Source organism: Anaerotignum neopropionicum (assembly GCF_001571775.1).
GTDB lineage: Bacteria > Bacillota > Clostridia > Lachnospirales > Anaerotignaceae > Chakrabartyella > Chakrabartyella neopropionicum.
The window spans coordinates 1-57,671 of sequence record NZ_LRVM01000007.1; the positions used below are offsets into that span (position 1 = coordinate 1).

General features: G+C 39.9%; 51 protein-coding genes, 8 tRNA genes, 1 rRNA gene and 1 other annotated feature. Of the genes, 57 read left to right on the forward strand and 3 right to left on the reverse strand.

The annotated features are described in order from the left end of the window. From rrf to CLNEO_RS10785, 25 genes are all read left to right on the forward strand, one after another. A 5S ribosomal RNA gene (rrf, locus tag CLNEO_RS10665) occupies positions 1-115 on the forward strand; the annotation flags it as partial. Positions 116-199: 84 nt separating this feature from the next. Then, positions 200-271, forward strand: a tRNA-Asn gene (locus CLNEO_RS10670). Between the two features lie 6 nt (positions 272-277). Next, positions 278-349, forward strand: a tRNA-Glu gene (locus CLNEO_RS10675). 128 nt (positions 350-477) lie between these two features. Then, positions 478-550 (forward strand) — tRNA-Thr (locus CLNEO_RS10680). Positions 551-574: 24 nt separating this feature from the next. Next, positions 575-648, forward strand: a tRNA-Ile gene (locus CLNEO_RS10685). 15 nt (positions 649-663) lie between these two features. After that, a tRNA-Asp gene (locus CLNEO_RS10690) sits at positions 664-737 on the forward strand. Between the two features lie 4 nt (positions 738-741). Then, positions 742-814, forward strand: a tRNA-Val gene (locus CLNEO_RS10695). 8 nt (positions 815-822) lie between these two features. After that, positions 823-896, forward strand: a tRNA-Met gene (locus tag CLNEO_RS10700). A gap of 1,198 nt (positions 897-2,094) precedes the next feature. Continuing rightward, on the forward strand, positions 2,095-2,727 hold the full coding sequence (locus tag CLNEO_RS10705; RefSeq protein WP_066088582.1) for a flavodoxin family protein: 633 nt from the start codon (positions 2,095-2,097) through the stop codon (positions 2,725-2,727). Positions 2,728-2,885: 158 nt separating this feature from the next. Then, a complete protein-coding gene (ispF, locus tag CLNEO_RS10710; RefSeq protein ID WP_066088585.1) occupies positions 2,886-3,362 on the forward strand; it encodes a 2-C-methyl-D-erythritol 2,4-cyclodiphosphate synthase in 477 nt (158 codons plus the stop codon). Position 3,363: 1 nt separating this feature from the next. Then, positions 3,364-3,656 (forward strand) — a binding site (T-box leader). A gap of 116 nt (positions 3,657-3,772) precedes the next feature. Next, the gene (gene epsC / locus CLNEO_RS10715; RefSeq protein WP_083531982.1) at positions 3,773-4,336 is read left to right on the forward strand and encodes a serine O-acetyltransferase EpsC; all 564 of its coding nucleotides are present in this window, start codon (positions 3,773-3,775) and stop codon (positions 4,334-4,336) included. A gap of 196 nt (positions 4,337-4,532) precedes the next feature. Beyond that, positions 4,533-5,945, forward strand: a complete 1,413-nt coding sequence (cysS, locus tag CLNEO_RS10720; RefSeq protein ID WP_066088856.1) for a cysteine--tRNA ligase — start codon at positions 4,533-4,535, stop codon at positions 5,943-5,945. Positions 5,946-5,947: 2 nt separating this feature from the next. Beyond that, the gene (locus CLNEO_RS10725) at positions 5,948-6,373 is read left to right on the forward strand and encodes a Mini-ribonuclease 3 (RefSeq protein ID WP_066088588.1); all 426 of its coding nucleotides are present in this window, start codon (positions 5,948-5,950) and stop codon (positions 6,371-6,373) included. 338 nt (positions 6,374-6,711) lie between these two features. Beyond that, positions 6,712-7,476, forward strand: coding sequence for a 23S rRNA (guanosine(2251)-2'-O)-methyltransferase RlmB (rlmB, locus tag CLNEO_RS10730; RefSeq protein ID WP_066088591.1), 765 nt, complete (start codon positions 6,712-6,714; stop codon positions 7,474-7,476). A 123-nt stretch (positions 7,477-7,599) separates the two neighbouring features. After that, positions 7,600-8,118, forward strand: coding sequence for an NYN domain-containing protein (locus tag CLNEO_RS10735; RefSeq protein WP_096348807.1), 519 nt, complete (start codon positions 7,600-7,602; stop codon positions 8,116-8,118). Then, positions 8,088-8,792, forward strand: a complete 705-nt coding sequence (sigH, locus tag CLNEO_RS10740) for an RNA polymerase sporulation sigma factor SigH (protein WP_330382593.1) — start codon at positions 8,088-8,090, stop codon at positions 8,790-8,792. The genes CLNEO_RS10735 and sigH overlap by 31 nt, the downstream gene beginning before the upstream one ends. A gap of 115 nt (positions 8,793-8,907) precedes the next feature. Further along, positions 8,908-8,980, forward strand: a tRNA-Thr gene (locus CLNEO_RS10745). 928 nt (positions 8,981-9,908) lie between these two features. After that, on the forward strand, positions 9,909-11,093 hold the full coding sequence (locus CLNEO_RS10750; protein WP_066088597.1) for a PucR family transcriptional regulator: 1,185 nt from the start codon (positions 9,909-9,911) through the stop codon (positions 11,091-11,093). Between the two features lie 197 nt (positions 11,094-11,290). Continuing rightward, positions 11,291-12,469 carry an ABC transporter substrate-binding protein gene (locus CLNEO_RS10755; RefSeq protein ID WP_066088600.1) on the forward strand — a complete coding sequence of 393 codons (1,179 nt, stop codon included), beginning with the start codon at positions 11,291-11,293 and terminating at the stop codon, positions 12,467-12,469. 81 nt (positions 12,470-12,550) lie between these two features. Continuing rightward, positions 12,551-13,432 carry a branched-chain amino acid ABC transporter permease gene (locus CLNEO_RS10760; RefSeq protein ID WP_066088603.1) on the forward strand — a complete coding sequence of 294 codons (882 nt, stop codon included), beginning with the start codon at positions 12,551-12,553 and terminating at the stop codon, positions 13,430-13,432. Between the two features lie 219 nt (positions 13,433-13,651). Then, on the forward strand, positions 13,652-14,656 hold the full coding sequence (locus CLNEO_RS10765; protein ID WP_066088606.1) for a branched-chain amino acid ABC transporter permease: 1,005 nt from the start codon (positions 13,652-13,654) through the stop codon (positions 14,654-14,656). Positions 14,657-14,660: 4 nt separating this feature from the next. Then, the gene (locus CLNEO_RS10770) at positions 14,661-15,428 is read left to right on the forward strand and encodes an ABC transporter ATP-binding protein (RefSeq protein WP_066088609.1); all 768 of its coding nucleotides are present in this window, start codon (positions 14,661-14,663) and stop codon (positions 15,426-15,428) included. A 1-nt stretch (position 15,429) separates the two neighbouring features. Then, entirely contained in the window at positions 15,430-16,131 is a 702-nt protein-coding gene (locus CLNEO_RS10775) for an ABC transporter ATP-binding protein (protein WP_066088612.1), read from the forward strand. A 22-nt stretch (positions 16,132-16,153) separates the two neighbouring features. Continuing rightward, positions 16,154-16,783 carry a cytidylate kinase-like family protein gene (locus CLNEO_RS10780; RefSeq protein WP_066088615.1) on the forward strand — a complete coding sequence of 210 codons (630 nt, stop codon included), beginning with the start codon at positions 16,154-16,156 and terminating at the stop codon, positions 16,781-16,783. A 476-nt stretch (positions 16,784-17,259) separates the two neighbouring features. Next, complete coding sequence (locus tag CLNEO_RS10785; protein ID WP_066088618.1) at positions 17,260-18,267, forward strand: HD-GYP domain-containing protein; 1,008 nt, start codon at positions 17,260-17,262, stop codon at positions 18,265-18,267. Between the two features lie 231 nt (positions 18,268-18,498). On the opposite strand, the gene CLNEO_RS10790 is transcribed toward CLNEO_RS10785, so the two are convergent. From CLNEO_RS10790 to CLNEO_RS10800, 3 genes are all read right to left on the reverse strand, one after another. Continuing rightward, positions 18,499-19,407, reverse strand: a complete 909-nt coding sequence (locus tag CLNEO_RS10790; RefSeq protein ID WP_066088621.1) for a glycyl-radical enzyme activating protein — start codon at positions 19,405-19,407, stop codon at positions 18,499-18,501. 55 nt (positions 19,408-19,462) lie between these two features. Continuing rightward, positions 19,463-21,835, reverse strand: coding sequence for a glycyl radical protein (locus tag CLNEO_RS10795; protein ID WP_066088624.1), 2,373 nt, complete (start codon positions 21,833-21,835; stop codon positions 19,463-19,465). Between the two features lie 707 nt (positions 21,836-22,542). Beyond that, complete coding sequence (locus CLNEO_RS10800; RefSeq protein WP_066088627.1) at positions 22,543-23,094, reverse strand: helix-turn-helix domain-containing protein; 552 nt, start codon at positions 23,092-23,094, stop codon at positions 22,543-22,545. A 453-nt stretch (positions 23,095-23,547) separates the two neighbouring features. Here CLNEO_RS10800 and spoIVA point away from each other — a divergent pair, with 453 nt between their 5' ends. The 32 genes from spoIVA (at position 23,548) to smc (ending at position 57,605) form a co-directional block, all read left to right on the forward strand. Further along, entirely contained in the window at positions 23,548-25,026 is a 1,479-nt protein-coding gene (gene spoIVA / locus CLNEO_RS10805; protein ID WP_066088630.1) for a stage IV sporulation protein A, read from the forward strand. A gap of 236 nt (positions 25,027-25,262) precedes the next feature. After that, entirely contained in the window at positions 25,263-26,126 is an 864-nt protein-coding gene (locus CLNEO_RS10810) for a glycoside hydrolase family 25 protein (RefSeq protein ID WP_066088633.1), read from the forward strand. A gap of 122 nt (positions 26,127-26,248) precedes the next feature. Beyond that, entirely contained in the window at positions 26,249-26,911 is a 663-nt protein-coding gene (locus CLNEO_RS10815; RefSeq protein ID WP_066088636.1) for a response regulator transcription factor, read from the forward strand. Continuing rightward, complete coding sequence (locus CLNEO_RS10820; protein ID WP_066088639.1) at positions 26,908-27,918, forward strand: sensor histidine kinase; 1,011 nt, start codon at positions 26,908-26,910, stop codon at positions 27,916-27,918. Before CLNEO_RS10815 ends, CLNEO_RS10820 begins: the two co-directional genes overlap by 4 nt. Before the next feature lie 379 nt (positions 27,919-28,297). Next, a complete protein-coding gene (locus CLNEO_RS10825; RefSeq protein WP_066088642.1) occupies positions 28,298-28,936 on the forward strand; it encodes a biosynthetic peptidoglycan transglycosylase in 639 nt (212 codons plus the stop codon). Positions 28,937-29,094: 158 nt separating this feature from the next. Continuing rightward, a complete protein-coding gene (locus tag CLNEO_RS10830; RefSeq protein WP_066088644.1) occupies positions 29,095-29,859 on the forward strand; it encodes an ABC transporter ATP-binding protein in 765 nt (254 codons plus the stop codon). Continuing rightward, on the forward strand, positions 29,849-31,831 hold the full coding sequence (locus CLNEO_RS10835) for an FtsX-like permease family protein (protein ID WP_066088647.1): 1,983 nt from the start codon (positions 29,849-29,851) through the stop codon (positions 31,829-31,831). Before CLNEO_RS10830 ends, CLNEO_RS10835 begins: the two co-directional genes overlap by 11 nt. A gap of 26 nt (positions 31,832-31,857) precedes the next feature. Then, positions 31,858-31,956: a sporulation stage IV protein A gene (locus CLNEO_RS16760; protein WP_408605478.1), complete on the forward strand. Its 99-nt coding sequence runs from the start codon at positions 31,858-31,860 to the stop codon at positions 31,954-31,956. A 283-nt stretch (positions 31,957-32,239) separates the two neighbouring features. Further along, positions 32,240-32,674 (forward strand): hypothetical protein, encoded by a 435-nt coding sequence (locus CLNEO_RS10840; RefSeq protein ID WP_066088650.1) that lies wholly within the window; start codon positions 32,240-32,242, stop codon positions 32,672-32,674. Positions 32,675-32,686: 12 nt separating this feature from the next. Then, complete coding sequence (locus tag CLNEO_RS10845) at positions 32,687-32,968, forward strand: hypothetical protein (RefSeq protein WP_066088653.1); 282 nt, start codon at positions 32,687-32,689, stop codon at positions 32,966-32,968. Positions 32,969-33,003: 35 nt separating this feature from the next. Then, positions 33,004-33,465: a hydrogenase maturation protease gene (locus CLNEO_RS10850; RefSeq protein ID WP_066088655.1), complete on the forward strand. Its 462-nt coding sequence runs from the start codon at positions 33,004-33,006 to the stop codon at positions 33,463-33,465. After that, positions 33,458-33,715 carry a hypothetical protein gene (locus CLNEO_RS10855; protein ID WP_066088658.1) on the forward strand — a complete coding sequence of 86 codons (258 nt, stop codon included), beginning with the start codon at positions 33,458-33,460 and terminating at the stop codon, positions 33,713-33,715. The genes CLNEO_RS10850 and CLNEO_RS10855 overlap by 8 nt, the downstream gene beginning before the upstream one ends. Further along, entirely contained in the window at positions 33,712-36,060 is a 2,349-nt protein-coding gene (gene hypF / locus CLNEO_RS10860; RefSeq protein ID WP_066088661.1) for a carbamoyltransferase HypF, read from the forward strand. The genes CLNEO_RS10855 and hypF overlap by 4 nt, the downstream gene beginning before the upstream one ends. Beyond that, on the forward strand, positions 35,975-36,211 hold the full coding sequence (locus CLNEO_RS16765) for a HypC/HybG/HupF family hydrogenase formation chaperone (RefSeq protein ID WP_083531972.1): 237 nt from the start codon (positions 35,975-35,977) through the stop codon (positions 36,209-36,211). The genes hypF and CLNEO_RS16765 overlap by 86 nt, the downstream gene beginning before the upstream one ends. Further along, on the forward strand, positions 36,186-37,229 hold the full coding sequence (gene hypD / locus CLNEO_RS10865) for a hydrogenase formation protein HypD (protein ID WP_066088664.1): 1,044 nt from the start codon (positions 36,186-36,188) through the stop codon (positions 37,227-37,229). The genes CLNEO_RS16765 and hypD overlap by 26 nt, the downstream gene beginning before the upstream one ends. Then, positions 37,226-38,224, forward strand: coding sequence for a hydrogenase expression/formation protein HypE (gene hypE, locus CLNEO_RS10870; RefSeq protein ID WP_066088667.1), 999 nt, complete (start codon positions 37,226-37,228; stop codon positions 38,222-38,224). Before hypD ends, hypE begins: the two co-directional genes overlap by 4 nt. Positions 38,225-38,258: 34 nt before the next feature. Continuing rightward, positions 38,259-38,726, forward strand: coding sequence for a cytochrome b5 domain-containing protein (locus CLNEO_RS10875; RefSeq protein WP_066088670.1), 468 nt, complete (start codon positions 38,259-38,261; stop codon positions 38,724-38,726). Between the two features lie 17 nt (positions 38,727-38,743). Further along, positions 38,744-39,658 carry a hydrogenase small subunit gene (locus tag CLNEO_RS10880; RefSeq protein WP_066088673.1) on the forward strand — a complete coding sequence of 305 codons (915 nt, stop codon included), beginning with the start codon at positions 38,744-38,746 and terminating at the stop codon, positions 39,656-39,658. After that, positions 39,643-41,019 (forward strand): nickel-dependent hydrogenase large subunit, encoded by a 1,377-nt coding sequence (locus CLNEO_RS10885; RefSeq protein ID WP_066088676.1) that lies wholly within the window; start codon positions 39,643-39,645, stop codon positions 41,017-41,019. Before CLNEO_RS10880 ends, CLNEO_RS10885 begins: the two co-directional genes overlap by 16 nt. Positions 41,020-41,494: 475 nt before the next feature. Next, on the forward strand, positions 41,495-43,141 hold the full coding sequence (hcp, locus tag CLNEO_RS10890; protein ID WP_066088681.1) for a hydroxylamine reductase: 1,647 nt from the start codon (positions 41,495-41,497) through the stop codon (positions 43,139-43,141). A 678-nt stretch (positions 43,142-43,819) separates the two neighbouring features. Next, on the forward strand, positions 43,820-44,809 hold the full coding sequence (locus CLNEO_RS10895; RefSeq protein WP_201032905.1) for an aldose epimerase family protein: 990 nt from the start codon (positions 43,820-43,822) through the stop codon (positions 44,807-44,809). Positions 44,810-45,550: 741 nt separating this feature from the next. Next, the gene (locus CLNEO_RS10900) at positions 45,551-47,215 is read left to right on the forward strand and encodes an HlyD family efflux transporter periplasmic adaptor subunit (protein WP_066088684.1); all 1,665 of its coding nucleotides are present in this window, start codon (positions 45,551-45,553) and stop codon (positions 47,213-47,215) included. A 27-nt stretch (positions 47,216-47,242) separates the two neighbouring features. Further along, a complete protein-coding gene (locus tag CLNEO_RS10905; RefSeq protein ID WP_201032907.1) occupies positions 47,243-47,941 on the forward strand; it encodes a YggS family pyridoxal phosphate-dependent enzyme in 699 nt (232 codons plus the stop codon). Between the two features lie 48 nt (positions 47,942-47,989). Next, positions 47,990-48,502, forward strand: coding sequence for a cell division protein SepF (locus tag CLNEO_RS10910; protein ID WP_066088686.1), 513 nt, complete (start codon positions 47,990-47,992; stop codon positions 48,500-48,502). 14 nt (positions 48,503-48,516) lie between these two features. After that, the gene (locus tag CLNEO_RS10915; RefSeq protein WP_083531973.1) at positions 48,517-48,804 is read left to right on the forward strand and encodes a YggT family protein; all 288 of its coding nucleotides are present in this window, start codon (positions 48,517-48,519) and stop codon (positions 48,802-48,804) included. 15 nt (positions 48,805-48,819) lie between these two features. After that, positions 48,820-49,611: a YlmH family RNA-binding protein gene (locus CLNEO_RS10920; RefSeq protein ID WP_066088689.1), complete on the forward strand. Its 792-nt coding sequence runs from the start codon at positions 48,820-48,822 to the stop codon at positions 49,609-49,611. Positions 49,612-49,627: 16 nt separating this feature from the next. Then, positions 49,628-50,107, forward strand: coding sequence for a DivIVA domain-containing protein (locus CLNEO_RS10925; RefSeq protein WP_066088692.1), 480 nt, complete (start codon positions 49,628-49,630; stop codon positions 50,105-50,107). A 303-nt stretch (positions 50,108-50,410) separates the two neighbouring features. Next, positions 50,411-50,890 carry a signal peptidase II gene (gene lspA / locus CLNEO_RS10930; protein WP_083531974.1) on the forward strand — a complete coding sequence of 160 codons (480 nt, stop codon included), beginning with the start codon at positions 50,411-50,413 and terminating at the stop codon, positions 50,888-50,890. 1 nt (position 50,891) lies between these two features. Further along, positions 50,892-51,806 (forward strand): RluA family pseudouridine synthase, encoded by a 915-nt coding sequence (locus CLNEO_RS10935; protein WP_066088698.1) that lies wholly within the window; start codon positions 50,892-50,894, stop codon positions 51,804-51,806. Between the two features lie 18 nt (positions 51,807-51,824). Beyond that, on the forward strand, positions 51,825-52,754 hold the full coding sequence (locus tag CLNEO_RS10940; protein ID WP_066088700.1) for an aspartate carbamoyltransferase catalytic subunit: 930 nt from the start codon (positions 51,825-51,827) through the stop codon (positions 52,752-52,754). Next, complete coding sequence (locus CLNEO_RS10945) at positions 52,751-54,022, forward strand: dihydroorotase (RefSeq protein WP_066088704.1); 1,272 nt, start codon at positions 52,751-52,753, stop codon at positions 54,020-54,022. Before CLNEO_RS10940 ends, CLNEO_RS10945 begins: the two co-directional genes overlap by 4 nt. Before the next feature lie 22 nt (positions 54,023-54,044). Continuing rightward, the gene (smc, locus tag CLNEO_RS10950; RefSeq protein WP_066088707.1) at positions 54,045-57,605 is read left to right on the forward strand and encodes a chromosome segregation protein SMC; all 3,561 of its coding nucleotides are present in this window, start codon (positions 54,045-54,047) and stop codon (positions 57,603-57,605) included. Positions 57,606-57,671: the final 66 nt, after the last annotated feature.

The window sequence follows — 57,671 nt, forward strand, 5'->3', positions numbered from 1 at the left end:
GGTGACGATGCGCTTAGGGGACACACCCGTTCCCATTCCGAACACGTCGGTTAAGACCTAAGCGGTCGATGATACTTGGTGGGTAGCTGCCTGGGAAAGTAGATGGTTGCCAGAATTCAATTTTTTTTGCAACTTGATCAAACAAGGGATAGCATTCTTTTTCAAAGGATGCTTTTGTACCCTAGGTCTTTTGCAATAATCCTCGTTAGCTCAGCGGTAGAGCATCCGGCTGTTAACCGGAGGGTCGTTGGTTCGAATCCAACACGGGGAGTATTATGGTCCGTTGGTCAAGGGGTTAAGACACCGCCCTTTCACGGCGGTAACGCGGGTTCGAATCCCGCACGGATCATATTTTTTTGGTAATAAACACTTCCGGTAAACAGCCATCATGGATATACATAACTTATATTTTATGAGTAGTTGTTATTTTTTAGAAGTATTTTTTTGGAAGTGTTTTATTACTAGAAACTTTGTTAGGCCGATGTGGCTCAATTGGCAGAGCAGCTGACTTGTAATCAGCAGGTTATCGGTTCGAGTCCGATCATCGGCTTGTTTTTTCACTGGGTACAGTTTTGGGTCTTTAGCTCAGTTGGTTAGAGCATCCGGCTCATAACCGGACGGTCCCGGGTTCGAGTCCCTGAAGACCCATTTAAAATGAAATATGGCTTAGTAGCTCAGTTGGTTAGAGCGCCGGCCTGTCACGCCGGAGGTCGAGGGTTCGAGCCCCTTCTGAGTCGTTTTGGGAGTTTAGCTCAGCTGGGAGAGCATCTGCCTTACAAGCAGAGGGTCACAGGTTCGAGCCCTGTAACTCCCATTTTTCTTGGCGGAGTAGCTCAGTTGGCTAGAGCATGCGGTTCATACCCGCAGTGTCGGGGGTTCAAATCCCTCCTCCGCTAGTTAATTATTTCTTTTGTAATAGATGTTGAGGTGGTTAATCCATCTCAATTTTTTTTGTATAAAAATATTACTTAATTTAAAAATACTTAATTTAAAAATACTTTATCGTGTTAGATGCTGAAAAAGGAAAAAGAGTAGGACAATAAGCGCTAGGACGTTCAATAAATTATTATGGCAATACTGTACAGAAAAAAATTGGTGCAGCCTACCCTGTTTTTTGGTAGAATAATAGTATGAAAAACATATTTGTCTATCTTACTTAATTAAGGAACTTGCCAAGTGCCAACCAAGAAAAAAGTTTTTTTGGCGCAAATCAGACAGATTATTTCGTGGGAGAATGGGAAGAAATCATTAAGCCGCACTATTACAAAGGAGAGCATGCAATAAGACATACGATTTAGACCTCATGATCTATTTAATATTTTACAGAATTTTTACCATCTATTGAATGTAGCAACTTCTGCTGAAATAATTGACAGTCGTGGTTCTTTTTAATTTTGGGGATTGAATCCAGTATGCAGCTTGATTATTTATGGAACAAGCTTCTGATGCTACTGCGTTTCTCCACTTTCGCCATCTCATTGAAGATAACAAAATAGGAGAGAAGGTTTTAAATGTCGTAAAGTCACATGCGACAAGGCAGACCTGATTATGCATAGTTGTTTCATTGTTCATGATTATCATTTCAGTCCCGTATTTCATGAGAATAAAGATGGAAAACGCGACTTTGAGATGCACCAGACGAAAAAAGAAAACCAGTGGTAAACAATTCATTTTTTTTAAAACAGATAATCCGCAACCTTTGAAAATCAGAAGGATTATGAGCATGTCGTGTAGCTGTACTTTACATCTAAATTAAGTAAATGACATAAATCTGAGGGAACACAGGAATTTTGGATAATATAATTTTTATTATGTTGAAGTTGTTGTGAGATTATTTTTTTATATGAATTTTTGCTTTATTATTTGCGTAAGCATATAAGTTTTTAAAAGGATGCTACAAAAATATAATTTGGAATAACCTTTTTATTGTAGTATTTATTATAGTACAATCTGATTTTTACACCGAAAAAAATAAAGTAGTTTTTATTTTAGTTTTAATTTCATACAGTATAAAGTTGAAATCTGACAATGGTTTGCATTTAGATATTTAAACAATTTTGTAATTAACAAATTTGGAATAAGGAGGATTATAACATGAAGGTTTTAATGGTGAACGGAAGCTCAAATCTAAAAGGTTGTACTTTTACTGCGTTGACAGAGGTAGGAAAGGCTTTGGAAAAAGAAGGCGTGGAATACGAAATATTTCAATTGGGGGCGAAGCCCATCCGAGATTGTATTGGCTGTGGAAAATGCCATGATGGTAAATGCATTTTTAACGATGATGATGTGAACAAATTTGCTGAAATGGCTAAAGAAGCAGATGGCTTTGTTTTTGGCTCCCCGGTATATTATGCCCATCCCAGCGGGCGCCTACTTTCTTTTTTGGACAGAGTATTTTACTGTTCAACAACTTCTGCCCAGCATCCATTTTATTTTAAACCTGCTGCGGCAGTTATTTCTGCAAGACGTGGGGGTACAACGGCTTCTTTTGATGTGATTAACAAATATTTTACCATTGCAATGATGCCTGTTGTTGCATCTAGCTATTGGAATATGGTGCATGGCAATACTCCAGAGGAAGTTATGCAAGATTTGGAAGGTCTGCAAACTATGGGTAATATTGGGTCGAATATGGCTTGGATGCTGAAAAATATTGCGTGCGGCAAAGAACATGGAATTGCATCGCCTAAATATGATAAATCACAACGAACCAATTTTATACGTTAGTGAATTTTAAAAAGTTATAATTTTTGACGGATAACGATTTTTATAGCCTTGACAGATAATTCGGGCTAGCGTATAGTAAGGTGCATAGAAAAATTAAAATTGTACCCAGCAGGTAATTTTATTTTATCTATGCATATTTTGAAAGAGAGGTAGGAAATATGCGGATTGGTTCCGGATATGATGTGCACAGATTGGTGGAGGATCGCAAGTTGATTGTTGGGGGCGTTGAGATACCTTTTGAAAAGGGACTTTTGGGACATTCGGATGCCGATGTTTTGGTGCATGCAGTTATGGATGCGTTGTTAGGGGCAGCTGCATTAGGGGATATAGGGAAGCATTTTCCTGATTCTGATGGGCAGTATAAAGAGGCGGATAGTTTACAGCTGCTTTCCAAAGTTTTATACTTGATTTCTCAAAAGGGATATTGTATAATAAACGTCGACGCAACTATTATTGCGCAAAAACCTAAATTAGCATCCTATATTCCTAATATGTGTAAGAATATTGCCCGTGTTTTGGAAATAGATATGAATCAAGTGAATGTGAAAGCCACAACAGAAGAAGGGTTGGGTTTTACAGGCGCGGGAGAGGGAATTGCTGCTACGGCAGTTTGCCTTATAAACGAAATGGAATAAGAAAAAGGTTATGATGGAAAAGAGTAGTTCTTTTCTTGCCTAGCAGAGAATAGCGGCCTTGGTGCAAGGTGATGAGATTTGAAATCATGAAACATGGTTTTGATTGTCAGCATCTTAAAATACATGGGTGGGAGTCGCTTATAGGTTGAGGGAGAACGAAGTGCGTTCCTGAACTGAGCAGGCGAAATTTTTAGTAGCTTGTATCCGATGACAACGTTACAGTCCCAAAAGTGAGATGGTGATGGCCGTCTAATTAAAGTGGAACCGCGGAGAACGTATAGCTTCGTCTTTATTTGTATAAGGACGAGGCTTTTTTTATTTTATTTTTTTTAATGCCCGTAAAAATGGGTAAAGTGATTGAAAAAGCCATTGAATTTTATTGCGAAATTATTATAACTGGAGGAATTATTATGTTGAAAGATGCGATTAGAGTAATTAAAGAAAAAGACCCTGCAATCAAAAGCAATATGGAAGTTATTTTATACCCTAGCTTCTGGGCTGTTATTAATCATAGGCTTGCCCATGCCATTTACAAGAAGCATTTTTATTTTTTGTCAAGGCTGATCTCTCAATTCTCACGCTTCATTACAGGAATTGAAATTCATCCGGGGGCAACCATCGGCAAGGACTTTTTTATTGATCATGGGATGGGCATTGTCATTGGAGAAACTGCGGAAATTGGAGATAACGTGATGCTATATCACGGTGTAACCTTAGGCGGAACGGGAAAAGGAAAAAATAAGAGGCATCCAACCATTGAGGATAATGTAATGATTGGCGCAGGAACCATTGTTTTGGGACCTGTTACCATTGGGAAAAATTCAAAAATAGGTGCCGGTTCCGTTGTGATTCAGGATATCCCTGAAAATGTTACAGCGGTAGGCTCACCGGTTATGGTGGTAAGAAAAGATGGTGTTCGTATTAATCCTGTTGCACCTGAAGAATTAACTGGCAGTAAAAGAAGAGCGGTATAAAACTTAAGAATCCCATGGAAAATATAAGTATTTTTAAGGAATATATGATATAATTGCAAAAGGAGAGAAAATAAATTAGAAGAGCTTTTTTTCTCAGAATAGAGCATAATGGCAGTCTGAGTCTGCAAAATAAATTTTGATTACTTGTAGAAATATTTTTATTTAGTATAATGATTGAGGAGAAAGGATGAGTCAAATGAAGGTTTATAATACACTAACTAGGCAAAAGGAAGATTTTGTACCCATGGAGGAAGGCAAGGTAAAAATGTATGTTTGCGGCCCTACGGTGTACGATTATATTCATATTGGAAATGCACGTCCTTACGTTGTTTTTGATACTGTTAGACGATATTTGGAATATAAGGGCTACGATGTAACCTATGTGCAAAATTTTACCGACGTGGATGATAAAATCATCAATCGCGCCAATAAAGAAAATAGCACAATGCAGGAAATTTCCAACAGATTTATCCAAGAGGCCTTTCATGATGCCGACGGCTTGAACGTAAAGCGGGCGACCATTCACCCTCGTGTAACAGAAGAAATGGATTTGATTATCCAGATGGTGAAAGATTTGATTGACAAAGGGTTTGCTTATGAAGATAAAGGAACAGTTTATTATGATACAAAGAAATTCCCTGAATATGGGAAGCTATCTCGTAAAAATTTGGATGAATTGATTGCCGGTGGCAGCGAACGTGTTACTGTTGACGATGCAAAGAAAAATCCTACGGATTTTGTCCTTTGGAAGCCAAAAAAAGAAGGGGAACCCAGCTGGCCTTCCCCTTGGGGCGAAGGCAGACCCGGTTGGCATATTGAATGCTCCGTTATGGCAAAGCATCATTTGGGCGATGGTATTGATATCCATGCTGGCGGTGAGGACTTGGTTTTTCCGCACCACGAAAATGAAATTGCTCAAAGTGAGGCTTGCAACGGCTGCCAATTTGCAAAATATTGGCTGCACAATGGCTTTATCACTGTGGATAATGAAAAGATGTCTAAGTCCTTAGGAAACTTTTTTACGGTAAGAGATATTGCCGCACAGTTCCCTTATGAAGTGATTCGTTTCTTCATTTTAAACGGTCATTACAGAAGCCCCATCAATTTTAGCCGAGATTTAATGCAGGCTTGCCAGAATGGACTGGAAAGAATTGTAAATGCGAGAAAAGAGCTGGATTTTTTTCTTCAAAATGCACCTGAAGGTAAAATCACCGAGGAAGAAAAGGCACAACTTAAGGATTTGGAAGGCTATAAGACACAGTTTGAGGCCGCAATGGATGATGACTTCAATACTGCAGATGCCATTTCCGTAATATATGAATTGGTTCGTTTTAGCAATATTGCGGTGAAAGCCGGTGTTTCGAAGGAATATGCATTGAAAATTCAGGATATGATGGATCATTTGTGCACTGTATTAGGTGTTGCGGAAATTAACGAAGATAGTATTTCCGATGAAGATACAGAGAAAATAGAAGCCTTGATTGCAAAAAGAACAGAGGTAAAAAAAGCAAAGGATTTTGCTGCTGCCGATGCAATTAGAGATGAATTGTCTGCTATGGGCATTACCATTAAGGATACACGCCAGGGTGTGCAATGGTTTAGAGGTTAAATATGGATTTACATGAGCTTGATTTGATTTTAGGCGGCGAAGGGGAGGTTGACCCTAAAGAGATTTCTCCCCTTGGCCTTGCGTATATAGGGGATGCTGTATACGAAATGTTTGTACGGCTGACGGTGTTGACGGACGGAAATGCGCCTGTTAATCGTTTGCACAAAAAAGCGAAGGACTTGGTGAATGCCAAAGCGCAGGCGCAGATGTATTTTCGTATTGCCGAGGAATTAACCGAGGAAGAAGCTTCCGTTTTCCGACGCGGTCGTAATGCCAAGTCTTTTACCACGCCGAAGAATGCAGATTTGATGGATTATCGTCATGCAACAGGGCTGGAAGCTTTATTCGGATATTTGTACCTAAAAGGTGAAAAACAACGGGCAATCAGCTTGTTTTCTTTGGGTATGGCGGATATAATAAAGAAATAGAAGAATAAAAAAGCCGAAGGAGGGAGAGAAGCCTGTTCCTTCGGCTTTCTATAACAAGTCAGCGAGTTTCGAGCCGATTACGAAGGGACCGACCAGAGCCTTAAGGCTAAAGAGGAAGCGGAGTGGCGAGAAAGGAGCGGTTTTTCACGAAGTGAAAAAGACGACCATATATGAAGAGTTTCGAGCCGATTACGAAGGGACCGACCAGAGCCTTAAGGCTAAAGAGGAAGCGGAGTGGCGAGAAAGGAGCGGTTTTCCACGAAGTGAAAAAGACGGCTGCTTTGGAACTATATAAGCGGTATAGGTGTTTGGCATAGAAAATAACAGGAGGTTTTTCTGTGGAAAAAAAAGAAAGAGAATATAATGAAAATCAAGTTGAGGGAAGAAATGCCGTTTTGGAAGTTTTAAAAAGCGGCAGGGATATGGAAAAGCTTTTGGTGTTGAAAGGGAATTTGGAAGGTAGCATAAAGCGAATTATTGCTATGGCGACAGAAAAGGGTGTTGTGATACAGGAAGTAAGCCGTCAGAAATTGGACGAGCTCTCCCAGACAAAAAATCATCAGGGGATTATTGCGTTGGTGTCTGCCCATGAATATGTTGAAGTAGAGGATATTTTGGCCGTTGCCAGAAAAAAGGAGGAGGAGCCTTTTATTCTTTTATTAGATGGAATCACAGATCCCCATAATTTAGGAGCAATTTTGCGTACGGCGGAGTGTGCTGGGGTGCATGGCGTTATTATTCCCAAGCGGCGTTCCGTGGGGTTAAATGCAACGGTGGGTAAGACCTCCGCGGGTGCTATGGAATATATTCCTGTTGCCCGGGTTACTAATATTGTAAATACCATGGAAAAGTTGAAAAAAGAAGGATTGTGGATTGCTTGTGCGGATATGAAGGGGCTGGATCATTTCGATACCGATATGAAGGGGCCTTTGGCGTTGGTAGTTGGCAGTGAAGGGGAAGGCGTAAGCCGTTTGGTGAAGGAAAACTGCGACTTTACCGCATCTATTCCCATGTATGGTCAAATTTCTTCATTAAATGCATCGGTGGCTGCAGGGCTTTTGATGTACGAGGTGGTACGCCAGAGAAAATTTGGAAAGCAGTAAGGCAATATGCCCATTTTGTAAGCAGCAAAGTGCGTTTTAAATATTCACAAATAGTGGTTTTGCAAAATGCGACAAAGTGTGTTACTCTATTGTGTATATTGATGCGGAATGGAGGGGGAGCTTTTGCAAAAGGAATTTTTATTAGTGGATGGATATAATATTATTCACGCTTGGGATGATTTAAGAGAACTGGCAAACGATGTCAGCTTGGAAAGTGCTAGGCAAAAGCTTATGGATATTCTCTCCAATTATAAAGGGGTAAAGAACGCTACAATTATATTGGTTTTTGATGGTTATTTGGTAAAGGGAAATATCGGAACTGCATACTCATATCATAATATTTTTGTTGTTTATACCAAAGAGGCGGAAACAGCAGATCATTATATTGAAAGAGTCGTTACAGCCATGCCCAAGCATTACCGGGTTCGTGTTGCAACTGGGGATGGTCTTGAACAGCTTATAATCTATGGGCAGGGTGCAGCCAGGATGACAGCTAAGGAGTTGCGGCTAGAAATTGATACCGAAGCAAATTATTTGAGAAAGCGTTATATTGAAAATAGGCCACCGAAAAATAATATTTTAGCAGATCATCTTGACCAGGAGGCGTTGGAATGGATAGAAGCGTTGAGGAGAAAAAAGTAGATGAAGCCCAAGGGGCTAATATGGCCGTAGAACCAAACAAAAATAATTTTACGGCCTTCAAGGACGAAGAACTGGTAATGTTGGCACAGCAAGGCAATTTGTTGGCAGAAGAGTATTTGATGAATAAATTTAAGCCACTTGTGAAGGCAAAGTCCAGAGCTTATTTTTTAATTGGCGCCGATACTGAAGATATCATCCAAGAGGGAATGATTGGATTGTATAAGGCTGTGCGTGACTATAATATTGATCGAAATGCATCATTTTGCGGTTTTGCAGAGTTATGTGTGAATCGACAGATGATTACTGCCATTAAAGCGGCAACAAGGCATAAGCATCAACCATTAAATTCGTATATTTCTTTAAATAAGCCGCTTTTTGACGATAATTCTGAACAGACTTATATTGATTTATTGCAGGAAGGTGAATTATTAAACCCCGAGTCGTTATTCATTGGACAAGAAAATAAAGATTTTATTGAAACACAGATGGTGAAGAACTTAAGTGGCTTTGAAACCAGAGTGCTTGCACTTTATTTGCAGGGCAGAAGCTATTTTGAGATAGCAAAAAGCTTAAAGAAGACGGAGAAATCTATTGATAATGCACTACAACGTGTAAAAAAGAAGCTTGAACGCTTTTTGGAACAAAAAAATCTTGACGAAACAAAGACAATATGATAATATATACAGGCTGACGACATTATTTTCTCTTGCTGCTATGCTGTTGTGGCTTTGCAGGTAGCGCACTGCATGAGGTAAATGATGAATTCATTTGTTCAAGGCAAGTCAAGATGCTGATATGGCTCAGTAGGTAGAGCGTCGCCTTGGTAAGGCGGAGGTCACGGGTTCAAATCCCGTTATCAGCTTGAAAAACATTGATTTTAAAGACTTTTTGGTCTTTAAGGTCAATTTTTTTTGCGCAAAAAACCAAGAATGCGGAAAAAGTATTTGGAGGGTTAATTGTTAAAAAAGCAATCCAAATACCATGTATCTCAAAATGGATACCCTCCCATTGCCCGGTAACATTTATAATGACTTACATTGCGGGGAGATGCCCTTCACAAAAGAGCGGGTGTGCTTGTATTTATTGTTTAAGCAAACGACGGTATTCTGTTATATATTTTCCATAGAGAGTATTCCTAAAAACCCGCACCAGAACGAACTACACTTTAACCAGATAATTGACAAACTAAATGAAAGCTAACCTCTATACTTGTGGTCCAAATTCAAAATGGAACAGGCTATCAAGGTGTAGCATATTGCACTATCTTATAGGATAAATTCAATAAGCACGACAAAAAATGGATGAAAGTGATACCATTTCACAAATTAGACCTTATCAAAGTGAAACGTGTATTTATAAAGGAGCTGTTACCAAAAGCCAATGAAGCAAAGTGATTGATAATATGTTAACAAAATACAGCGAAAAAATGAGTTAAGGAATTAAAGTCTTTGTCAAAAAAATTCGTCATAACACTTTTCTTTTACATGAGTTTTTTGCATTTTTTAGGAGGAGTTTAAAATATATTTTGCTTTTACAAAAATTCAGCAATATTATGAAAAAGAATAAAATAACCCCTCCTTTTTTTTCGAAAGTAATGAGAAAAATGGAGGTTTATTTTTTTAAATATACAAAAGTTATGAAAAAATAGGTGATTTAAAAGAAAAAACTTGCGGAATGCAAAGGATATCGCTTTAAAAAATTGGCATAAAAAAGATTTACAAAATTTTTTTATTGAAAAAATTTGTGGAAATAGTAATATTTAATATAAATTTCGTTAAGGGGGTGGAGGTATGAATATTACAGTAAATAAAATTCTGGAATTAAACGAATGGGCGGATGCAAAGGTTGTTGCAGGACAAAAAGGCGGAAACCGGTCTGTAACATGGTGTAATGTCGTCGATATGGAAAAACCGTGGAAATGGATTAATCCCGGGGAATTGATTTTTTTAAGCGGTATTGGTTTGACGGATAAAGAAGGAGATTTATGTCATTTGCTAACAAAAATGCATGTACTAAAGGCGGGTGCGCTGGTTGTACAAATTGGGTATTATATAAAAGAAATTCCTCCGCGCGTTCTTCTAATGGCGAGTGAATATGAAATTCCTGTAATTTCCATCCCTGTAGAAAGCAAAATACCTGCATTAACCTATCAGATTTGCCAAATGCTTTTTCAAAAAGAGGAGCAGTTGGATACTCCTCAAGGCTTGATGAAGGAACTGATGTATTTGAAATACGATGAGACCTTGGACTCAAAGTTGAAATTTTACGGGTATAACCCACAGGGCTATTACGTTGCCCTGGCGTTAGAATCGGACCAAAAAGTCAAGGCAGTTGAATTGCCGGAACTGAATGCGGCAATTTTAAAATTATTTAGCGAATATTTTGAAATAAAACCTCATAATTTTCTCTACCTGCAAGAGGATTCAGTGTTTTTGGTACTCATCCCCCTGCATATGGTGCCGGATTATAAGACTAAGCTGATCCATGCATTACGACAAATTATGAAGAAACTGCAAAACCAATACAACATAACTTTTTGCGTTGGGGTGAGCGACGTTTTTGGCAAGCCTGCTTTCATTAAAAACAGTTGTAATAAAGCAAAGGAATCCCTAAATATGCTTCATGCCTGTAAGAAAACAAACGATATTCGTTTTTTTGAGGATATGGGTGTGTATTCCTTGTTTTTTCGTGTAAATCAGAAGGAGGAGCTGGACAACATTTTGGAGCTGACGCTTGGGCGTTTGCTAAAGCATGATGAGGAGCACCAAACGGATTTGGTGCATATTTTGGACACATACTTAAGTGAGGACTGTAATATTTTACGAACCTCGGAGCTTTTATTTGCTCACCGTAATACCATAAAATATAAAATAGCAAAAATTCAGGAGATACTTCTGTGTGACTTGAAGGATGTGAACACATGCTTTAATATCCGCCTGGCGTATAAAATCAAGCGATTTTTAGAAATTGACTAATGTATACAGTGCACAAAAAAAATGATGATTTTTGTAACCCATGGACGTATACAAAAAAAACTCTTATTGCTATAATTGCAGTCAAGTAAATATTCTTTGGAGATAAACAAAGGCGTTTTTCTTAGGAAAAGTGCCTTTTTGTGTTTTCGGGGAGGAGAATGTGTTTACTTTAGCTTATATCTTGAGGAGGATTGTCTATGAAAAAAAATGTTTTTGCGAAAATGGGTTGCACAATACTTTCTTTGGTATTAACTGCAGCGATGGTAACGGGTTGTTCCAGTTCAAAAAGCAGTAGCGACGGCGGCAAGGAAGAATCAGCGGAAATTGTAATTGGTGGTGTTTTCCCTTTGACAGGGGATATTCCTGGTATCGGTTCCGCTATGGAAAACGGTGCGAAACTGGCAGTTGCAGATATTAATGCTGCAGGCGGGGTGTTAGGTAAAACATTAAAGCTTATTTCTGAGGATGATCAGAACCAAGCTTCTGTTGCTCCCAACGCAATCTCTAAATTGATTGATCAGGATAAGGTTGCAGGTGTTGTTGGTACATATGCAAGCAGCTGCTCCATTCCTATGGCTACCATTGCCAAGGAAAGAGGAATTCCAATGATCAGCATTGCTTCTACAAATGAAAAAGTAACACAAGAAGGCGGCGGCTATGTTTTCCGTGCTTGCTTTATTGATCCTTTGCAGGGCAAGGTTGGTGCACAGTTCGCACTTCAAAAATTAAGTGCTGCAAAAGCCGCAATGCTCTACGATAAGAGCCAGGATTACTGCGTTGGTATTGCAGATAAGTTTAAAACTAACTTTAATGAAGGCGGCGGCGAGGTTGTATTTGATGAAACATATAACCGTGGTGATAGCGACTTTAAAGCATTGTTGACAAAAATTGCAGGCTTAAATGTAGACGTATTGTATTTGCCTGACAACTATTCTACGGTAGGCCTTATTGCAAAGCAGGCAAGAGAATTAGGTATTACCTGCGCAATCTTAGGTAGCGATTCCTGGTCTGATCCAGGTTTGGTAACAGTAGGTGGCAGTGCGGTAGAAGGCTGCTATTTTACGGATCATGTTTCCTTTGAAACTGACAATCCCAAAGTAAAAGAGTTTGCTGAAAAATATAAAAGTCAGTTTGGCTCCGAACCTAGTGGTTTCTCTGTTTTGTCTTACGAAGCAGTATTGCTCATGGCAAATGCGATTGAAAAAGCAGGCAGTACAGATTCCAGTGCAATTGTAGATGCGCTAAAGGCAACAGATATGGAAGGCTTGGCATCCAATTACAAATTTGACAGTGACAATAACCCGATCAAGAGTGTTGTAATCAATCAGGTTAAGGATGGAAAATTTGTATTTGCCGAAGAAATTCAGCCTGAGTAAAAAAATATTGCAAGGGTTTCCCCCGTTTATAAAAAAGCGGGGGAATATCTTATTCAGGGATTCCATAGGAGGAGTGATTTTATGACAGAATTTTTGCAGCAAATTATCAATGGAATATCCCTTGGCAGTGTTTATGCACTGATTTCTATAGGGTATACCATGGTATACGGTATTATTAAATTAATTAACTTTGCCCATTGTGATATTTTTATGGTGGGGGCATACACAGGTTATTTTGCGATAACAACATTAAGACTTGGATTTATTCCGGCACTTTTTTTCTCCATGGCCGTATGTGCTCTTTTGGGTGTAGTCATTGAACGGGTTGCCTATAAGCCTCTTAGAAATTCGGCAAAGGAAACGTTGTTAATTACCACCATCGGCGTGGAATTATTTTTGCAAAATATTATTAAAACAAAGGCGTTGGCTGGGCCAAATGTATTGAATTTCCCAGAAGTGATTCCAACTGCAACCTTTAAAATTGGAGGGCTTCAGTTTTCCAATATTCAGCTCATTACCTTGGGCATCAGCGTGATTATGTGTGCTGCCCTTCAGTTTTTGATTAGTAAAACCAATACAGGCAGAGCCATGAGAGCAACCTCCTATGATCGTGATGCGGCGGCTTTAATGGGGATCAACATTAACAGAATCATTTCTGTAACCTTTGCCATCGGTTCGGCTTTGGCGGCAACGGGTGGCATTGTTTTCGGAATGCTCTATCCCAAGTTAGAGCCAATTATGGGCGTTATGCCAGGGCTAAAGGCCTTTGTTGCAGCGGTACTCGGTGGTATTGGGATTGTACCAGGTGCCATGGTTGGCGGCTTATCCATTGGGTTAATTGAAACGCTTTCCAAGGTATATATTAGTTCCGGGCTTTCTGATGCGATTGCGTTTATTATTTTGATTATTATTCTTCTTGTAAAACCCACCGGTTTGTTTGGCAAGAGAAACGTGAAGGTTTGAGGCAACACCGCACAATTCGCGCCTGTCGCCTTGCATGCCTATCTGATTGCATCTTTTCCGTCAGTCTGCACAAAAATGCTCGCAAATACCTCCAGTATTCGCTGTGCTTTTTGTTTTGTCTGACGAAAAATCTGACTGCACATCTGGACATACAGAATTATGCGGTATTACCTTAACATTATTTGATAAGCGCACAGGGCTGCGCGGATTGGAGGCAACATGAAGGAAACATATAAGAAGTACATAAAAGTTGTAATAGGATTAATTGTTGCTTATGCAGTCTTTCAAATTTTATTTCAAACGGGGATGATTAATAGCTATTATAATCGAATTATAAGACAAATTGGTATTTTTCTTATTTCTGCGTTAGGGCTAAATTTAATTCTTGGCTTCACAGGGCAGTTTACCTTGGGGCATGCTGCGTTTATGTCTATTGGGGCGTATACATCGGCAATTTTAACCAGAAACTTTGGTGTGCCGTTTCTACTGGCCTTAATTGCGGCTGCGTTTACGGCAGCGGTTTTAGCAATTATCATTGGCTATCCCATTTTACGTTTAACTGGGGATTACCTGGCAATCTGCACCTTGGGTTTTGGGGAAATCGTTAAGGTTTTCATCCAAAATGTTGACTATTTAGGCGGTGCAAGGGGGATTTCCGGTATTGAAAATAAGTCTGGATTTACAGTGATTTTTGTTCTGGCGGCACTTTGCTTTGCCATAATTATGAATTTAATTCATCATTCCAGTAAGGGGCGAGCCATACTATCTGTAAAAGAGGATGAGATTGCTGCCCAGGCAATGGGCATTAATACCACAAAGTATAAAATTATTGCATTTGCCATTGGCTGTGGCATGGCTGGCTTGGCAGGCGGATTGTTTGCCCATTTTAGCCAGTTCATTGATCCAAAAAGCTTTGACTTTTCCAAGTCCTTTGAACTCATGACTTATGTGGTTTTAGGTGGCATGGGCAGTCTTTCCGGTACTGTGATCGGTACATCTATTTTGATTGCGCTGCCTGAATGGCTGCGTGGGTTGAGCGATGTTGTGAAGGAATATCGTATGCTGATCTATGCAATTATGCTGGTTAGTATGATGCTCTTCCGTCCCCAGGGAATCATGGGCACTAAAGAGATTACTGTGGCTGGGTTAAAGAATTTTTTCGGGAAGATAAAGAGAATTTTCCGCTCCTCATCTACTTCAGTAAACAAGGGAAAGGAGGCATGATGGTATGTCATTGTTGTCGGTAAAAAATTTAACCATTCGTTTTGGCGGTCTTTTAGCCGTAAATGATTTTAACTTAGAAATAGGTGAGCAGGAGCTATACGGTCTGATTGGGCCAAATGGTGCTGGTAAAACCACGGTTTTCAATATGCTAACGGGGGTATATACACCAACGGGTGGCTCCATTACCTTTGATGGGGAGCGTATTGATGGAATAAAGCCCTACAATATTACGGCAAAGCATATTGCCCGTACTTTTCAGAATATTCGGTTGTTTGGGAATTTGACGGTGCTTCAAAATGTTATGATGGGCTATGATTATCAAGCCAAATCAGGGCTTTTTTCGTCCATTATTCGTACACCCAAGCAAATTAAAGAGGAAGAAAAAATGCATGAGGATGCTATGAAGCTTTTGACCATTTTTCATATGGAGGACTTGGCAGAAGAAAAGGCAAAAAATCTTCCCTATGGGCAGCAACGCCGCTTGGAAATTGCAAGGGCACTGGCGGCAAATCCAAAGCTTTTGCTTTTGGATGAACCGGCGGCAGGTATGAATCCCCAGGAAACTGCGGAATTAACAGAATTGATTCGCTGGATTCGTGATGAATTTAAAATTTCAATTTTGCTCATTGAGCATGATATGAAGCTGGTTATGAATGTTTGTGAAAAAATTACTGTGCTATCCTTCGGGCAGCTTTTGGCAGCGGGTAAGCCAGAAGAAATTCGCAACAATCCCCGTGTCATTGAAGCGTACTTAGGAAAAAGGGGGGCGTAATATGCTTAGAGTAGAGAATATTGATGTGTATTATGGCATGATTCATGCAATCCGCGGCTTAAGCCTAGAGGTAAACGAAGGAGAAATTGTAACTTTGATTGGAGCCAATGGCGCAGGAAAAACAAGTACGTTACGAGCAATATCGGGTCTAAATCCAATTAAAAACGGAGAGATTTTTTATGAAAATGCCAAGGTGGATAGTTTAGATGCCCATAAACTGGTTGGTAAGGGCGTATCTCAGGTTCCGGAAGGCCGCCGAATTTTTGGGGATCAAACCGTTGAGGAAAATCTTCTTTTAGGGGCATACCTTAGAAAAGATAAAACCGAAGCAAAAAAGACCATGGAAGAGGTTTTTAAAAGATTCCCTAGAATTTTGGAACGGAGAAAGCAGATGGCAGGAACCCTTTCTGGAGGGGAGCAGCAGATGTTGGCAATTGGAAGAGCACTAATGGCGAAACCAAAATTGTTGCTGTTGGACGAACCCTCTATGGGGCTTGCACCCATTATTGTGGAAGAAATTTTCGATATTATTAAAGAAATCCGAGAGCAGGGAACAACAATTTTGTTGGTTGAGCAAAATGCAAACCTAGCGCTTCAGCTTGCAGATCGGGGCTATGTTTTGGAAACAGGAAGTATTGTTTTAAGTGGCAATGCCAATGATTTATTAAACAATGAAGCGGTTCAAAAGGCATATTTAGGCTAGTGAAAAAGGGGGGAGAGAGCGTATGCAGCATTTTGTAATTGCTATTACAAGAAAATGCGGTTGCGGCGGAACGACAATCGGACAGCTTTTGGCGGACGAATTTGATATTAATATGTACGACAGAGAGCTATTGCAGCTGGCATCTGAAGATAGTGGCATTCATTTAGAGATGTTTGAAAAAGCCGATGAACGGATGAAGGGCAGCTTGCTTTACCGTATATCGAAAAGAGTTTATGGGGGTGAGCTGATTGCGCCTGAAAGCAATGACTTTACTTCAGATGAGAATTTATTTAATTATCAGGCAAAGGTATTAAGAGAATTGGCAAGGGATGAATCTTATGTTGTAATTGGCCGTGCTGCTGACTTCATTTTAAAAGGCTTGCCCAATGTTTTTTCCTTTTTTTTGTTTGCCGATGAATCCGATTGTGTAGCACGAATTAAGAATAAAATGTGTTACTCCCAAAGTGAAGCAATGAAGTATATTAAAAAGACGGATAAATTCAGAAGTGAGTATTATACCTATCATACAGGGCAAAAATGGGAGGATCCATTGCACTATGATTTAAGCATTAATACAAGCAAACTAGGTGTTCAAAAAACGGCAAAGCTCATTCAAGAGTATATTAAATTTCATATTTCTGATTTGCTTTAACGGTTTAATAAGTTGCGTATTACTATAAAGTAGAATTTACGATCCTTTGTAAGCTTCACAAGTGTTTATTGGGTAAGAATCAAACGCTTGGCTGAACCCCCTTATTGACTGGAATAATATAAAGATTCCAGGATTATAAGGGGGGTGTTTTTTTATAAAAAATTACGCAGATAAATTACAAATGTAATTTGCATTTTTTCTTGCAATTTGATAAAATAGATTTTATAAAAAAAAAATAGAAAATTTTGAGATTTTGTGGGGTTTTTTAAAAAAAGTGAAATTTTACGTAAAATTTTGTAACTTTTTATTAATAGTTAATTGGATTTTGTTTTGTTATGATTAATGTAATAGAATAATATAACAAGAGACTTTTGAGAAATGGAAAACCTGTGAAATTTTTTTATGAAGCAAAATTAACGATACTATGTCAAAGGATAAAGCCCAAGGATGAAGAAAGTTATTAGGTGGCAATAGAGATGAGATACTTACCCATACATCAAATAGAAGAAGACTCAATATTGGCGATTCCTGTGTATAACGACGGCGGAAGTATTCTTTTAAATGCGAATACTGTGTTGAAGCATTCCTATATTAACAGGCTAGCTAATCTTGGCTATGCAGGGCTATATATTTATGATAACATTTCCGATGGAATTGTTGTAAAAGAATTGCTTACCGAACAGCTTAAAAGAAATACTGTAAGTGCATTAAAGTCAGTTAATTTAGATGCATGCAGGCTGATGGCACATTCTATTGTTGATGAATTGATGAATAAATCCGATGTTTCATTGGACATGGTCAACATTGCGTCATTTGACAATTATACATATATCCATTGCCTCAATGTGGCGGTTATATCCGTAATTGTGGGTATTGGCATGGGGTTAAATTATACGCAGTTAAGAGAGCTTTCTGAAGCAGCACTTCTTCATGATATTGGGAAAATTGCCATAAGTCTGGATATTTTAAATAAAATTGAAAAGCTGACAGAAGAGGAAATGAATATTATGCGTTCCCATTCTCAACTAGGCTATGATATCATAAAAGATAATTATTTGATTTCGGGCTTGGCAAAAAATGCCGTTCTTTCTCATCATGAAAATGAAGATGGAAGTGGTTATCCTCGTAAGCTCATAGGAAAATATATACATTTATATGCAAAGATTATTCATGTCTGTGACGTTTATGATGCATTGGTGTCAAACAGGGTCTATCGTAAGGCAATGAATCCGGCGGATGCCCTTGAATATTTGATGTCAAATTGTTATATAATGTTTGATGTAAATTGTGTGAAAAAGGCAATGGAGTTTATTTCTCCTTATCCCACGGGAATTACCGTTCTGCTCTCTAATGGACAAGAAGCAATTGTTGTTCAGCAAAATAAGCTTAATCATGCAAGGCCAAAAATTGTAATGATTAAAAACCACGAAGAGATTGATTTAATGAAGGTTTTCAATTTGACCATTGTAAAAATAATAACTTAAGAAATATAGAACTCCCCGCACCCTTTTTTGCAGCGTTTGATCGCAGAAAAAAGGGCGCAGGGAGTTTTTTGGACTTTGGGAAGCTTATTTTGCGCCTTTTGTTTCTGTTAGGGAGAGACCAATGTGAAGCTTCAAAATTCAGTGATACATAGGTTGGGCAAAATAAGGGATAGTCCAAGGATTTAATGCAAAATTATTTGAGAAATCCACCTGCTTTGCAGGACAAGCCTATTATCTGTACTCAGTTACTTCTATGCCATAGCTTTTAAAAATATCGTAAGCATGGCTTATTTGATCTTCCGTAGGTGTTGTAAATTTAATGAATTTGTCTTCTATACCCAAAGAAATATATTTGGCTTTCCCAAGCTCATGGTATGGAAGCAATTCAATTGTGGCTAATGGCAAGTTGTTTCGAATAAATTGTGCCGTTTTCTCCAGATTTTCATCAGCTAAATTTACTTCCACAATGGTGGGTATTCTGATTGTCATGGGAACTCCTGCGGCATATATTTTTTTTGCATTTTCCAGTATTAATTCGTTGCTATGGCCGGTAAATTCTTTATGCTTTTCACTGTCCATGTGCTTGATATCCAGAAAAATGTGGTCGAATTTCGGGATTAAATCTTGTACTACTTCGAAATTAAAATAACCGCAGGTTTCAACCCAGCTGTTAACACCTAATTCTTCAAATCTATCTAATAAAACGCGCAAAAATTTATGTTGTAAAAAGGGCTCGCCGCCAGAAAAAGTAACACCTCCCCCGGAATATCGAAAAAATAAAGCATCTCTTTCTATTTTATGGACTAAATCATCGGCACTTTTTTCGGAACAAGCAATATCCAAGGCTTTTTGTGTACAAACCTCCACGCATTTTCCGCAAGCAGTAAAGATATCGTTGTGACGGTCCATTTTACATGGGACTAGGTTCACGGGGCAAGCTTGGGCGCATTTCATACAACCAATACATTTATGCCTGTAAAAGACTAATTTACTTTTAGTTGTCCAAGATTCGGGGTTGGCACACCATTGGCACCGCAGCTTGCAGCCTGCAAGAAATATGGTTGTTCTTACGCCATCACCATCATGGATAGAGTAGTCCTGCAACTGAATGACGATGCCCTTATTTGAACATTCTCCCATAAATATCACCTATCTTTAGATGCCCACTCCAAAAGGAGTAGGCAAGTTTTTTTCATTACATGGTTGTATGCGCCGTTCTAGCAATGATTGCTTCTTGCATTTCCGGAGATAGATTTACAAACTGGGTACTGTATCCGGCAACACGCACCAAAAGGTCCTTGTATTCCTCGGGATTTTTCTGGGCTTTCCGAAGCACCTCTGTGGAAAGGGTGTTAAACTGAACATGGAAGGCACCAAGGGAAAAATATGCCCGTATGATATTGCCTAAGTCTTTTCTTCCCTTTGGCGTTTTTACCATTTCTTCGCTTAAACGCAAATTCAGCAAGGTGCCACCTGTGTGGACATCATGGTTCATTTTTGCACTAGAACGCATTGCCGCAAGGGGACTGGAAACATCGCTTCCTGCATAAGGGGAAACACCCTCTGTAATAGGTTTTTTGGCTTCTCTGCCGCAAGGAGTTGCACCAACTACCTTGCCGGTTGGAATATAGTTGGAAATTCCCATAAAGGCAGAGTTGAATTTGGAACCAAAAATATCCTTATGTGATCGGGTTTCTTTGTAGTAGTAATTGGCGATTTCTTTTGCAATATCATCTACATAATCATCGTCATTGCCGTATTTGGGTACACGCAAGGCCTTCGCTCTCAAATCCTCATAGCCAACCCAGTTTGCATTTAAAGCATTATTCAGTTCTGCCATGGTTGTGACTTTATCTTCATAAACAAGTTTTTTGATTACCGCAAGGGAGTTTGCAACCACTGCAAGGCCGATTCCTGTAAGCACGGGACCTACGTTATAGTGAGCGCCGCCGTTAGAGAGGTCTTTACCGTTTTTGATACAATCCTCAATGCAAGTGGAAAGAAAAGGGCGAGGAACAAGCTGTGTATGTAGCTTTTGTGCAACAACGGTTGCAACAACGCTATGATAAATTAAATTTTTCATTTGCTCCAGTGTTGCATTTTTTACTTCCTCAAAGGACGCATAGCTTGCAGCAGGCTTTGCATCCAGTCCCATTTTTTCGCCGGTAAGTCTGCTTTTTCCTTCATTTAAAGCATATTCCAAGGCGGCGGCAAAGTTGATGTTTACGGCTGCTGTCCATTGCCCAGTTTTGCGAAAATGGGGTACAACACAACCGCAGTTGCTCCAATCCCTGGCATCTTCAGGTTCATAGCCAGCCTGTAGAAGCATCTGAGCACCTGCTTGATCGTTGTGAATTGCAGGAAAGCCTGTACCTTTGCTTACAAGCGCTGTTACGGCATCTAAGAATTTTTGAGGGCAATCGGAATGAATTCGTACACTTAAGCCGGGCTGATGTGTTCTAACCTTATCTGTCGCCTCAAGACAGATATAGGAAAGCTCGTTGGTTGCATCTGAACCATCGCGCTTTCTGCCACCAACGGTAAGGTTTTGGAATTGGTTATAGCCAGCGAAGTACCCTGTTGTATTTGCAGAAATTGTCCAAACCCATTCGGAAAATTTCAGCCAAAGGGCCTGCACCAATTCCTCTCCGGCTTCTTTATTGAGTACACCCCCTTTGATATCAGCGTCAAAGAAAGGGAACATATACTGGTCGAATCTGCCGGGGTTGAGCGCCAGAGGATTTTCGGAAATAATTGCGCCCAGTTGCACAAACCATACAAACTGAACGGCTTCGTGAAAGGAGTTCGGCGGATTTGCGGGAACATTACGACAAACCTTTGCAATGCATAAAAGCTCTTTGCATCGTTCCTCGTTATGCTCCTCTTTTGCCATTTGCTCTGCTAAAGCCGCATATCTTTCAGCAAAGCGCATAATACCTTTGCTGGTTAAAATTGTTGATTTGTAAAAAGTAATTTTATCCAAATCCTCAGGGTTTGCAAAATCCAGCTTAGCCAAGGCATCTTCTGCCTGCTTTAGGATGCCTTGAAAGCCCAACGGAAATAAAACATCCTGGTAGTCCGGCGTTGTTTCTCCAACGGCTTGACGCCATTTTGAGTCATTATCCACAATACCTGTGTCAACTGCAATTTTTGCTGTTTCTGCAGGAAGGATAGAAAGAAAATGCTCTTCCAGAGATTTGCCCTTCCAGTAGGGGAAGATATTTTTTCGAACGTAAGAGCGCTGTTCATCCGTCATTTCGTAAGGGTCTTGGGGACGCTTGTCAAATTGATCCATTTCCTTGTCAACCCATTTCCATGAAAATTCCGGCGTAAGAATTCCGCTTCTTCGAAATTTTCCGGCAGTGCCCACAATTAGCTCATCTTCAAAAATTTTAACTTCAAATTCATTGCAGAAATCATAAAAAGCCTGGGCTCTGCGTATGGGGGTGGGCAGCCCTTCTGTGCGCATGTGGGATTCAGTAAAAATTCTGGCCCTTTCTATGCAGACAGATGGTTTGGAGTTAACATAATTTTGACGGAGTCGTTCAATTCTTTGTGTAGTATTCATAGTACACCTCCTGGTTCTGGTTGGAATGTGATTTTATTAGAAAGACAGAGGGCATGTTGATCTATAAAACCATCTTGCGTTATACAATAAATTTTCTTTGGAAAATGTACGTTATAACGCTCATAATATATTTTTAATATGGCACAGCCCGTTAGTTTTGTCAATAGAGATAATTGCAATATTGCGGAATAGTTTTGTTAAGATGGTAAATATTCAGACGTTAAGTATGAATATAAGTATAAATTATCTCAAGGGATAAAAATGAAATATTTGAAAAACCAAAGAATAATTTGCAAAAAATAGTATTGGGATTTGCGGTTTTATGCAAGATAATATTGGGAATGAAAAGGAATAATCATTTGAGTCAGAAGAAATAAAAAAAGCGGCAAAAACATAAGGTGTTTTCGCCACTGAGAGAGAAGCCAAGTCAAAACCTCGAGGGCGTTGCTCTTAAGTACCTACAAGGATTTCTTCTCAGCACTTTGTGCCGCAAAGCTGTCCTTCGGGCAAATGGCACTTCTTCGCCATTACACCCTTGACCCACCGAAACCGCATAGTACGGAGCTTCGCAAAAGTTTTTAATCTTACTTTTTTCAAAAAGCAAGTGGATTAGGGGCATCACTTTTGCTGCGCAGGAGCCGGCTTCGCCGTCTGCCCTATTTAGGCGTGCGTGGGCAACGCCCGAGGTTTGCCAATTACAGCATATTTTATTTATATTTGATTACATTATGGAAAATAGTTTCCTCATTAGAAGGATTGGCATAAACGTGGTTTAGCTCGCCTTTGAAGGATATTGCATCACCCTCCGTTAGCAGATAAGCCTTCTCGTCAATTGTCATTTCCAGTTGTCCTTTAATTACTACAATATATTCGTTTAACACGTTTGTGTGGGGAAAAGAGGCATGGCGACAATGGGGGTTTAGGTGAATTTGTAAAAAATCCAACCCGGAAATGGGATCAAAAGGGAAAAAATTATAAAGGAGCATATCTCCGTTTTCCTCTTTGATAGGGTAGATTTCCCCGATATTTAATACATGGTTTTCCATTGAAGGCTGTGAAATAAAGTTGGAGAACGTGACTTTATAGCCTGTTGATATTTTCCAAAGGGTTGAAATCGTTGGGATAGATTCACCTCGTTCAATTTGTCCAAGCATAGCCTTTGAAACTCCCGTAAGACGTGCGGCAGTATCCAGACTGATTCTCATTTCTGTACGAATTCTTCGCATTTCTTTTCCGATATTGGGTGGCATACTATACATTTTGATCTCCTCTATATCACCATGACAATAAATTTCTTTTTCTGAAATGCTATTATAGCAAAAAGAAAATTTAAAGGCAACTTTTTTCACTTATTATACAGCATGGATTGAAAATTTGTGAAGAATTGGCTGGGAAATTGAATATGAATTTGATGAAAAATTGAATCAGACAATGCCCCAAGGCTAGGGGTTTTCCATAACGTTTTACCGTTGTTAACGTTGCGGAAATTAAATAATACAAAACAACTCTAGCCACAATACGAATTGTGGTGTCAACGGACAAACATATTATGGACGAAAGAATGTAGTGTTCATTCCGCAAGCCGGACAGAAGGTTTTTTGTAAAATGTAGAAAATTATATAAAAAACATTGCAAATATACGGATATTCCATAAACCTTCCTCATATATTGAATTGTATGGATACAGTTGGAAATCAAAGGAGGAAATTACGGTGGAGAAATTCGATATTTATAAGGATATTGCGGAAAGAACAGGCGGGGATATTTATATTGGTGTGGTTGGCCCTGTGCGTACAGGAAAATCTACCTTTATTAAGCGTTTTATGGATTTATTGGTATTGCCCAACATTTCCGATGTTCATTCCAGAGAGAGGGCAAAGGATGAACTGCCTCAATCGGCATCGGGAAAGACAATTATGACAACGGAGCCTAAGTTTGTGCCCAATGAAGCAGTTCAGATTACCCTTGGGGAAAATACAAATATGAGAGTTCGTATGATTGATTGCGTTGGGTATTTGGTTCCGGAAGCGGAAGGGCATATGGATGGGGAAATGCCCAGAATGGTACATACACCTTGGTCTGATGAGGCGATGCCGTTTTTGGAAGCGGCGGAAATGGGAACGAAAAAAGTTATAACAGATCATTCTACCATTGGCATTGTGGTGACAACGGATGGAACGGTGACTGAATTATCCAGAGAGAATTATATTGAGGCAGAGGAAAGAGTCATTCAAGAGCTGAAGGACATGGGGAAGCCTTTTGTAATTCTTTTGAATACAGCAACACCTTATAGCGATGCAACAGCTATACTGGTTCAGGATATGGAGGAAAAATATGGTGTTCCTGTAATTCCTGTGAATGTTGCCCAGCTAAAGGCGGATGATATTAAAATGATTCTGGAGCGCGTGTTATATGAATTCCCCATGCGTGAAATACGGTTCTATTTCCCCGGCTGGGTGGAAACGCTGGAGGATGACCATTGGTTGAAAAAATCCTTGGTTGAGGGTTTGAAGGAAATTATGGATAAGGCGGATCGCTTGGCCGATGTTTCCAATGCCATTGTTGGTCTTGAGAGTAAAGACTTCCTAAAGAAAGTTTTTTCTGATCGCATACTGCCTGGTGAGGGGGCGGTGGATGTTGCCCTAACCTTTGATGACGGTTTATTCTATCGTATTTTAAGCGAAACCGTTGATTTACCCATTGAAAACGACTATGCATTAATTTCCACCATTCGGATGCTTTCGGAAACCAAGAAAGAATACGATAAGATTGCTACAGCCCTCAATGATGTAAAGCGTAAGGGCTATGGGGTGGTTACGCCTGTATTTAATGAAATCGTACTGGAAAAACCCGAGGTGTTTAAGCAAGGAAGCCGCTATGGCATTAAGCTTAAGGCAAAGGGTGAGTCAATTCACTTGATTAAAGCGGATGTAGAAACAGAAGTTTCTCCCATTATTGGAAATGAGGAACAGTCCAGAGAGTTTATTGATAACTTAATTGCAGATTATGAATCTGAGCCTGAAAAGATTTGGGATTTGAATATTTTTGGTCGTACGTTAAGCTCCATGGTCAGCGATGGCATGCAAAACAAGATTTATCGCATGCCCGAGGATGCACAAATTAAAATGGCAGAAACCCTGCAAAAGATTGTAAACGAAGGAAGCGGCGGTTTAATTTGCATTATTCTTTAATGCGCAAAACGGTTGTTGTCGAAAGACAACAGCCGTTTTGTTTTGGTAAACCTATGTTCAGACTTATGTAGTGTAAAGGGGGTCTTCTTAAAATTAGTTGGGGGGGGAGAAGAACGAGTGATACCACATAAAATTGACAGAAAGGGTTAAGAGTTTCTTAATTGAAAAAAAGGTGGGGTTACAGTATGATGTACAAGATATGATAGTTTTTTATGAACAGAATAGAAGGAAGAGAAATGGGAAAAAGAAAACGTAGGAAAAAGGGGAGAGCAAGAGGATGCTTGTTAGTATTTCTCACCATTATAATTTGTGTGGTTTCTTTACACTATGTACAATATAAGTGGACCGCCTTACATGTGCCCTATGGAGAGAAAATAAAAGAGAATGATTATGATTGGAGTAGGCTGACCATAGATGAAAAGGGACGAAAACAGTATACCAATCAGGAAGATGAATCTGCCTTTGTGGGTATTGATGTATCCAAATACCAAGGAGATATTGACTGGGGGAAAGTGAAAAATGATGGCATAGAATTTGCCATAATACGAGGGGGCTATCGAGGCGCAGGAAATGGTGAAATTGTGTTAGATGAGAAATTTTTAGAAAATATTCAGCAGGCAGCTGATGTAGGAATTAAAATAGGAGTATATTTTTTTTCACAAGCAATTACTGAAGCAGAAGCCATTGAAGAAGCAAATTTTTTACTGGAACATACCAAAGAGTATACCATTACCTATCCCTTTGTTTTTGATATGGAGGAGTTTGTGACAGAAGAAAATAGGATTGATACATTAACGATTGCGGAACGCATGGCCATTACCCATGCATTTTGCGATACCATTCAAGCATCTGGAAAAAAAGTTATGATTTATGGCGGAAACAGTTGGCTTTTGTACCGATTACAACCCAGTGAAATTCAACAGTACGATTTATGGCTGGCCCAATATTCTGGAGAGCCTTCTTATCCTTATCAATTTCAAATATGGCAATATAGTGATGCTGGCATGGTGGATGGCATTGCAACAAAAGTGGATATGAATCTTTCTTTTTATGATTATAGCAAGAATGAGGACAATGAAACGGAAAGGACAGGCGATTGAAGGGAGAAGCAAAAATATTTTCAAGCAATATCTTTTCATGCCAAACAAATATGGTAAAATACGATTAAGTACATAGGATGCGTGACCATATTCCATCAATGGAAAATACAGGGGTGAAGTAAATGACATTATTCATCGTAGAGGATGATTTTGAATTAAGAAAAGAATTAATAACATTTCTCGAAAAATGTGGCTATGATTGCAAAACCAGCAATGATTTCACAAATATTGTAAAGGATGCGTTAGAAGCAGAACCTGATCTAATTTTATTGGATATCAATCTTCCCTATTTTGACGGATATCATATTTGTCGTGAAATACGAAAAGTATCCGATGTGCCAATCATTATAGTGACAAGCAGGAATACAGATATGGACGAGTTGATGAGCATGAATCTGGGAGCAGATGATTTTGTCACAAAGCCTTATAATACACAGATTTTACTTGCACGCATCAATGCCATATTAAAACGAGCAGAAAAAGTGGGGGATGCTTCCGACTTAAAGTATAATGGTCTTACTGTGTATACAACAAAAAGCAAGGTTTCTTTCGCCGATAAAAGTGTTGACTTAACAAAAAATGAGTTGCGTATTCTCTGGATTTTTATAAAAAATCAAGGTAATATTGTAAGCAGAAATGATTTGATGGATGAGCTTTGGCAATCGGATGAATTTGTGGATGATAATACACTCACGGTGAATGTGAATCGTCTGCGAAAAAAGTTGGAACAAATCGGAGCCGTCAATTTTATCCAGACCCGGCGAGGGCAGGGGTATATTCTATGAAGCTGATAAAATATTTGAAAGATAAAATCCTTTTTATTGTTTTACAAGCTGCTATTTGCATTTTTCTTTTTTTTGTTCTGAAGGTTTACCATGTAAACAACTATGCAAGTACACTTACGATTTTATCTGTTATTTTTGCAGATATTTTTTGGCTAATATTTGATTACACTTACCGTTCTATCTATTATAAAAAATTGCTAAATAACCTTGCACAGATGGACAAAAAACATTTGATTGCCGGACTTCTGGAAGAAGCACATTTTACGGATGCAGAAATTATGAGTGAGGTTATTAAAGAGACAACGAAAGCAATGAACGATGAGATAGCAGCCTACAAAATAACGCAAGACGAATATCGAGAATATGTTGAAACATGGATTCATGAAATTAAGACACCCCTTTCCTGCATTGATATCATCTGCAAAAACAATCGTAATGATGTTACCCGTAAAATTGCGGAAGAAACACAGAAGGTGGATAATTATATTGAACAGGCGTTGTTTTACGCCCGAAGCACAAATGTAGTGGCAGATTATTCAATTAAGAAATTAATTCTTGCCGACGTAGTAAAGAATACGGTGAAAAAAAATTCCAAGCAGTTAATTGCTTGTCATACACAGGTGTATTTTGAACTAAATGATTTTACGGTTTATGCAGACGAAAAATGGTTGGATTTTATCATTGGTCAGATTATTGCAAATAGTATAAAATATAAAAAAGAAACACTGGAGCTTTCTTTTTTTGGAAGCGAAAATCAAGACAGTGTTATTCTTTCTATAAAGGATAATGGCATTGGAATTCCGGAAAGTGACCGATCCAAAGTGTTTGAAAAAGGGTTTACGGGAAAAAATGGTAGGGCGTATGCAAAATCAACAGGCATTGGGCTGTACCTTTGCCGAATCCTTTGTGAAAAAATGTATTTGGGCCTGAAAATAGAATCAGCCGTGGAGGAAGGAACCACACTGCAAATTATCTTTCCAAAAGACAGACAATTATTTATGAAATAATAATAATGTAAAGAGGTGGGTTATAAATCTTACATCAGGGTGTCGATAAGTCAAAACCTTGCGGGTTTTGCCCTCAAACACCTACAAGGACTTCTACTCAGCACTTTGCTCCGCAAAGCTGTCCTTCGGGCAGGTGGCACTTCTTTGCCACTGCGTCCTTGACCCACCTGAACCCCCCCCATAAAATGAGGGTTCTATAAAAGTTTTTTGTCTTGCTATTTAAAAAGGCAAATGGGTTTGTTTACGCTCCGGAGGTCAGTTATAATACTGGCCTTTTTTGTTTGGTGACAATATTGTTCGTTTTCTGTAAGCATAATCAATGTTACATAGTATCCGTGTTTGTTATAATGAAATCACATTAGGAAAGGAGTCATTGATTATGAAGAATTTAGCTCGTATCATTTTAAAAAATATGGCAATTATCGCTGTCTTTACAATTTGTACATACGGATTTACAGAAATACCTCCCATTGTTACAAAAGGATATGATATGTATCGGAATGCAGTCAATTTGGAGAGCATCTCAGACAAGATTGAGAATTTGAAGCAGGATGACAGCTATGTAACCATAGATGAAATATCGGAAGAATTCAAAAAGCAGATTCTTCAGTCAGAAGACAGCCGATTCTATCATCATTTTGGTATTGACCCTATTGCGACGGTTAGGGCAAGCGTTCATAATATTCAGGCCGGTAGTTTTGTGCAGGGCGGCAGCACCATTACGCAACAACTTGCAAAAAACCTTTATTTTTCCTTTGAAAAGAAATTGGAACGAAAAGTTGCTGAGGTATTTGTTGTATTTGAATTGGAACATTTGCTTACAAAAGATGAAATATTGGAACTATACTGCAATGTTGTTTATTATGGGGAGGGGTGTTATGGTTTGCAGGAAGCTACGGAGCATTATTATAACATTTCACCGGATGAATTATCTGAGGAACAGGCATCGGCTTTAGTTTTTACAATTAAAAGCCCCAATTATTACAATCCCAACGTATACGAAAACGCAGCAGCATAAGTCAGCGTGACAAAAATGGTTGTTATCTGTAAAAAACAGCAGAGTACAATTATAATCTGCATACATAGGTGAACCATTTATGCAAAACCTATATAATTTTCAGGTGTTTTCACAAAAAATCAAAAAATGATTGCGTATAACAGGAAAGGAAGTTTACTATGAACACAATTTTAAAGGTGCAAAGTCTACAAAAATATTATGGAGGAAAAGGAAATGTTACCAAAGCGATAGATAACATTAGCTTTAGCGTTGAAGAGGGAGAGTACATTGGAATTATGGGAGCTTCCGGCAGCGGCAAAACAACTTTGCTGAATTGTATTTCGACTATTGACAGTGCAACAGCCGGACACATTTTCATTGATGGAATGGATGTAACGCAGATGAAATCCTCCGCACTATCAAAGTTCCGCAGAGAAAAGCTGGGTTTTATATTTCAGGATTTTAATTTGCTGGATACATTGACTGCACATGAAAATATTGCATTGGCATTGACAATTATTAAAACTCCTCCCAAAGAAATTGATGGCAGAGTAAGAACAGTGGCAGAGCTTTTGCATATTTCAGATGTGCTGGAAAAGTACCCGTATCAGATGTCAGGTGGACAGAAACAACGAGTTGCCTCAGCCAGAGCCATCGTTACCAATCCCAGTCTGATTTTGGCGGATGAGCCCACTGGCTCATTGGACTCAAAATCTGCAAAAATGCTGTTGGAGAGTTTTAGAAACCTCAATGAGCAAATCAACGCCACAATTTTAATGGTAACCCATGATGCATTTACTGCAAGCTACTGTAAACGGATCCTATTTATCAAAGATGGAAAATTGTTCAATGAACTTGTACGGGAAAATGAAACACGCAAAGCGTTTTTTGACCGCATTATGGAGGTCATTGCACTTCTTGGAGGTGACCTTAATGCTGACTAAATTAGCCTTTAAAAATGCCGGAAAAAGTGTGCGTGATTATGCCGTATATTTCTTTACCCTTGTTTTAGGTGTCTCCATTTTCTATATGTTTAATTCTATTTATGCCCAAAAGGATATCATGGTGGTAACAGAATCGCTGAACGATACAATGATAGCCCTTTGTCAGCTTTTATCAATAATTTCTGTATTTGTTGCAGTGGTTCTGGGATTTTTGATTGTTTATGCGAATAATTTTTTTATCAAACGCAGAAAAAAGGAACTGGGCATCTATATGACCTTAGGCATGGAAAAAAGCAAGATTTCCACTGTTCTTGTGCTTGAAACGCTGGTGATGGCAATTGCCGCATTATTGTTGGGTCTTGTCGTGGGTGTTTTCGGCTCACAGTTTATGTCTGTATTTACGGCAAGCATATTTGAAGCAGATATGACGGGATTTCGATTTGTATTTTCCCTTGATGCTCTTGTGAAAAGTGTGCTCTACTTTGCTATCATTTTTGTTGTTGTAATCCTATTTAATATTGCCGCAATAAACAGATACAAACTTATTGATTTGATTTACGGCGGAAGAAAAAATGAAGAATTGAAGGTTCGAAACATTTGGGTATCAATTGGTATTTTTTGTGTATCTATTATGTCTCTTGCAGCAGCTTATATATTGATTTTAAAAAACGGTATGATTAATATCAATAATTTGTTTTTTTCCTCCCTTGCGTTGGGTACTGTGGGAACGCTTCTTTTTTTCTTTTCGGTTTCCGGAATATTTATAAAGCTGATTCAGTCAAGAAAAAAAATATACTATAAAAATCTTAACATGTTTGTTACAAGACAGCTTTCTTCCAAAATCAACACAAATTTTGTTTCTATATCCGTTGTTTGCATTGTGCTGTTGTTGGTAATCGGCATATTTTCCTGTGGGTATAGTGTACAAAGTTCATTTTCCAACGAGCTTAGGGAAAATATTAAATATGATTTTTCCTTATACGGAGATTCTTCTTTTGAAACAACGATTTATGAAAGCCTGCCTGAAGATGTGAAGGAACAGGATATTACATGGCAGGAATATTCCGTTTATAATTCCGGAGAAAAGCTGCACTATTCAGATTTTCCGCTGAACTTTTCTTCTGGTCTTATTAATTTGAGCGAAGATAGTTTGAATATTATCTTGCTGTCAGACTATAACAAAATGCTTGAAATGCAGCAGGAGCAGGAAATTTCTCTTGGCGAGGAGGAATACCTGGTTCTTGCGCCCTATGAATTTTTCCAAGATACTGCCCGCCAGTTCGGTGAAAATAATATTTCACTTCCTCTGTTTGACGGTGTTACTCTGAAACCCATTGATAATACTGTTTCAAGAATTATGATGGAAATTCAGGGATTTGGGGGCATTTACTTTGTAGTAAGCGATTGCTATGAACAACAGATCAAAGAGCTTTCTGATACCAGCAATCGAATCTTAAACATAAACTGCAAAAGTGATGAACAGGCAAGCCAGGTGAAGGCGAGCTTGGAAAAGCAAAATGGTGATGATGACAATAATAAAGCTTATTATTATTTTGACAGTAAGCAGGGTATTTATGAGAACTCAGTTGGCGTGAAAGCAATTGTATCCTTTTTGGCTATCTACCTTGGAATTGTATTTATGATTTCTTGTGCGGCTATTCTTGCCATTCAGCAGCTTTCAGAGGCTGCAGACAATAAATCAAGATACGAATTGCTTCATAAGCTGGGGACGGATAAAAACATGATAAATAAAGCACTATTCAAACAAATTTTATGCTATTTTCTTATGCCTCTTTTATTGGCAGTGGTTCACTCGGTAGTGGGTATTACCGCAGCAAATGAAGTGATTAAGATTTTTGGACGTATTGATGTTACAAAGAATATCATAGTGACCGCTTGTGTTATTATTGGTGTTTATGGTGCTTATTTTGGGCTCACCTATATGGGAAGCAAAAGTATAATTAGCAAGTAAGAGAAGGATGGAAAACAGGAAAAAAGATTTTTTGTATGCCTGAGGATGCACAAATTAAAATGGCAGAAATCCTGCAAAGGATGGTAGACGAAGGAAAAGATGGTTTGATTTGCATGATTCTGTAATAAAGAAAACGGTTGTTGTCGAAAGACAACAGCCGTTTTCTTTTGCGCTGACGCTTTAATAAAGCTCTTTCCTTGATTTTAGGTGATGGGTGGAAGCGGTTTTTAACCTTTATTGTTATACTCTGGAGAACATCGGTGTTCTCAGTGTAATTATTGATAGGATGTGTTTCCGTTTAGTGGCAACGGCATAAGCTTTGGTAATAAAAAAAGAGAAACAGGCATAGTGTGTATTTAGGAAAAGCTTACCATGATTAATATGGAAAACAGCAAAAGGAGGAAAATTATGGCATGTTTTGTTGTACCTATGGCAGAAGCGATTGTTGTTTCTGTAGTAAAACATATGGTGGCAAAGAAGGAGGAACAGGCGTTATTAGAAGCTTCAACTCCGAGGGCAGGAGAAAATTCTTATGTAATGAAAGAAAAAACCATCTCACAAACTGGTTTAAGCTGGACACGGAAATTAACCTGGCTGAATGCTTTGTTATGGGGTGGCGTAATCTTATTGGCAGTGGAACATATATGGTATGGGGAAGTTATTCTATGGCCACCATTTTTAACAGCAATGAGAAATCCAATGGATATACCCATTATGCTTCATGAAATGGCTACTATTGGTACATCTATGGCGATTTTTGTAACATTGGTGTGGGGGAGTATGGTTTTTGTTGTGGAACAAAGAATGAAGCATAGTTTACGCAAAGGCTTCAACAGGAATTAAAGGAGGGATGGTATGTATTTTATCATTACTGCGGTAGCTGCGGTTTTAACCACGTTATTTTGGTATAGGCTTTCTGAAGATAAGTATCAGTTGAGTACACTTTGTTTTATCTATTGGGGCGCAGCACTCATGTGGTTTGTGGATCATGTGATTGCCTTTTTCATGGAAGGTGGGGAATTTTTTGAAATAACGCTGGATGCAACCATGTTGGGACTTACTGTTGTTCTTTCTGGATTTTTTTTATGGGTGCTGATGCTACTTGTAAAAGCCAGAAAGGGAACGCTGAAAAATTAAGGTGTTTAGGTATGATATAGAAATGGGGTGGCTTTATGATAAAGCTGGTTGCCACAGGGAATCGCTTCATGAAGGATGACGGTATTGCAATCAAGATTGCCGAGAATTTGGAGCAAAGCCTACATCAATTAAATATTGAGGTTATTATCGGTGAAACTGACTGTCAAAGTTGTTTTTTTTTCATAAATCCCGAGGATTTCGTGTTTATTCTTGATGCGTTTTATGAAGGAGCTGAGCCGGGAAGTGTTCATTTATTCAGCCTTGAAGAAGTCATAGCCCAATCTTCAGCATCTTTTATGCAGCATGATATGAATATGATTGAATTAATGAAGCTTTATAAAAGTGAATGGAAAGGCTGTTTTATTGGCGTTGAAATTGCCGAAATAGGCTTTGGGGATGAGCTTAGTCCAGTTTTGCAAGAGAAGTTCCAAGAAATTTGTTGGGAAGTGGAAAAAAACATAAAAAAAATTATACAGGAGGAAATCACTGATGCATGATACCTTTTTAAATCAAAACCTATATGAAGCAATTGTTGGATTGTGTGAAGAAAATGCAATGGGAAAAATTACAAAATTGGTTATTACAGTACATACGCACAGCCATATCAGTGAAAGCAGTATTCGAGAGTATTTCGCCGATAGAAACAGCAAACTTATTGGAGCGTGGACAGATATTGTGGTAGAAAAGAAGGAAATAGAGCCCCTAACTGCAACGATTGAGCAAATTGATGGAGAGAAAAATGGATGAGTAACTTCCTAAGTTATTTGATACATATACGTGGAATTGTACAAGGGGTTGGGATGCGACCCTATATTTACAAAACGGCAAAGGCCTTTCGGCTTACCGGCTTTGTAAAAAACAAAGGATCTTCGGTGGAGATTGTTATTTCCGGCGAGCAATGGGCAATTGATGGTTTTTTATATGAATTGACAAGCAATCCACCACCAAATGCAACGATCTATGACATTAGTGTGACACCCCATACAAAAGCGCATTTTCGGGATTTTAAAATTTTGCATAGCTCCCAGAATCAGCAGATGCAAGACTCCATTCTTCCTGATCTTGCGGTATGTGAAGAATGTATGGAAGACATCCGAAATCGGCAGGATAGGCGATTTGAGTATGCGTTCACAAATTGTACAAATTGTGGCCCCAGATATTCCATTTTAAAAGATTTGCCCTATGATAGAGAAAATACATCCATGCACTGCTTTTCTATGTGCCCCCAATGCAGGGAGGAATATAAAAATCCCCAGGATAGAAGGTTCCATGCACAGCCAAACTGCTGCCCCGTTTGTGGGCCAAAGTATTCCTTGGGAAATTGCATGGGTGAACCAATGGAATGCGAAAGCCCCGTGGAAAAGACAAAGCAATTATTAAAGGAAGGGAAAATTATTGCCATAAAAGGGATTGGAGGGTATCACCTTGTGTGCAATGCACAAGACGAAGCTGCAATTGCCACCCTAAGAACCAGAAAGAAGCGGCCGCATAAGCCCTTTGCAATTATGGCAGCAGTAGTGGAGGATGTGTTGGAAATTTGTACAGTAAGTCCCAAGGAAAAAGAAACCCTTGCAAACAATCAACGCCCCATTGTATTACTGAATAAAAAGGGGAATGCTTTGCTTCCTGAGATAATCGCACCGAGGCTTCATCAATACGGCGTAATGCTGCCCTATACACCCCTTCATTATTTTCTTTTTGAGGACAGTTTAAAATATTTGATTATGACCAGTGGTAATATTAGCGGGATGTCCATTTGCTATAAAGATGAGGATGCTTTAACGCAATTAAGTGAAGTGGCCGATTATTTTCTCATACATAATCGTGAAATTATGACGCCCATTGATGATTCGGTTATCAGGGTTTTGGGGGAGGATGTGTTGATTAGCCGCTGTGGCAGGGGCTATGCGCCCATGTCGTTGCCTTTGGATACACCCTTCGAAATTTTAGCGTTGGGAGGAAATCAAAAAGCATCTGTTTGTTTTCTCCATCATAAGCGTGCCCATATCAGCCAATATTTAGGAGAGCTTAATTTTCTGGATGCTTGCAATGAATACATAAGTGTCATTAATAGGCTAGGCTGTCTGCTAAATGCCAACCCCAAGTTTTTTGCCCATGATTTACACCCCAATTTTTTTTCCACCCAATATGGGAAGACGCTTGGAAAAAAGTCCATAGCTGTTCAGCACCACCATGCTCATATGGCAGGATGTATGGCGGAGCATGAATTTTGTGGCGTTGGAATCGGCATTATTTTTGACGGTACGGGCATGGGGACAGATGGAACTATATGGGGCGGCGAGTTTTTGGTTGGCAGCAGAGGGGAATTTAAAAGGGTAGGGCATTTAGAGTGCGTTACGTTACAGGGGGCAGATTCTGCAATTGAGGCGCCTTGGAAATGCGCTTTATCCTATCTTCATACAATGAATGAAAATATAGAGCTTTATCTCCCTAATATCGATAAGCAGCAGTTGCAGGTGATAAAAAAAGCGTTACAAAATAATGTGAATTGTTATCAATCCTCAAGTATGGGTAGATTTTTTGACTGTGTTGCTGCCCTTACCTTGCACCGCAGCCAAATTTCCTATGAAGCACAGGCGGCTATTGAGCTTGAAAGCATGGTGGATGCAGCCATAACGGAGGAATATGATTTTTCCATATCTGAAACCGAGGGTGGTTTTATATTGCGATATCAAAGCATCCTAAAAGGTGTATTGGAGGATTTGAAAAATCAACAGCCTGTTTCTGTCATATCTGCGAAATTTCACAATACAATTTCAAGAGCAACTGTAGTATGTGCTTGCCACATCAGAGAAAAATTCAACTTAAACAGTATTTTTTTAAGCGGCGGCGTATTCGAAAATTCGTATCTCTTAAAAAATATTGTTTTCGGACTAACAAGATCCGATTTTCAAGTGTTTTACAACAGAAAAGTGCCGTTAAATGATGGTGGCTTGTGTTTTGGCCAAGGCGCGGCGGCGGCGTCTATTTTGGAGGGGGGAGCTTATGTGCCTAGCAATTCCTACGAAGATTACTTCCGTACAGGGCAACTATGCTTATGCCGAAACCATGGGAATTCGGCAAAAAATTAATATTCAGTTAATCGAAAATCCCATGCCCGGTGACTTTGTGTTATTACACGCAGGGTTTGCCATTGAAAAGATTGATCAAAGGGAATACATATTTCTGAATCATACACTGAATGAGATGATAAAAGATGATGAAAACAAACCAAGAATATAAAAAAACAATACGAATTATGGAGGTTTGCGGTACGCATACTCAGGCAATCGCAAAATCAGGAATCCGATCTATGTTGCCGAAGCATGTTGAGCTATTATCCGGCCCCGGTTGCCCTGTGTGCGTTACCGGTGAAGCTTATATTGATGCCGCCATTCGTTTGTTAGATGATGACAATGTAATTCTTGCCACCTTTGGGGATATGTTAAAGGTGAGAGGTGCTTTTTCAAGTCTTTCTGAAAAAAAAGGCAAGGATAATATAATCACCGTATATTCGCCGGAGGATGCAATCGCATTGGCACAAAAAAAACCGAATAAAACAGTTGTATTTCTAGCAGTCGGCTTTGAAACCACGGCGCCTATTATTGCCGCAACCATAAAAAATGTATATGAAAATGGAGTGGAAAATCTCTTTTTTTTCACAGCCCTAAAACGTATGGAGCCAATTCTGCGTTTTATCCTTGAAGATGAGGGGAATCAGATAGACGGGCTCATTTGCCCCGGTCACGTCGCCTCGGTTTTGGGAGGAGAAGCATTTCGGTTTGTGACGGAGGAATTTCATCTTCCTGCGGTAATATGTGGATTTGAAGCAGAGGATATGAAAATGGGAATCTACAGTCTTTTGGATCAGATCCAGGGAAAAAGCCCTGTTTCTTTTCTTAATTTATACAAACCATGTGTCAGTCATATAGGGAACAAACTGGCGAAGGAATATATGAACGAGGTATATCAAATAGAGGATGGATATTGGAGAGGAATCGGAAAGGTTTCAAATTCTGGGTTAGGTTTGCGGGGGAAATATCAAAGATTGGATGCAAAAAAAAAGTATCTTTTTTCAGAGGAAATAATTTCGAAACCATCTGCCTGCCAATGCAGGGAAATTATACTTGGTCGAAAAGCGCCATATGAATGTAAGCAATTTGGTGTAGATTGCACGCCTGAAACGCCCTTGGGGCCTTGCATGATATCTTCCGAAGGGGCTTGCGCCGCTCACTACAGGTACGGGAGGGGAAATCTTTGACAAATAAAATCAAGTTGTATCACGGGGATGGTGGTGCAAAAACAAATGAATTAATCAGTCAGGTGTTTCTGAAATACTATGGCGATGGCATGGAATCTTCCCTAAGTGATTCTTTTGTTTTTACGACAAAAGAAGCAAAGCTTGCCTATACAACAGATAGCTTTGTGGTGCAGCCCCTGTTTTTTCGTGGCGGAGATATTGGCAAGCTTGCAGTCTGCGGTACGCTGAACGATCTTACAACGGCGGGGGCGAAGCCCATTTACATCAGCGCAAGCTTTATTATTGAGGAGGGCTTTGACATAGAGGATTTAAGGAAAATAGCCCAATCTATGGGGGAGGTTTGCAAAAAAAACGGCGTTAAAATTGTTACGGGAGATACCAAGGTGGTTGAACAAGGCTGTGGGGATGGATTATTTATAAATACCTCGGGGATTGGTGTTGTGTCAGAAAAATTTGTGCCTTCTGAAATTGAACCGGAGGATGAAATTATCATCACAGGGACCATTGCAGAGCATGGTACCGCCATATTGCTTGATCGGTATGATCTTTCCATAGAAACAGACATCATAAGCGATTGCTGTGCCTTGAATCATCTTATTACCAACTTAGACATGGAGCTTCCATACATAAAGCTGATGAAAGACCCAACAAGGGGCGGCATCGCAACGGTACTCAATGAAATTGCAGTCCATGTGGGCTATAATGTGGAGCTCATAGAAAATAATATTCCAATCTGTCCCCAAGTAAAAGGGGTTAATGATATTTTGGGAATAGATCCGTTGTATCTTGCGTGTGAAGGCAGAATGCTTTTGGTGGTAAAAAAAGACTTTGGATGCAGAGTTCTGCATGCATTAAAAATATGGGGTTATAAGGATGCACAGATCATAGGTCATTTTGCGAAGGAGAATCAAAGGCTTGTTTATTTGCAGACAGACATTGGAGGAAAACGTTTGCTTCCCAGCCTGGAGGGGCAGACTGTGCCAAGAATTTGTTGACATAATTGCAAGGGTTCGTTAAAGGAGGCTTTTTATGGAGTTTGATTTATTCGTAGAATCTATTTGCAAAAGTGTGAGTCAAATACATGGGGATATGGAGGCACTTTATGCAAATCAGAATATAAATGAACTTCAAACGTTAGACCATTTGAATCGAGAAATTATGATATTAGAAGGCAAGCTGCAAAGGTTTCGGGAATCAAATCAACAAAAAACAGAAGAAATCCATGCGTTTCAGTCTGTAAACAATTCGTGGAAAGGAAACGAAGTGAACACGAGAGCGATTACGCGGGAAGAATTGGCAATGAGTGATGGCAGGAATGGAAATCCTGCATATGTTGCAGTCAATGGGTTCGTTTACGATGTAACAAACAATCCAACTTGGGCGGCGGGCACGCATTTTGGTCTTAGTGCCGGGCATGATGTGACAGAGGAATTTGCAGCTTGTCATGCAGGGCAGAATATTCTGGATAAACTGCCTGTGGTTGGTTTTTTAGCCTAATCAAAGGGGTGAAAAATTTGAGTGCAGAAAGCTTTCAATGTCCTTACCAAGAAAGCAAACTAAAGTCTACCGCAAACCTTGTGGCAAGGGCGCAAAGTGAAATCATGAGTGAAAAATTAGAAAAGGTCAATCTTGTTTGGCTTGAGTTAAATGGATGTGCAGGCAATATTATTTCCCTGCTAAACGGCCTAAATCCGGATTTTCAGTATCTTATGACGCAGATGAGCAACTTTCTCTATAGCAATAGCTTACTTGCGGCTGAGGGCAGCGAGGCTATGGATGAGTTGTTCAACGTTATTGGTTCTACTTTTATTCTTGCGGTGGAGGGAGCGGTTTCTTTAAAAGACAATGGTGTTTATAATATTATAGGTCGTCAGAAGGAGCATGCTGTGACAGGGCTGGAGGCAGTTCAAAAGCTGGGGGAAAATGCAGCATATGTTATAGCAGTTGGCGCATGCGCAGCCCATGGCGGTATATCAGCGGCAAGGCCCAATCCAACAGAATGTGTAGGGGTACATGAGGTCTTACAAAGAAAAGTAATTCAATTGCCGGGTTGTCCCTGTCATCCCGATTGGTTTATGGGAACCCTTGCATACATTATGCTTTATGGGGAGCCGCCTCTTGACAGCAGAAATCGTCCTTTGATGTTTTATAGCACAACCATCCACGACAGATGTCCAAGAAGGTCTTATTTTGATCAGGGTATTTTTGCAAGTAAGCTTGGAGAAAAAACCTGTATGTTTAAAATGGGTTGTCGTGGCCCTGTAACACGTATTGATTGCCCAATCCGTCAATGGAATGGTCATGTCAATTGGCCTGTGGAGGATGATTCCCCTTGTATTGGGTGTGCGCAATTTGGCTTTCCTGATGCCATGGAGCCCTTTATTACTTTTAATACGACGAGAGGGGAGCAAGGATGGCAGAAAAAATAACGATAAACCCCGTTACACGCATCAGCGGTTTTATGGAAATAGAAGCAGATATTGAAAATAATATAGTAGTGGATGCAAAAACAAAAGGACTGATGTTTCGTGGATTTGAAAAAATGTTAATTGGCAGAGCCCCTTTTGATGCCATTTATTTTACCCAGAGAATCTGCGGAATTTGTTCCTCCGCACATTCCATAGCATCGGCCCTTGCTTTGGAAAGCGCTATGGATTTTGCTCCATCAGAGCAGGGGAGGTATCTGCGGGATATTGTTCATGGGTGTGAGTTTTTACAAAATCATTTAAGACATTTTTATCAATATACACTGCCGGATTTTATAAAATTGCCGGAAAATTATCCCCTATTTAAAACGGATCACAATGATTATAGACTCCCCAAAAATCTCAATGACAAAATGGTTGAGGATTATTTTGCTTCACTTGCCCTCAGTCGAAGTGCGCATCAAATGTTAGCCATACTGGGGGGGAAAGCACCCCATAATCATGGTGTTTTTATCGGTGGCATTACGGCATCGGCGACCATAGATAAGATTATTGCACTAAAATCAATTCTTGATCAGATTGAGCAATTTATCAACGACAAAATGATTCCTGATGTATTTAAAATTGGCGAATATTATTCCGAGTATTATCATATTGGCAGAGGCTATGGCAATTTATTAAGCTATGGCTGTTTTAATAACTACAAGGATTTAGGGACGTTATATGTAGACCCCCTTGTATATTCAAATAATACAATTACACCTTTTCATGAGGATGAAATATCTCAGGGGAATGAAAATGCTTGGTATGATGATAATGATGAGGCGGATATTCAAAAGCCTCAAGCATATTCATGGATAAAAGCGCCCAGGTACAATAATCTTCCTTTTGAAGTGGGACCCTTGGCAAGACAATGGCTTTGCGGTGATTATAGAAATGGAATCTCAACTATGGATCGAACAATTGCAAGGGTGCTGGAAGCTAGAAAAATCGCAAAAATTATGAAAGAGCTTATTGCTCATTTAATCCCCGACGTATCTGTGCAGGAAGAATATACGGTGCCGGAAAAATCCATGGGGAGCGGATTGACGGATACGACGAGAGGTGCCCTTGGCCATTGGCTTTCCATAGAAAATCAAAAAATAGCTTTTTATCAAATTATTTCCCCTTCAGCTTGGAATTTATCAACACAAACGGCAAACATAAAGGGAACTGGCGAGCAGGCATTGATTGGAGCACCTGTGAATTCCGTAGACACTCCTGTTGAAATAGGAAGAATTATACGTTCTTTCGACCCATGTGTATCTTGCGCTACCCATGTTTTTTGCAATGGTCAGCATAGGAATATTATACAGGTGGTATAATTGCAGTATTTTTTAAAAGCAGGAAAAAATTTTGATATAGAAATGAATAAGGGAGCAGATGAAAATGGCATGGGAAATTAAGAGGGGAAATTATCCCAGGACGGTATTTTTTTCTGATTCATTATAGGATACACTGCGATTAAAAATAGCAGCTTTGGATTGTCAATGGTTATTACATTACGATTGACAATCCTTTTTTTATGTGAAGCATTTTACAATTATTATGATTATTTAGGAATGCACTGATTCATACTGTAGGCATAGCGAATGGGTAAATTTTTTGATTGGGCATGGTCAAAAAGCCTGGCAATAGGGTTGCTATTCTTGCGTTTTTTTCCTTGCTAAACAAAAAAATTTCTCCACCATCTGCGCACCTTCCATTAAAGCAGCACTTCATTAGTATTTTTAGGAATAGATTTTGCTAAGCTTGGGAGAATAATTTGTGTGAAAAAAACAGTAACGAGGAGGTTCGTTTATGGAGAATGCAATGTTTTGTTATCAGTGCGAGCAAACATTAGGTGGAAAAGGCTGTGTGAAATCGGGAGTATGTGGAAAAAATCCCACGGTTGCTAATTTGCAGGATGTACTGATTCACGAATTAAAGGGAATTGGCTTTTATGGCCAAAAAAATTTGGAAAAGGGGTTAAAGATACGAAGCGAGATCAATAAATTTATGGTAGACGGTATGTTTTCCACCCTTACGAATGTAAATTTTGATCCAACAAGATTTGTTGAATATGTGAAAAAAGCAGAAGAAATCAAAGAAGAGCTTAAAAATGCCCTTGGTGAAATTAAAAATGTGCCGGAAGCGGCAAAATACAAAGCGCCGGACACAATGGAGGGAATGCTGGAGGATGCAAAGCATGTAGGTATTATGGCGGATGAAGCCTTAGACATGGATATACGTTCTTTGCGAGAATTATTAATTTACGGCTTTAAAGGCATGGCCGCCTACGCTCACCATGCATATATCCTTGGCAAATTCGATGATGAAGTGAATCATTTCTTTTATAAAGGCCTTTCCGGAACCATTGATGACAGCTTAAGCGTTGATGATTTATTTAATTTAAACATGGAGCTGGGAAAAACGGATCTAAAATGCATGGAGGTATTAGATGCGGCTGTTACCAGTGCTTTTGGAAATCCGGAACCAACAGAGGTGCTAATCACAAAGAAAAAGGGGCCCTTTATTATCGTTTCGGGCCATGATTTTAAGGATTTAAAAGAGCTGCTGGAGCAAACAGAAGGCAAAGGCATTGGTATATATACCCACTGCGAAATGCTTCCTGCAAATGCATACCCCGAATTGAAAAAATTTAAGCATTTGGTGGGCAATTACGGAGGCGCTTGGCAAAAACAGCAAGAGGAGTTTGATGGAATTCCAGGATGTATCTTAATGACTACAAATTGCGTACAGAAGCCAAAAGAAAGCTATCAGGATCGATTGTTTACAACCAGTATTGTTGGGATGCCCGACTGTCCTCATATTGATGAAGTCAATGGGAAAAAGGATTTTACGCCTATCATAGAAAAGGCATTGGAATTAGGCGGTTGGCAGGAGGATGAAGCTGAAAAAAGAATTACCATTGGGTTTGCCCACAATGCAATTTTAAGCCATGCAAATGAAATTATTGATGCAGTAAAAGGCGGTAAAATCAAGCACTTCTTCTTAATTGGCGGGTGTGATGGAGCAAGGCCAGGCAGAAATTATTACACAGAATTTGCAGAAAAAACCCCGAAAGATACGATTATCCTAACCTTAGCCTGTGGCAAATTCCGTTTCAATAAGCTTGATTTAGGAACAGTGGCAGGTTTCCCCAGAGTACTTGATTGTGGCCAATGCAGTGATTCCTATTCGGCGGTTAAGGTTGCTGGCGCATTAGCAGAAGCATTTGGCTGTGGGGTAAATGATTTGCCCCTTTCTCTGGTACTTTCTTGGTATGAACAAAAAGCGGTTGGTATCCTTCTTGCTTTATTATCCTTGGGGATAAAGGATATTCGTCTTGGACCAACATTACCGGCGTTTATTACACCAAACATTCTGCAGGTATTGGTTGATAAATTCGGTATCAAGCCGATTGCAACGCCGGAACAAGATTTAGCAGCAATTTTAGGGAAATAAAGATGATTGCCATTTTTTTACGCTGTTAGATTAAGAAATTCCACTGGATTTTTTTCTGGTGTGAATTGTTACTATCTTTTAGTCTTTAAGCGCAAATACGTTTCCCTAAGTAAGTATATTGAAATGTCTAACCATATAAAGTCGTTGAATAATTTATTTAAATATATTGTTCACCGGCTTTTTATTTACAGAAAAATACAAATAATTGATAAAAAGGAAATGCAGATGTGAAAAAGGAAGAGCAGTGTGTTATAATTGTACAATGAAAATGTGCTGAGGAAGCGCTGATTTAATGGAGGGTGTGCGGATAGTCGAGGAAATTTTTCAATTGGCAAGGAAAAAAACACAGCAATAGTAGCGCTATTTCGAGGCTTTTTGACGCTGTCCAAGTGGGAAATTTACCGATTAGCTATGCACACGGAATTAATCAGCGTTTCCCTAATTCATATTTTTGAAAGAAGTTGTGTCACAATCTATAAAAATTAAAACTGAAAATAAATTCTCAGTTGTTTAGCAAGGTTGTTTTTGTTTTTTTATTGATTGCAGTAGTGAATCATTATGAAGGTAGGGAGCAACTTTTGGCAGGGGAAGAGAAAGAAAGCGGCTAATAAATATGGGCATGTCCCATGAATATATTTCCGAAGCAGATAAAAAATGAAAGAACGGAGTGTAAAAAAAATGATGAAACAAACGGAATGGGGAATGCTGCCGGATGGGAAAAAAGTCTCACTGTATACCATTAAATGCAATGGGACAACACTTACGGCGTCTAATTATGGTTGTATCATTACATCACTTATTGTTCCGGATAGGCATGGCAATGAGGGCAACATTGTTTTGGGCTACGATTCTTTTGAGGAATACTGCAAGGACGATGCTTATCTAGGGGCTGCTATCGGCCGCTATGCCAACCGCATTGGAGGTGCGGCTTTTTTGCTCAATGGAATGGGCTATCATCTAACCGCCAACGAAGGCAAGAACACGCTGCATGGCGGAGAAGGCTTTCATAAACGCCTATGGGAGGTAGATACCGACGAACACAGCATTATCTTTCGGCGGATCAGTCCAGATGGAGAAGACGGATTTCCGGGGAATCTGACGGTTTCTGTGGAGTATGCAATTCAGGCAGACGGAGGGCTGGCTATTACATATGAGGCTGAAACTACGAGGGATACGGTTTTGTGTCTGACCAATCACAGCTATTTTAACTTAAACGGGGGAGGCAATATTGCAGATCACCAGCTTAGGATAGCAGCGGAGCACTATACGCCGGTAGATAAAAGCAATATTCCAACGGGTGAAATCCTTTCGGTTGACGGAACGGAATTTGATTTTCGCACCTTGCGCCCTATTGGAGTTTACCCATTCGATCATAATTTTGTGCTGAACAAAACCCAAGGCATTATGGTCGAATTATACGCACCAAAAAGTGGTAGACGAATAGCACTCACCACCGACATGCCTGGGATGCAGTTATATACCGGCTGTTGCCTGACGCCAAGAAAAGGGAGAGATGGGGAACAATATGGCTCGGGTATGTCTGTCTGCCTGGAAACGCAGCATTTTCCCGACAGCCCCAATAAACCCCGATTTCCATCCCCATTGTTAAGAGCGGGAGAACGCTTTCAAAGCCACACTGTTTTTGTTTTTGATGTGGTGGAAAATTAAGAATGGAAGCCTTTTTTCTTTTAATCATTGGTGGTTGGGACAAAAAACATAATTATATGAATTGAAAAAGTTGACTGAGCTGGTTACTTCCCGGTAATGCTCAAAACTGGAACAGGATGGGCTAGAGGTAAAGCAAAAAACGGTATTTTGGACGATTAAAAATTTCGTTCAATTGCTGCTTTATTTAGTGAACCTGAAGGGCAGAAGGAGAGTGTTCAATTATTATCTAATTATTGCCAAGTTGCTGAAAAATTGAAACAGAAGTGCCGTACCGTAAAAAGCCGGATGACCTATTAGATCCGCTTTGCTTAGCGGTAGTTGGAAAACCAGGGGTGGAAATTGTTTTTTTACACTTCTGGATAGTCCCAAATTAGACCGTACCGCTTTAAAGATACAGCCTGTAACGTCAAAAATATAAGAATAAGCTGAAGTGTATTCTAATTTTATTTTTAAAACAGGTATATTCGCCACACCCGTTGTGTGGATTATAGGCAATCCCAAAAAAACGCAGCCGGCTGACGGAGCAATTTTATTGTTTTGTCTTATTTATTGTTTTTTGAGAGAAGAGAAAACGACAAATATATGGATATAAGAATGAAATTTTATGCTTTAAAGCTGGGCGTTATGCGAATATGGGAAAACTATGTCACTTTATGGATTATTTTTTGTTTACCTTCCATGAAAAGTATTATATAATAATGTGATAGAATTTATTTAATAAAGATGATAAGGAGGATTTCTGTGGAAAAAGACTCCTCAAAGAATAGAAAAAAAAGGCCCCAACAGAAGGGGCAAAGGGAACCCTCCCAGCAAAAAAGACAAAGGCAAGCCCCTCAGTCCATGGGTGCTTACCCCGCAAAGGGAAGTTTATACAGTACGGGTTCTGCCTATGGACAAAACAGAGGGGAACGGATAAACAGCCAAGCCCCACCTCAAAGAGAAGTGCAAAGAACAAGAAAAAGAACCAGGCATATTCGTGTAAGTCGGGTTTTGCCTATGTTTGTTTTTATGGTAATTGCAATATACCTTTTTGGGCAGATGATTACCATGACAGCCAAAAGCTCAGATGTGAATGTGGAAACTATTGATTACGGTGGGATTGACACGCCTGCACGTTATACAGGATTGATTGTGCGTGATGAATATGTCACTACCAGCGACCGTACCGGACAACCCTTTTATCAATTTTCTGAAGGAGATTATATTTCTAAAAACGCTGTGGTTTGTACAGTAAAGGACACAAGTTCAACAGTTGCGCTTGAGGATAAGCTAGATAAGCTGGATAAGGATATTTTAAAAAGCCAGAAAAGTCGTTCTGATTTATCGGTTTTCTCCGAAGATATAGCCAGAATTGAAGAAAATATTCAAGGGGCTGTGGATTCCTACGCAGGAAAGACAACGAAAACAGATGCAAGCTATTTTTATGATTTAAAGGAACAGGTGCAAGGCTTTATGACGCAAAGAAATGAGATATGGCTGACGGAAAACGTGGACAGCCTTACTCAGCTAACAGAAGAAAAAACACAATATGAACAACAGTTAGCCCAAAGCATGAGCTCTATTCGCTCAGAGGAAAGCGGTATACTGGCTTTTAGCTATGACGGCTTAGAGGAAACCTTTACACCCGAAACCCTTGATGGGGTTACCAAAGGGCAAATTGGCGGCAGTAAAACGAAATATATTTCAAAGGCAAAGGCGGTTGCCCAAGGTGATCCGCTGTTTAAAATTGTTACCAGTAATTTGTGGTATATTGTATCCTATTTGCCAAATTCAGAAGTTTTGAATTGGAAAAAAGGACAAAGCAAAATACTGAATTTGCAGCTTGATGATGATGTGCTTAAAATTAACACCAAAATTGAATCAATAGAGCTGGGAGATAAGGAAACTAAGGTTGTTTTTTCAAGCTATGAGCAAATGGATCGTTTTATTGGTCGAAGGGTCGTAGAGTTTTATTTTGAGCAAACGACGATTGAGGGCTTAAAGGTGCCCAACGATGCCATTGTTGAAAAATCACTCATTCGACTTCCGAAGGATTGTATCACGGAAAGTTTGGGCAACAAAGGCGTTCTTTTGGTAAATGGCAGCAATGCCAAATTTTTAGCGATTACCATTGTTTCCTATGATGATGAATACGATTACATTAATCAGAATGGGGAGCTGAAATTGGGAGATGTTATTTTGCGGGGAACAGGGGAAAATGCAGTTCACTATACTGTGTCCGACTTGACTCCAAAACCCGGTGTATATGTTGCCAACAGCTCTATGGCAAAATTTGTTCCCATTGATATTATAGATCAAAATCAAGAATATGCTATCATTCGCTCCGGAACTGCTTATGGCCTGCAAGCCTATGATTTAATTGTGTCGGATGCGAAAAACATTACGGATGGACAAAATCTTTATTAATGATAAAGAAGAAAGGAAAGACGGAATATGAGTCATATTTTGGAAAATATCAAGGAGGTAGAAGCAAAGGTTGCCGCAGCGGCTCAAAGAAGTGGCAGAAAGAGAGAGGATATTCTCCTTTTGGCAGTTAGTAAAACACAGCCCGTTGAGGTGATACGTCAGGCGGTAACATATGGGCTTTCTTCTCTTGGCGAAAATAAGGTGCAAGAAATTATGGATAAATATGAGCCTATGGGGGAGGGGGTACACTGGCATCTCATTGGCCATTTGCAAACCAACAAAGTAAAATATATTATTGACAAGGTGGATATGATTCACTCTGTGGAAAGCCTTAAGCTGGCGGAGGAAATTGAAAAGCGTGGGGCGGCTAGAGGAATTGTAATGGATGTATTGGTGGAAGTGAATATTGCCAATGAGGAGAGCAAGTATGGTGTTGCGCCGGAAAATACGGAGGCGTTTATCCGCCAGCTTGCAAGGATGGAGCATTTACGGGTCAGAGGATTGATGACGGTGGCACCTTTTGTTGAAAATTCAGAAGATAACAGGGAATATTTCTGTCAAATGAGACAATTACAGGTTGACATCAATGCAAAAAAAATTGATAATGTATTAATGGACGTGCTATCCATGGGAATGACGGGAGATTATGAAGTTGCCATAGAAGAAGGTGCAACCATCGTTAGGGTAGGCACGGGCATTTTCGGCGAGAGAGATTACTCTAAGTGAGGAAAATAAAATAAGTATTAGAAGTAAGGACTGGGAGGAAGCGGACAAGTGGCTAATTTATTGAATAAAATGAAGGATTTAATGTTTGGCGAATATGATGATGATGAATATTATGAGGATGAGGAATATGATGTTCCTGTAAGGGAAGCGGTATCCAGCGGGTATGGTTTGCGTGAAGTGCCCAGAGATATGGATTACTCTGCGCCCGCATCTCGTAAGCCGGTGGCAAAGGGAAGCCCTCAGGTGTATAGCATTAATACAAATGTTCAGATGCAGGTTGTGATCATAAAGCCTAGCTGTTACGAGGATGCACAGGAAATATGTGATCAGATTAAAACCAAAAGACCTGTTGTTGTAAATCTTGAAAAGGTTGAATATCCTGTTGCGCAGCGCATTATGGACTTTTTGAGCGGTACCTGTTATTCTTTGGAGGGGTCGATTCAAAGGGTTGCGAATAATATTTTTGTGATTGCTCCGGAAAATGTTGACATTTCCGGCGATTTTAAAGAGGAACTGAAAACGAAGGGAGTTATACTTCCGTGGATGAGTAGCGGTAGATAAGGTGGGTAAGCATATTGAATAGTATACAATTTTTATTGACGAAAGCAGTGGATCTGTTTTTCTATGTCATGGAGCTTTTGATTTTCGGGCGCATTATACTTTCCTGGCTGCCCATGGGTTTTAACAACCCAATTGGAAAGTTTCTTTACACGATGACGGAACCCATTTTGGGTCCCTGTCGAAGAATGCTGGATAAATCCCCCCTTGGTGGCGGAATGATGTTGGATTTTTCCCCTATCATTGCTTTGATTTTAATGATGCTTGCAAAGCAACTGATTTTTGGGTTAATCACAATGCTGTAAGAGGCGGGTGATTATTTGAATAAGCAACAGATGCTTAAAGGCATTCAAGATCAAGACGAACGATTGCTTTTTGCCAAGGTGTTGGATCAGGTGGCTTTTGCAATGAAACGCAATGAGCTGCAATTTACCGATTTTATGGATGCGGCAAAGTGCGGACGATGTTTGGAGCGGCTAAAAAACAATACGGATTTAGATGTGCTTTCCTTTGGCGGTGTGGAAGAGGCGGAGCGGTTAAAGCTTGGCTTTGCCCCGATGCAAGGGATGATTTCTTATGGGCAGTTTCCTATAACAGCTTTACATATTGCCCCAAAGAGTAAAAAGTTTGGTCAGACGGACTTAAGTCATAGGGATTATTTGGGTTCGATTCTTGGGTTAGGCATAGAACGAGGAAAGGTTGGAGATATTTTGGTTTCCCAGGACGGAGCGGTGTGCTTTGTGAATGAGGAAATGGCAGATTATATCCAAATGAATTTAGATAAAGTTTCAAAAACTACGGTAACTGTGATAAGGCTGGATAAGGCAGAGGTTTTAGCACCAAAACGCACAGAAATCCGCCGTCAAACCGTAGCCTCCATGCGTTTGGATGCCGTTTTGGGAGAGGCCTTACGCCTTTCACGAGGAAAAGCGCAGGCGTTAATTTCAAGTGAGAAGGTAAACGTAAACTGGTCGGTTGTTACCAATACGTCGTATATATTAAAAACAAGTGATATGGTTTCTGCCCGAGGCTTTGGGCGTTTTCGTGTTGGCGAAGTGGGCGGAAGAACCAAAAAAGATAGAATCGCTCTGGAATTGGAAATGTACATTTAGATAAGGAGGATTTTGCGTGATTACACCAAACGACATTGCTACCAAGGACTTTAAAAAAGTTGCTGTTGGGTATTCGCCGGAAGAGGTAGATACGTTTTTAGATGATCTATATGAAGATTATGAAAGGCTTTACACTGAAAGCAAGAAAGAAAAACCCCCGGTGAAGGAGACAATTGAGCAACCGGAGCAGTTTTCGAATTTACAAAAAACCTTAGAGCGTACTTTGACTTTGGCGGAGACTGCTGCAGAAGAAACAAAGACCGCCGCTAAGAAAGAGGCGGAAATGATTGTAGCAAACGCAAAGCTCCGGGCTGAGGAAATTTTGCAAAACGCAAGAACACAAGCTTATGAGTTGGAACAGGAAATGGTTGCGCTACAAAACCGTTACGAATTGATGCGTACCAGAGTGAAGCTTTTATTGTATGCTGAAATTGAATTGCTGGATAAAAATGAAATCCTTGCTCCAAAGGATGAGGAGCGAAAAGCAACCGAATAAAAAGCCAAATGAGCGGTGGACAGAGTTTTTTTGCCGGAAGCCGCTTTTTCTGCGGGTTGGGGATGATATCCTTTCTAGCTGCAGGGCGTTTAAAATAAGCTGTGACTAAGCAATATTGCTGCCACGGCTATTTTGCATTTTATTATAAAAGCAAGAATGATTGAATCTCTTTTGATCAGTAATAATAATGTAGAGAAATCAACCCTAGGATGAAATGGGCTTTTTGTGTATGCTAAAGCGGTGCATCTTATTTGCATGGGGAAAAGGGAATCATAAATAATATTATGAAAAAGGATGAAAAATATGTGGTTTATACCGGCAATAGCGATGGTAATTTTGATAGGATTGGATCAGGCAGCAAAATATTTTGCTTTGATAAACCTCAAGCCCATAGGTTCTACGGTGTTGGCAGAGGGAATTTTAAATTTAACTTTTGTGGAAAATAGAGGGGTTGCCTTTGGCATGTTTTCCGGCCAAAGGTGGTTTATTTTATTACTGACGGGAGTAATTACCATTGTTTTGGTGTATTATTATGGAAAGCTACCAAAAACCAGGGAGTATAAATTTGTGCGCATGGCTATGGTGCTTATTTTGGCAGGCGCAATTGGGAATATGATTGATCGGGTTTTTCGAGGATATGTGGTGGATTTTTTTGAATTTGGATTTATTCGGTTCCCTGTATTTAATGTTGCGGATATTTTTGTTGTAGTTGGTGTTTTTATATTGGCATTTTTGATTCTATTTGTGATCAAAGAGCCGGAAGAAAAGAAGAAGGATGAATGATATGGAATATTTCACGTTTGGAACGGAACAGGATGATGTGGGATGCCGCATTGATGTATTTGTGGCTGAAAGTATGGAAAACCTTTCTCGTAGCGGCGTGCAAAGGCTGATTGAGGAGGGGCATGTTCGTTTAAATGGCGGTGCTGTGAAGGCGAATTATAAGCTGCGGTTAAAGGATATCATAGATGTTGAGGTTCCAGAGGTAAAGACTGTTGAAATTTTGCCGGAAAATATTCCGCTGGATATTTTGTATGAAGATAAGGATGTTATTGTTGTAAATAAGCCCCAAGGAATGGTAGTGCATCCGGCACCGGGGCATAACACAGGCACCCTTGTAAATGCGCTGATGCATCATTGCGGTGATGAGCTTTCGGGAATCAACGGAGAAAAGCGCCCCGGCATTGTGCATCGTATCGATAAGGACACCTCCGGGGTTTTGATGATTGCAAAAAACGACGCGGCCCATCAATCCTTGGCGGAACAATTGGCGGAGCATACCATTACCAGAAAATATAATGCTATTGTATTTAATGGTTTTCAAGAGGACGAGGGTACCGTAGATCAGCCAATGGGAAGAAACCCTTTGGATAGAAAGAAAATGGCAGTTACCCAAAAGCATAGCCGTAGGGCAGTCACACACTACAAAGTTTTGGAACGCATGGGTAATTTTACGTTCATTGAGGCGCAGCTGGAAACAGGCAGAACCCATCAAATTCGTGTTCATATGACCTTTATTGGGCATCCTCTTTTGGGAGATGGAGTTTATGGCCCCAAAAAACAACCATTTCATTTGGATGGACAAGCTTTGCATGCTCGTGTATTGGGTTTTGTTCACCCAACCACTGGGGAATATATGGAATTTGAGGCACCTTTGCCGGAAAGTTTTGAAAATATACTCAAGCGCTTAAAAGCATAAGTTTAGGAGGGTTAGAAAATGCCGCTGATAAAAAAGGATTTTTTTGGTCTGAAGGACCTGTCTGCGGACGATATTCGATATATTCTGGGTACGGCAGAAACAATGAAATATATTTTAAGTCAGAAAAATAAAACCTCGCCACATTTAAGGGGAAAGTCGGTCATTATTTTATTTTATGAAACAAGCGCAAGAGCTAAACTTTCTTATGAATTGGCAGCAAGGCATTTAAGTGCCAGTGTTGTTGATATGACCAGCACCATTCAAAACAAGGAGTTTGACAGTCTGGTGGATATGGGGCAGCTGGTTGACCAGATGGGCGCGGATTTTATTATTTTGCGTCACCCCATAGCAGGAGCGCCTCAGCTTTTGGCAAGAACGGTGGGCGCATCGGTGATTAATGCTGGGGATGGCTTTAACGAAAATCCGGGGCAATCCTTGCTGGATTTGATGACGATTCGAGAGCAAAAGGGTGGTTTTGAGGGCCTTCGGGTTGCGATCGTGGGAGATTTAATTCATAGCCGTGTTTCGAAAAGCAATATTTGGGCATTGACAAAGCTGGGGGCTGAGGTATGTGTTTCTGGGCCTGCAACATTAATTTCTCCTGAAATAGAAAAGTTGGGTGTGAATGTATATTATGATGCAAGAGAAGCTGTGAATAATGCGGATGTAATTTTAACCACACGCATGCATAAGTACAGTCAAAATACTGTGGTTTTGCCCTCCTTAGATGAATATAAAAGATTTTTTCGCATTGACGAAGCTTTATTGCGGTATGCCAAAAAGGATGCTATTGTGATGCATCCTGGGCCCATTCGCCGTGGAATTGAGATTTCATCCGGTGTGATTAACGGGCCGCAATGCATTGTCAATGATCAAATTGCCAACAGTGTTGCCGTTAGAATGGCAATTTACTATATTTTGACGCAAATTGGGGGTGCTTTTCAATGAAAACACTGATGAAAAATTGTCATGTGGTATCTCCGGGCTTTCAAGAAGATGAATTGTATGACATTTATGTGGTAGATGGCATGATTGAAGAAGTTGGCAAAAACTTAGAAAACGAAGCAACAAAAATTATGGATATTGGTGGGAATACAGTTTTACCTGGCTTGATTGATATGCACTGCAATATTTGTGATCCGGGTTTTGAATATTTAGAAGACATTGAAACTGTTTCCCGCAGTGCCGCAAGAGGCGGCTTTACCACCATTACCTGTGAGCCGAACACTGACCCTGTTATTGACAACAAAACCGTGGTGGAATATATCGTTTCAAAATCCAAAAGCCATGCATTGGTAAATATTTATCCCTATGGGAGCATGTCAGTGGGGTGCAAGGGAAAGGAAATGGCCGAAATCGGCGAGATGTTCGATGCCGGAATTGTTGGCGTTTCCGATGGAGATGAATTTACGGATGAGGCATCCTTTTTGCGCAATGTGATGTTGTATACAAAAATGTTTGATATGCCTGTCATTACCCATTGTGAGGACAGAGGGTTATCGGGCAATGGCGTAATGCACGAGGGATTTACTGCATCCTGCTTGGGTTTGGCTGGTATGCCACGGGAAGCAGAAGAAGTAATCGTTGCCAGAAACATTATTTTAGCAGAAAATACAGGGGTAAAGCTTCATGTTGCCCATGTCAGCACAAAGGGCTCTGCCCAATTGATTCGTGAGGCGAAAAAAAGAGGTGCCAAAGTAACGGGGGAAACCTGCCCTCATTATTTCTTACTGACGGAAGAAGGGGTGGAAAATTACAACACCCTTGCGAAGATAAACCCTCCCCTGCGCACCAATGAGGACGTGGAGGCAATTATAAATGGAATTGCCGATGGCAGCATTGATGTCATTGCATCTGGACACAGCCCTTCCAATGAGGGGGACAAAAACAAGGTATTTACCAGTGCGGATTATGGCATTTCTTCCTTAGAAACAGCGTTTTCCTTAAGCTATACAGGCTTGGTAAAAACGGGGATTATCTCACTTTCCAAATTGGTTGAGCTAATGAGCACAAAACCCGCAGAAATATTAAAGCTGGAGAATAAGGGGTGCATTGCAAAGGGGAAGGATGCGGATTTTATTGTGGTGGATTTGCGGCAGAGTTACCATATTGATCCCAAGCATTTTGCATCCAAGGCGAAATTTTCGCCCTTTGCAGATTGGGAAGTGCAAGGCAGAGTGATTTATACCATGGTAGGCGGAAAACTAATCATGTGATAGAAATGAACGAGGTGCAGCGATGTATTTAAAACGATTGGATTTGCAGGGCTTCAAGTCCTTTCCAGAAAAAGTCAAATTAGAGTTCAACCAAGGTGTAACTGCGGTGGTTGGCCCAAATGGCAGCGGAAAAAGCAATGTATCCGATGCGGTTCGTTGGGTTTTGGGGGAACAACGGGCAAAAAGCCTCCGTGGGGATAAAATGGAGGACGTTATTTTTGCGGGAACAGAAAACAGAAAACCCTTAGGCTTTGCGGAGGTTTCTATTATCATAGACAATCAGGATCAAAAGCTGCCCTTGGAATACACAGAGGTTCAAGTGACCAGACGGGTTTTTCGTTCGGGGGAAAGCGAGTATCGCATTAACGGGACAGCTTGCCGATTGAAGGATATTCAAGAGCTTTTTATGGATACGGGCGTTGGACGAGAGGGGTATTCCATTATCGGACAGGGCAGAATTGACGAAATTTTAAGTGCGAAGGGTGATGAACGGCGGCGGTTTTTTGAAGAAGCCGCAGGAATTGTTAAGTACAAAACCCGTCGAAATGAGGCTGCAAGCAAATTGGAGAAGGAGCAACAGAACTTGCTTCGTGTGGACGATATTATTAGCGAACTGGAGGTACAGCTTGAACCTTTGGAAATGCAAAGCGAAAAAGCAAAACGCTATTTGGCGTTTAAGGAAGAATTAAAGCAGGCCGAGATTGTGGCATTTTGTAAGGATTTAGACCGTATGGAGGAAGACCTTGCAAAGCTCCTTGAAACGAAGGCTTTCGCCGAAAATGAACTGAAAAATCACCTTGCCCAGGAAGAAAACAGCAAAGAAGCAACTCAACAGCTGAAGCGCAAGGTGGAAGAATTGGATGGGCTTTTACAACAGCATAATCAAGAATTAACAGAGCTTCGCACGAAAAAGGAGCAGACAGAGGGTGAAATCCGTCTGACGGAGGAGCAGAAGCAAAATGAAGTGGCAAATCAGGAAAGAATCCAACTTGAAATTATCCAAAAACAGGAGCAAAAGGCAGAAAATGAAAAGCAGTTGGAGCTTTGTAACAGCCGAATTACAGGCCTGGGCATTGATATGGAGCATCAACAGGATAAGCTTTCCAAGCTGGAGCAGGCGTATGCTTCCTTAAATACTTCTTTGCATCGAGATGAAACACAGGCGGAAAATTTTAAAGATGAAATTTTTCAGCAAATTAAAATCGGAACAGAGGCAAAGGGTGAGATTGCTAAGCGTGATGCCTTGAGAGAGCAGTTTTCAAGCCGTATGGAGCAATTACAAACAGAAAAAAGCCATTTGGAAAGCAGACTGCATCAACTGGATATACATATACAGGTTTTGGCGAAGCAGGAAAAAGAAATGAAAGAAAACATCTCTTTTATGGAGCAAGAGCTTCTGGCTTTGGAGCAAGACAAAATTGAAGCCCAAAAAGAAAGGGATGTCGCCCAGGTAAATTTGGCAAAAGAGGAAAGAAGCCTTTCTGAAATTCAATCCAGATTATCTATTTTAAGGGAAATGGAAAAGGAAAACGAGGGCTTTTTTCACAGCGTAAAGAGCCTTTTAAATTTACCCAATAAGGAACAGCGGGGCATTTGTGGTGCCATTGGTCAATTATTAAAGGTGGATGAGGCCTATGAGGCGGCAATTGAAGCGGCTTTGGGTGCAGCATTGCAAAATGTTGTTACCAAAACTGAGGATGATGCCAGACGAGCAATTGACTATTTAAAAGCAAATAATTTGGGCAGAGCAACCTTTTTGCCCATTTCAGCCATTAAAGGACGTGCTTTTGAGGGACGGCCGTCTATTTTGGATGAGGTGGGTGTTTTTGGAACAGCCCATGAATTGGTTGGCTTTGATGAAATGTATCGGCAAATCGTTGAAAATTTATTAGGACGAACCATTATTGTAGAGAATTTGGAGCAAGCCGTTATTTTGGCAAAAAAATATAAGCATCAGTATAAGATGGTTACCCTGGATGGAGATATTTTAAATCCCGGCGGAGCCATGACAGGTGGTTCCAAGCAGAAAAAGGCGTCCCATATTTTTAGCCGTGGCAGAGAAATTCGTTTGTTGCAGGAAAAAATGGAGAGCACAGGGGAAATTGTGGAAAGCTTCCGTAAAAAGTTTGCCCTTTCTCAAGAGGATATGGGAGAAATTGAGGAGGAAATCGTCGAAAAAAGGCTGGAATTGCAAAAGCTGACCGTAACACTGAGTAACAGTCAGGGCGATAAGGAAAAAACAAATTATGATTCCATAGAAAATAATGATAGATTAAAGCTGATCCTTTTGGAGGAGAGCCAGCTGCAAGAGCAGCTTTTACGGGCAGAGAAGGACATTCAGAAAAACAAGGAAATGCTGCAGCTTTCTCAAAGTAAAATGGAAGAAGTTAACGCGGAGCTTTTGAAGTATCAAGATAGCTTAAGTGATGACAAGGGAAAACGAGACACGCTGATGGAGGAAATTACAAGCCTTAGAATCGGTATCTCCAACGGTGGTCAAAATATTTCCAACATTGAAGAAACCATTTTACGCTTAAACAAAGAAAATCAAACACTTCTTAAGCAAATAGAATCGGATGAAGAGAAAATCACATTCTTTTTGCATAGTGGCGAAGAAAAGGAAAAACAGAAAACAGCCCTGCAACTTGAAGCTTTTACGTTAGATCAGAGGGTAGGTGCCTTACAGGAGGCATTGGAGAAAACAGCGCAGGAAAAGACTGGAATTGCCCAAGAAGCCAATGAAATGGAACAAAAGGCAGTGGAGGAACGAGAGTCCGCAAGGCAGATGGAGAATGAGCTGTTCCGCCTTGAAACAAAAAGAGAAAAGATAGAGGAAGAAAAAATACGCATTACTACCCAAATGTGGGAAGAATATGAGATGACCTATCGCATGGCTAAGGAGTATGCTGAAAACAGGAAGAATGCTGTGAGTCGTTTGGTGAAGGAAATTCGTGGGGATATTCGCACGTTGGGCGATGTAAATGTGGGTGCCATTGAGCAGTATAAAGAGGTAAAAGAAAGATATGCCTTCTTAACCCAGCAAAGAGCCGATATTTTGGAGGCGGAAGAAAAACTTCGTGGCATAATTGAGGAGCTTTCAGTTTTAATGGAAAAGCAGTTTCGGGAGCAATTTCAATTGATTTCAGAAAACTTTAGCCGCGTATTTCAAGAGATGTTTGGTGGGGGCAAGGCATATTTAAAATTAATTGATACCCAGCGTGTGCTGGAATCTCACATTGAGATTGTTGCCCAGCCTCCCGGTAAAAATTTGCAGAACATGCAGCTGTTATCCGGCGGGGAAAGAGCGTTAACAGCAATTGCAATTTTATTCTCCATTTTGCAGCTAAAGCCATCACCATTTTGTATTTTAGATGAGATTGAGGCAGCATTGGATGATGCCAATGTAAGCAGATACGCTCAGTATTTAAAGAAATTTGCAAAAGATACCCAGTTTATTGTAATAACCCACAGAAAAGGGACAATGGAGTATGCCGATGTTTTATATGGTGTGACCATGCAGGAAAAAGGTATTTCCAAATTAATTTCAGTGGACTTTTCAGAACAGGAAAAGGATGCGATGTAACATAAAAGCTATGATTTAAATTTGATTTTCTTTATGGAATACGGATATTGAGGTGAAAACGAATGG

What these genes read in the sequence shown, in the direction of transcription:
- CLNEO_RS10705 (WP_066088582.1), top strand. Translation starts at nt 2,095, where the DNA reads ATGAAGGTTTTAATGGTGAACGGAAGCTCAAATCTAAAAGGTTGTACT.
- ispF (WP_066088585.1), top strand. Translation starts at nt 2,886, where the DNA reads ATGCGGATTGGTTCCGGATATGATGTGCACAGATTGGTGGAGGATCGC.
- epsC (WP_083531982.1), top strand. Translation starts at nt 3,773, where the DNA reads ATGTTGAAAGATGCGATTAGAGTAATTAAAGAAAAAGACCCTGCAATC.
- cysS (WP_066088856.1), top strand. Translation starts at nt 4,533, where the DNA reads ATGAAGGTTTATAATACACTAACTAGGCAAAAGGAAGATTTTGTACCC.
- CLNEO_RS10725 (WP_066088588.1), top strand. Translation starts at nt 5,948, where the DNA reads ATGGATTTACATGAGCTTGATTTGATTTTAGGCGGCGAAGGGGAGGTT.
- sigH (WP_330382593.1), top strand. Translation starts at nt 8,088, where the DNA reads ATGGATAGAAGCGTTGAGGAGAAAAAAGTAGATGAAGCCCAAGGGGCT.
- CLNEO_RS10750 (WP_066088597.1), top strand. Translation starts at nt 9,909, where the DNA reads ATGAATATTACAGTAAATAAAATTCTGGAATTAAACGAATGGGCGGAT.
- CLNEO_RS10755 (WP_066088600.1), top strand. Translation starts at nt 11,291, where the DNA reads ATGAAAAAAAATGTTTTTGCGAAAATGGGTTGCACAATACTTTCTTTG.
- CLNEO_RS10760 (WP_066088603.1), top strand. Translation starts at nt 12,551, where the DNA reads ATGACAGAATTTTTGCAGCAAATTATCAATGGAATATCCCTTGGCAGT.
- CLNEO_RS10765 (WP_066088606.1), top strand. Translation starts at nt 13,652, where the DNA reads ATGAAGGAAACATATAAGAAGTACATAAAAGTTGTAATAGGATTAATT.
- CLNEO_RS10770 (WP_066088609.1), top strand. Translation starts at nt 14,661, where the DNA reads ATGTCATTGTTGTCGGTAAAAAATTTAACCATTCGTTTTGGCGGTCTT.
- CLNEO_RS10775 (WP_066088612.1), top strand. Translation starts at nt 15,430, where the DNA reads ATGCTTAGAGTAGAGAATATTGATGTGTATTATGGCATGATTCATGCA.
- CLNEO_RS10780 (WP_066088615.1), top strand. Translation starts at nt 16,154, where the DNA reads ATGCAGCATTTTGTAATTGCTATTACAAGAAAATGCGGTTGCGGCGGA.
- CLNEO_RS10785 (WP_066088618.1), top strand. Translation starts at nt 17,260, where the DNA reads ATGAGATACTTACCCATACATCAAATAGAAGAAGACTCAATATTGGCG.
- CLNEO_RS10790 (WP_066088621.1), bottom strand. Translation starts at nt 19,407, where the DNA reads ATGGGAGAATGTTCAAATAAGGGCATCGTCATTCAGTTGCAGGACTAC.
- CLNEO_RS10795 (WP_066088624.1), bottom strand. Translation starts at nt 21,835, where the DNA reads ATGAATACTACACAAAGAATTGAACGACTCCGTCAAAATTATGTTAAC.
- CLNEO_RS10800 (WP_066088627.1), bottom strand. Translation starts at nt 23,094, where the DNA reads ATGTATAGTATGCCACCCAATATCGGAAAAGAAATGCGAAGAATTCGT.
- CLNEO_RS10810 (WP_066088633.1), top strand. Translation starts at nt 25,263, where the DNA reads ATGGGAAAAAGAAAACGTAGGAAAAAGGGGAGAGCAAGAGGATGCTTG.
- CLNEO_RS10815 (WP_066088636.1), top strand. Translation starts at nt 26,249, where the DNA reads ATGACATTATTCATCGTAGAGGATGATTTTGAATTAAGAAAAGAATTA.
- CLNEO_RS10820 (WP_066088639.1), top strand. Translation starts at nt 26,908, where the DNA reads ATGAAGCTGATAAAATATTTGAAAGATAAAATCCTTTTTATTGTTTTA.
- CLNEO_RS10825 (WP_066088642.1), top strand. Translation starts at nt 28,298, where the DNA reads ATGAAGAATTTAGCTCGTATCATTTTAAAAAATATGGCAATTATCGCT.
- CLNEO_RS10830 (WP_066088644.1), top strand. Translation starts at nt 29,095, where the DNA reads ATGAACACAATTTTAAAGGTGCAAAGTCTACAAAAATATTATGGAGGA.
- CLNEO_RS10835 (WP_066088647.1), top strand. Translation starts at nt 29,849, where the DNA reads ATGCTGACTAAATTAGCCTTTAAAAATGCCGGAAAAAGTGTGCGTGAT.
- CLNEO_RS10840 (WP_066088650.1), top strand. Translation starts at nt 32,240, where the DNA reads ATGGCATGTTTTGTTGTACCTATGGCAGAAGCGATTGTTGTTTCTGTA.
- CLNEO_RS10845 (WP_066088653.1), top strand. Translation starts at nt 32,687, where the DNA reads ATGTATTTTATCATTACTGCGGTAGCTGCGGTTTTAACCACGTTATTT.
- CLNEO_RS10850 (WP_066088655.1), top strand. Translation starts at nt 33,004, where the DNA reads ATGATAAAGCTGGTTGCCACAGGGAATCGCTTCATGAAGGATGACGGT.
- CLNEO_RS10855 (WP_066088658.1), top strand. Translation starts at nt 33,458, where the DNA reads ATGCATGATACCTTTTTAAATCAAAACCTATATGAAGCAATTGTTGGA.
- hypF (WP_066088661.1), top strand. Translation starts at nt 33,712, where the DNA reads ATGAGTAACTTCCTAAGTTATTTGATACATATACGTGGAATTGTACAA.
- CLNEO_RS16765 (WP_083531972.1), top strand. Translation starts at nt 35,975, where the DNA reads ATGTGCCTAGCAATTCCTACGAAGATTACTTCCGTACAGGGCAACTAT.
- hypD (WP_066088664.1), top strand. Translation starts at nt 36,186, where the DNA reads ATGATGAAAACAAACCAAGAATATAAAAAAACAATACGAATTATGGAG.
- CLNEO_RS10875 (WP_066088670.1), top strand. Translation starts at nt 38,259, where the DNA reads ATGGAGTTTGATTTATTCGTAGAATCTATTTGCAAAAGTGTGAGTCAA.
- CLNEO_RS10885 (WP_066088676.1), top strand. Translation starts at nt 39,643, where the DNA reads ATGGCAGAAAAAATAACGATAAACCCCGTTACACGCATCAGCGGTTTT.
- hcp (WP_066088681.1), top strand. Translation starts at nt 41,495, where the DNA reads ATGGAGAATGCAATGTTTTGTTATCAGTGCGAGCAAACATTAGGTGGA.
- CLNEO_RS10895 (WP_201032905.1), top strand. Translation starts at nt 43,820, where the DNA reads ATGATGAAACAAACGGAATGGGGAATGCTGCCGGATGGGAAAAAAGTC.
- CLNEO_RS10905 (WP_201032907.1), top strand. Translation starts at nt 47,243, where the DNA reads ATGAGTCATATTTTGGAAAATATCAAGGAGGTAGAAGCAAAGGTTGCC.
- lspA (WP_083531974.1), top strand. Translation starts at nt 50,411, where the DNA reads ATGTGGTTTATACCGGCAATAGCGATGGTAATTTTGATAGGATTGGAT.
- CLNEO_RS10935 (WP_066088698.1), top strand. Translation starts at nt 50,892, where the DNA reads ATGGAATATTTCACGTTTGGAACGGAACAGGATGATGTGGGATGCCGC.
- CLNEO_RS10940 (WP_066088700.1), top strand. Translation starts at nt 51,825, where the DNA reads ATGCCGCTGATAAAAAAGGATTTTTTTGGTCTGAAGGACCTGTCTGCG.
- CLNEO_RS10945 (WP_066088704.1), top strand. Translation starts at nt 52,751, where the DNA reads ATGAAAACACTGATGAAAAATTGTCATGTGGTATCTCCGGGCTTTCAA.
- smc (WP_066088707.1), top strand. Translation starts at nt 54,045, where the DNA reads ATGTATTTAAAACGATTGGATTTGCAGGGCTTCAAGTCCTTTCCAGAA.